Annotated in this window: 48 protein-coding genes (1 of these 48 only partly in view); 27 read left to right on the forward strand and 21 right to left on the reverse strand. The window is 70.6% G+C overall.

Features of this window, described 5'->3' with window-relative positions; genetic code table 11:
• Positions 1–86 precede the first annotated feature (86 nt).
• Positions 87–797 carry an NADPH-dependent F420 reductase gene (gene npdG, locus ACWD04_RS15660; protein WP_451132086.1) on the forward strand — a complete coding sequence of 237 codons (711 nt, stop codon included), beginning with the start codon at positions 87–89 and terminating at the stop codon, positions 795–797.
• An 80-nt stretch (positions 798–877) separates the two neighbouring features.
• Positions 878–1,069, forward strand: a complete 192-nt coding sequence (locus ACWD04_RS15665) for a hypothetical protein (protein ID WP_451132088.1) — start codon at positions 878–880, stop codon at positions 1,067–1,069.
• Here the strand turns inward: ACWD04_RS15665 and ACWD04_RS15670 are convergent.
• Positions 1,066–1,878, reverse strand: coding sequence for a site-2 protease family protein (locus ACWD04_RS15670; RefSeq protein ID WP_451132090.1), 813 nt, complete (start codon positions 1,876–1,878; stop codon positions 1,066–1,068). The genes ACWD04_RS15665 and ACWD04_RS15670 overlap by 4 nt on opposite strands.
• Positions 1,879–2,001: 123 nt before the next feature.
• Here ACWD04_RS15670 and ACWD04_RS15675 point away from each other — a divergent pair, with 123 nt between their 5' ends.
• Positions 2,002–5,331, forward strand: coding sequence for a BTAD domain-containing putative transcriptional regulator (locus tag ACWD04_RS15675; protein WP_451132092.1), 3,330 nt, complete (start codon positions 2,002–2,004; stop codon positions 5,329–5,331).
• A gap of 3 nt (positions 5,332–5,334) precedes the next feature.
• Here ACWD04_RS15675 and ACWD04_RS15680 read toward each other — a convergent pair whose 3' ends face one another.
• The 3 genes from ACWD04_RS15680 to panB all read right to left on the reverse strand — a co-directional run bounded on the left by ACWD04_RS15680 (position 5,335) and on the right by panB (position 8,247).
• Positions 5,335–6,192 carry an ABC transporter permease gene (locus ACWD04_RS15680; protein ID WP_451132094.1) on the reverse strand — a complete coding sequence of 286 codons (858 nt, stop codon included), beginning with the start codon at positions 6,190–6,192 and terminating at the stop codon, positions 5,335–5,337.
• The gene (locus ACWD04_RS15685; protein ID WP_451132096.1) at positions 6,189–7,208 is read right to left on the reverse strand and encodes an ATP-binding cassette domain-containing protein; all 1,020 of its coding nucleotides are present in this window, start codon (positions 7,206–7,208) and stop codon (positions 6,189–6,191) included. Before ACWD04_RS15685 ends, ACWD04_RS15680 begins: the two co-directional genes overlap by 4 nt.
• A gap of 154 nt (positions 7,209–7,362) precedes the next feature.
• Positions 7,363–8,247, reverse strand: coding sequence for a 3-methyl-2-oxobutanoate hydroxymethyltransferase (panB, locus tag ACWD04_RS15690; RefSeq protein ID WP_451132098.1), 885 nt, complete (start codon positions 8,245–8,247; stop codon positions 7,363–7,365).
• A gap of 197 nt (positions 8,248–8,444) precedes the next feature.
• Here panB and ACWD04_RS15695 point away from each other — a divergent pair, with 197 nt between their 5' ends.
• The 4 genes from ACWD04_RS15695 (at position 8,445) to ACWD04_RS15710 (ending at position 12,740) form a co-directional block, all read left to right on the forward strand.
• Positions 8,445–8,651, forward strand: a complete 207-nt coding sequence (locus ACWD04_RS15695; RefSeq protein WP_451132100.1) for a hypothetical protein — start codon at positions 8,445–8,447, stop codon at positions 8,649–8,651.
• Between the two features lie 239 nt (positions 8,652–8,890).
• Entirely contained in the window at positions 8,891–9,841 is a 951-nt protein-coding gene (locus ACWD04_RS15700) for an endonuclease/exonuclease/phosphatase family protein (protein ID WP_451132268.1), read from the forward strand.
• 318 nt (positions 9,842–10,159) lie between these two features.
• Entirely contained in the window at positions 10,160–11,350 is a 1,191-nt protein-coding gene (locus ACWD04_RS15705) for a Cmx/CmrA family chloramphenicol efflux MFS transporter (RefSeq protein WP_451132102.1), read from the forward strand.
• A 181-nt stretch (positions 11,351–11,531) separates the two neighbouring features.
• Positions 11,532–12,740, forward strand: a complete 1,209-nt coding sequence (locus tag ACWD04_RS15710) for an MFS transporter (protein ID WP_451132104.1) — start codon at positions 11,532–11,534, stop codon at positions 12,738–12,740.
• 159 nt (positions 12,741–12,899) lie between these two features.
• Here the strand turns inward: ACWD04_RS15710 and ACWD04_RS15715 are convergent, their stop codons facing one another.
• The 4 genes from ACWD04_RS15715 to ACWD04_RS15730 form a co-directional block, all read right to left on the reverse strand.
• Positions 12,900–14,654 carry an NAD+ synthase gene (locus ACWD04_RS15715; RefSeq protein ID WP_451132106.1) on the reverse strand — a complete coding sequence of 585 codons (1,755 nt, stop codon included), beginning with the start codon at positions 14,652–14,654 and terminating at the stop codon, positions 12,900–12,902.
• Positions 14,655–14,780: 126 nt separating this feature from the next.
• Positions 14,781–15,206, reverse strand: coding sequence for a CBS domain-containing protein (locus tag ACWD04_RS15720; protein WP_451132108.1), 426 nt, complete (start codon positions 15,204–15,206; stop codon positions 14,781–14,783).
• 124 nt (positions 15,207–15,330) lie between these two features.
• Complete coding sequence (locus ACWD04_RS15725) at positions 15,331–16,017, reverse strand: DUF305 domain-containing protein (protein WP_451132110.1); 687 nt, start codon at positions 16,015–16,017, stop codon at positions 15,331–15,333.
• Entirely contained in the window at positions 16,014–16,688 is a 675-nt protein-coding gene (locus ACWD04_RS15730; protein ID WP_451132112.1) for a DUF3105 domain-containing protein, read from the reverse strand. The genes ACWD04_RS15725 and ACWD04_RS15730 overlap by 4 nt, the downstream gene beginning before the upstream one ends.
• Positions 16,689–16,930: 242 nt before the next feature.
• On the opposite strand from ACWD04_RS15730, the gene glnA reads away from it, so the two are divergent.
• A complete protein-coding gene (gene glnA, locus ACWD04_RS15735; protein ID WP_014156604.1) occupies positions 16,931–18,292 on the forward strand; it encodes a type I glutamate--ammonia ligase in 1,362 nt (453 codons plus the stop codon).
• Positions 18,293–18,682: 390 nt separating this feature from the next.
• Here the strand turns inward: glnA and ACWD04_RS15740 are convergent, their stop codons facing one another.
• On the reverse strand, positions 18,683–19,927 hold the full coding sequence (locus ACWD04_RS15740; protein WP_451132270.1) for an MFS transporter: 1,245 nt from the start codon (positions 19,925–19,927) through the stop codon (positions 18,683–18,685).
• A 245-nt stretch (positions 19,928–20,172) separates the two neighbouring features.
• Between ACWD04_RS15740 and ACWD04_RS15745 the strand changes: the two genes are divergently transcribed.
• Positions 20,173–20,658, forward strand: a complete 486-nt coding sequence (locus ACWD04_RS15745) for a hypothetical protein (RefSeq protein WP_451132114.1) — start codon at positions 20,173–20,175, stop codon at positions 20,656–20,658.
• Positions 20,659–21,088: 430 nt separating this feature from the next.
• On the forward strand, positions 21,089–21,880 hold the full coding sequence (locus tag ACWD04_RS15750) for a putative protein N(5)-glutamine methyltransferase (RefSeq protein WP_451132116.1): 792 nt from the start codon (positions 21,089–21,091) through the stop codon (positions 21,878–21,880).
• A 21-nt stretch (positions 21,881–21,901) separates the two neighbouring features.
• On the opposite strand, the gene ACWD04_RS15755 is transcribed toward ACWD04_RS15750, so the two are convergent.
• A complete protein-coding gene (locus ACWD04_RS15755; protein ID WP_451132118.1) occupies positions 21,902–22,426 on the reverse strand; it encodes a pyridoxamine 5'-phosphate oxidase family protein in 525 nt (174 codons plus the stop codon).
• Positions 22,427–22,617: 191 nt separating this feature from the next.
• On the opposite strand from ACWD04_RS15755, the gene ACWD04_RS15760 reads away from it, so the two are divergent.
• Positions 22,618–25,614: a bifunctional [glutamine synthetase] adenylyltransferase/[glutamine synthetase]-adenylyl-L-tyrosine phosphorylase gene (locus ACWD04_RS15760; RefSeq protein ID WP_451132120.1), complete on the forward strand. Its 2,997-nt coding sequence runs from the start codon at positions 22,618–22,620 to the stop codon at positions 25,612–25,614.
• Between the two features lie 41 nt (positions 25,615–25,655).
• Here ACWD04_RS15760 and ACWD04_RS15765 read toward each other — a convergent pair whose 3' ends face one another.
• Positions 25,656–26,522, reverse strand: coding sequence for a phosphatase PAP2 family protein (locus tag ACWD04_RS15765; RefSeq protein ID WP_451132122.1), 867 nt, complete (start codon positions 26,520–26,522; stop codon positions 25,656–25,658).
• Positions 26,523–26,708: 186 nt separating this feature from the next.
• Complete coding sequence (locus tag ACWD04_RS15770; RefSeq protein WP_451132124.1) at positions 26,709–27,752, reverse strand: LacI family DNA-binding transcriptional regulator; 1,044 nt, start codon at positions 27,750–27,752, stop codon at positions 26,709–26,711.
• Between the two features lie 359 nt (positions 27,753–28,111).
• Between ACWD04_RS15770 and ACWD04_RS15775 the strand changes: the two genes are divergently transcribed.
• The 6 genes from ACWD04_RS15775 to ACWD04_RS15800 all read left to right on the forward strand — a co-directional run bounded on the left by ACWD04_RS15775 (position 28,112) and on the right by ACWD04_RS15800 (position 35,782).
• Positions 28,112–29,383, forward strand: coding sequence for an extracellular solute-binding protein (locus ACWD04_RS15775; RefSeq protein WP_451132126.1), 1,272 nt, complete (start codon positions 28,112–28,114; stop codon positions 29,381–29,383).
• 21 nt (positions 29,384–29,404) lie between these two features.
• A complete protein-coding gene (locus ACWD04_RS15780) occupies positions 29,405–30,421 on the forward strand; it encodes a carbohydrate ABC transporter permease (RefSeq protein WP_451132128.1) in 1,017 nt (338 codons plus the stop codon).
• The gene (locus ACWD04_RS15785; RefSeq protein ID WP_451132130.1) at positions 30,418–31,305 is read left to right on the forward strand and encodes a sugar ABC transporter permease; all 888 of its coding nucleotides are present in this window, start codon (positions 30,418–30,420) and stop codon (positions 31,303–31,305) included. Before ACWD04_RS15780 ends, ACWD04_RS15785 begins: the two co-directional genes overlap by 4 nt.
• A 97-nt stretch (positions 31,306–31,402) precedes the next feature.
• Positions 31,403–33,085: a glycoside hydrolase family 13 protein gene (locus tag ACWD04_RS15790; RefSeq protein WP_451132132.1), complete on the forward strand. Its 1,683-nt coding sequence runs from the start codon at positions 31,403–31,405 to the stop codon at positions 33,083–33,085.
• Positions 33,070–34,128 carry a LacI family DNA-binding transcriptional regulator gene (locus ACWD04_RS15795; protein WP_451132134.1) on the forward strand — a complete coding sequence of 353 codons (1,059 nt, stop codon included), beginning with the start codon at positions 33,070–33,072 and terminating at the stop codon, positions 34,126–34,128. The genes ACWD04_RS15790 and ACWD04_RS15795 overlap by 16 nt, the downstream gene beginning before the upstream one ends.
• Before the next feature lie 208 nt (positions 34,129–34,336).
• Positions 34,337–35,782 (forward strand): cellulase family glycosylhydrolase, encoded by a 1,446-nt coding sequence (locus tag ACWD04_RS15800; protein WP_451132136.1) that lies wholly within the window; start codon positions 34,337–34,339, stop codon positions 35,780–35,782.
• 74 nt (positions 35,783–35,856) lie between these two features.
• On the opposite strand, the gene ACWD04_RS15805 is transcribed toward ACWD04_RS15800, so the two are convergent.
• From ACWD04_RS15805 to ACWD04_RS15815, 3 genes are read right to left on the reverse strand one after another with little or no spacing between them, the layout of a single operon-like run.
• Positions 35,857–36,066 (reverse strand): DUF397 domain-containing protein, encoded by a 210-nt coding sequence (locus tag ACWD04_RS15805; protein ID WP_451132138.1) that lies wholly within the window; start codon positions 36,064–36,066, stop codon positions 35,857–35,859.
• 48 nt (positions 36,067–36,114) lie between these two features.
• Entirely contained in the window at positions 36,115–36,324 is a 210-nt protein-coding gene (locus tag ACWD04_RS15810; RefSeq protein WP_451132140.1) for a DUF397 domain-containing protein, read from the reverse strand.
• A complete protein-coding gene (locus ACWD04_RS15815; RefSeq protein WP_451132142.1) occupies positions 36,321–37,199 on the reverse strand; it encodes a helix-turn-helix domain-containing protein in 879 nt (292 codons plus the stop codon). Before ACWD04_RS15815 ends, ACWD04_RS15810 begins: the two co-directional genes overlap by 4 nt.
• A 163-nt stretch (positions 37,200–37,362) precedes the next feature.
• Here ACWD04_RS15815 and ACWD04_RS15820 point away from each other — a divergent pair, with 163 nt between their 5' ends.
• From ACWD04_RS15820 to ACWD04_RS15835, 4 genes are all read left to right on the forward strand, one after another.
• Positions 37,363–37,791 (forward strand): ATP-binding protein, encoded by a 429-nt coding sequence (locus tag ACWD04_RS15820; protein ID WP_451132144.1) that lies wholly within the window; start codon positions 37,363–37,365, stop codon positions 37,789–37,791.
• A gap of 280 nt (positions 37,792–38,071) precedes the next feature.
• Positions 38,072–38,965 carry a helix-turn-helix domain-containing protein gene (locus ACWD04_RS15825; RefSeq protein ID WP_451132146.1) on the forward strand — a complete coding sequence of 298 codons (894 nt, stop codon included), beginning with the start codon at positions 38,072–38,074 and terminating at the stop codon, positions 38,963–38,965.
• A gap of 16 nt (positions 38,966–38,981) precedes the next feature.
• Positions 38,982–39,869 (forward strand): hypothetical protein, encoded by an 888-nt coding sequence (locus tag ACWD04_RS15830; RefSeq protein WP_451132148.1) that lies wholly within the window; start codon positions 38,982–38,984, stop codon positions 39,867–39,869.
• A gap of 74 nt (positions 39,870–39,943) precedes the next feature.
• Entirely contained in the window at positions 39,944–40,222 is a 279-nt protein-coding gene (locus ACWD04_RS15835; RefSeq protein WP_451132150.1) for a hypothetical protein, read from the forward strand.
• Between the two features lie 316 nt (positions 40,223–40,538).
• Here ACWD04_RS15835 and ACWD04_RS15840 read toward each other — a convergent pair whose 3' ends face one another.
• Entirely contained in the window at positions 40,539–40,964 is a 426-nt protein-coding gene (locus tag ACWD04_RS15840) for a hypothetical protein (RefSeq protein ID WP_451132152.1), read from the reverse strand.
• Between the two features lie 156 nt (positions 40,965–41,120).
• Between ACWD04_RS15840 and ACWD04_RS15845 the strand changes: the two genes are divergently transcribed.
• From ACWD04_RS15845 to ACWD04_RS15870, 6 genes are all read left to right on the forward strand, one after another.
• Complete coding sequence (locus ACWD04_RS15845) at positions 41,121–41,762, forward strand: DUF998 domain-containing protein (RefSeq protein WP_451132154.1); 642 nt, start codon at positions 41,121–41,123, stop codon at positions 41,760–41,762.
• Positions 41,763–41,814: 52 nt separating this feature from the next.
• A complete protein-coding gene (locus ACWD04_RS15850) occupies positions 41,815–42,186 on the forward strand; it encodes a YciI family protein (RefSeq protein WP_451132156.1) in 372 nt (123 codons plus the stop codon).
• A 49-nt stretch (positions 42,187–42,235) separates the two neighbouring features.
• Complete coding sequence (locus tag ACWD04_RS15855; RefSeq protein WP_451132158.1) at positions 42,236–43,495, forward strand: RNA polymerase sigma factor; 1,260 nt, start codon at positions 42,236–42,238, stop codon at positions 43,493–43,495.
• A gap of 517 nt (positions 43,496–44,012) precedes the next feature.
• The gene (locus tag ACWD04_RS15860; protein WP_451132160.1) at positions 44,013–45,734 is read left to right on the forward strand and encodes a carbohydrate-binding module family 20 domain-containing protein; all 1,722 of its coding nucleotides are present in this window, start codon (positions 44,013–44,015) and stop codon (positions 45,732–45,734) included.
• A gap of 91 nt (positions 45,735–45,825) precedes the next feature.
• Positions 45,826–51,132, forward strand: a complete 5,307-nt coding sequence (gene pulA, locus ACWD04_RS15865; protein ID WP_451132162.1) for a pullulanase-type alpha-1,6-glucosidase — start codon at positions 45,826–45,828, stop codon at positions 51,130–51,132.
• Between the two features lie 167 nt (positions 51,133–51,299).
• The gene (locus tag ACWD04_RS15870; RefSeq protein WP_451132164.1) at positions 51,300–51,650 is read left to right on the forward strand and encodes a 5-carboxymethyl-2-hydroxymuconate Delta-isomerase; all 351 of its coding nucleotides are present in this window, start codon (positions 51,300–51,302) and stop codon (positions 51,648–51,650) included.
• A 117-nt stretch (positions 51,651–51,767) separates the two neighbouring features.
• Here the strand turns inward: ACWD04_RS15870 and ACWD04_RS15875 are convergent, their stop codons facing one another.
• The 5 genes from ACWD04_RS15875 to glnII all read right to left on the reverse strand — a co-directional run.
• Positions 51,768–53,681: a hypothetical protein gene (locus ACWD04_RS15875; RefSeq protein WP_451132166.1), complete on the reverse strand. Its 1,914-nt coding sequence runs from the start codon at positions 53,679–53,681 to the stop codon at positions 51,768–51,770.
• 197 nt (positions 53,682–53,878) lie between these two features.
• Complete coding sequence (locus ACWD04_RS15880; RefSeq protein WP_451132168.1) at positions 53,879–54,526, reverse strand: LuxR C-terminal-related transcriptional regulator; 648 nt, start codon at positions 54,524–54,526, stop codon at positions 53,879–53,881.
• On the reverse strand, positions 54,511–55,776 hold the full coding sequence (locus ACWD04_RS15885) for a sensor histidine kinase (protein WP_451132170.1): 1,266 nt from the start codon (positions 55,774–55,776) through the stop codon (positions 54,511–54,513). The genes ACWD04_RS15880 and ACWD04_RS15885 overlap by 16 nt, the downstream gene beginning before the upstream one ends.
• A 178-nt stretch (positions 55,777–55,954) precedes the next feature.
• Positions 55,955–56,584, reverse strand: coding sequence for a winged helix-turn-helix domain-containing protein (locus ACWD04_RS15890; RefSeq protein WP_451132172.1), 630 nt, complete (start codon positions 56,582–56,584; stop codon positions 55,955–55,957).
• 361 nt (positions 56,585–56,945) lie between these two features.
• A protein-coding gene (gene glnII / locus ACWD04_RS15895; protein ID WP_451132174.1) for a glutamine synthetase crosses the window boundary here: on the reverse strand, positions 56,946–57,671 show its 3' portion. It continues 309 nt past the right edge of the window; the window shows 726 of its 1,035 coding nt (coding positions 310–1,035); its start codon lies beyond the right edge, outside the window; it ends in the stop codon at positions 56,946–56,948.

Consider the following 57,671-nt stretch of genomic DNA (forward strand, 5'->3'; position numbering starts at 1 on the left):
AGTGTTCCCGCCCGCTGTCCGTGACGCGCGCCGCAGAGCGGACGGGGCGCGGGTCCACTCTCCCTACCTGGCAGTAGGGTCGCGCCATGACTACGAATGACAGTGGAAGCGCCCCCAAGCCCCCCGCCAAGGACCCCTGGGATCTCCCCGACGTGTCCGGCCTGACCGTGGGCGTACTCGGCGGAACCGGCCCCCAGGGCCGCGGCCTCGCCTACCGCTTCGCCCGCGCCGGACAGAAGGTCGTCATCGGCTCGCGCGCCGCCGACCGCGCCGAGGCCGCCGCCGCCGAGCTGGGTCACGGCGTCGAGGGCGCGGACAACGCGGAGTGCGCTCGCCGCAGCGATGTCGTGATCATCGCCGTGCCGTGGGACGGCCACGCCAGGACGCTCGAGTCCCTGCGCGAGGAGCTCGCCGGAAAGCTCGTCGTCGACTGCGTCAACCCGCTCGGCTTCGACAAGAAGGGCGCCTACGCCCTGAAGCCCGAGGAGGGCAGCGCCGCCGAGCAGGCCGCCGCCCTGCTGCCCGGCTCCCGGGTCACCGCCGCCTTCCACCACCTGTCGGCGGTGCTGCTCCAGGACGAGGCGGTCGACGAGATCGACACCGATGTGCTGGTGCTGGGCGAGGCACGCGCCGACACGGACACCGTGCAGGCACTCGCGAGCCGGATCCCAGGCATGCGCGGCATCTTCGCCGGCCGGCTGCGCAACGCGCACCAGGTCGAGTCACTGGTGGCGAACCTGATCTCGGTCAACCGCCGCTACAAGGCGCACGCGGGGCTGCGGACCACCGACGTGTGAGCCCGTGACCGGAGCCGAATCGGGCATGAGGGACACTGGACGGGACCGCGCGCCATCCCCGGACAGGAGCACCAGCCCTCATGCCCCGCCTCGCTCTCTACGCCAGCATCGTCTGCGCCCTCGCCGTCGCCGCAGCCGTGGTTTCCTTCGTCCAGGGCAGCGTTCTGCTGGGCGTCGTCTGGGTGCTGCTGGCCGGCCTCTCCTCGAACATGGCGTGGTTCTACGTGCGCAAGCACAAGATGGAGTCCCGCGCCGAAGCCGCCGCGCGCTAGCGGATCGTCGCGCAGCCCGGATCCTGGTCGCCGAACCACTCCTGCCAGAAGCGGTAGGTGTCGAGACCGCAGTACGTCTCGACCTCGCTGACGCCCAGGCCCCGCAACAGCGCGTCCACCCCGTCGAAGAAGACCCCGTTCAGCTCGGGGATCCACAGGAGTGCGAAGACCGCGATCAGCCCGAAGGGCGCGAACGGCTCCAGCTGACGCCGGACCTTGTACGAGAGCCACGGCTCGATCACGCCGTAGCCGTCGAGCCCCGGGACCGGCAGGAAGTTCAGGATCGCCGCCGTCACCTGCAGCAGTGCCAGGAACGCCAGCGCGAGCCGGAAGGACGGCGGAACGCCGTCCAGGGCACCCAGCCAGAACGGCGCCGTACAGACGACGGCGAACAGTACGTTCGTCAGGGGACCGGCCGCCGAGATCAGGCTGTGCTTCCAGCGCCCGCTTATGCGGCCCCGCTCGATGTAGACCGCCCCGCCCGGCAGACCGATGCCCCCCATGATCACGAACAGCACGGGCAGCACGATGCTCAGCAGGGCATGGGTGTACTTGAGCGGATTCAGGGTCAGGTAGCCCTTCGCCCCGATCGAGATGTCGCCGCTGTGCAGGGCGGTGCGCGCGTGCGCGTACTCGTGCAGGCAGAGTGAGACGATCCAGGCCGCGGTGACGAAGAGGAAGACCGCGAAGCCGGTCTGCTCGGCGAAGTCCGTCCACACCGCCCAGCCCGAGACGGCCATGACGGAGGCGATTCCGACGAAGATCGGGCTGACCCGTCGGTCGCTGGGGCGGCGGAACGCGGTGGTCATCGGTGGCACTCCTGAGGGCTTGACGGCGGCTGGAGCCCCCGACAGTACGGGTGACACGGCGAGAACGTCCCACCGACGGGTGGCAGTTCCCCGGAGGGAGGAGCCGTCACGGACAATGGGCGCGTGCATTACGGCATCCTCGGTACCACCCGCGCCCTCCGCGCCGACGGCACACCCGTCCCCCTCGGCGGGGCACGGCTGCGCGCCCTGCTCACCGTGCTCGCCCTGAGTCCGGGGCGTACGGTTCCGGCCGGGGTGCTCGTAGACGAGGTGTGGGACGGTGACCCGCCCGCCGACGCCCCTGGCGCCCTGCAGGCACTGGTGGGCCGGCTCCGGCGCGCGCTGGGCCGGGACGCGGTCGAATCGGCCGCGAACGGCTACCGCCTCGCCGCCGGCCCGGACGCCGTGGACCTGCACCGCTTCGAGCGGCTCGCCGGCGAGGGCGCCCGGGCGCTCCGGGAGGGTGACGCGGCGAAGGCCGCCACGGTCCTCGACGACGCGCTCGCCCTGTGGCGCGGGCCCGCCCTCGTCGATCTGCCGGACCGCGCCGTGGCGGCGGCCCGCTGGGAGGCCAGGCGCCTGGACGTCCGCAGGACCAGGGCCGAGGCCGTTCTCGCGCGGGGCCGCGCCGATGACGCCCTGCCCGAACTGGCCGGTCTCTGCGCCGACCACCCACTGGACGAAACCCTGCAGGCCCTCCGGATCCGGGCGCTGCGGGACGCCGGACGCACCGCGCAGGCGCTCGCGGCGTACGACGAGGTGCGCACCCTGCTCGCCGACCGGCTCGGAACCGACCCGGGCCCCGCACTGCGCACCCTCTACGAAGGGCTGCTGCACCAGGACCCGCCCGCCCCGGCCGCCGTACCCGCGCCCCTGTCCGTACGGCCGGGCAATCTGCGGGCCAGGCTCACGAGCTTCGTAGGACGTGAGTCGGACATCGCGGACCTGCGCGAGGACCTGACCCGGGCCCGGCTGATCACCCTCCTGGGCCCCGGCGGCGCGGGCAAGACCAGGCTGTCCCAGGAGGCCGCCGAGACGGTCGCCGCCTCCTGGCCGGACGGCGTGTGGCTGGCGGAACTCGCCCCGGTCGACGATCCGGAGGCGGTCCCCGAGGCCGTACTCAGCGCCCTCGGCGCCCGCGAGACCGTGCTGCGGGGCGCCGGTGCCGAAAGTCTCCGCGCCGTCGAGCGGGGCTCCGGGACCGGGGCGGGGAGCGCGACCGCCCACCTCACCGAGCACTGCTCCCAGCGGAAGATGCTCCTGTTGCTCGACAACTGCGAGCATGTGATCGGGGCGGCGGCCCGGCTCGCCGACCACCTCCTCGCCCGCTGCCCCGGCCTCACCGTCCTGGCGACGAGCCGCGAGCCCCTCGGCGTCCCCGGCGAACTGGTGCGCCCTGTGGGCCCGTTGCCCGACCCCATGGCCCTGCGCCTGCTCGCCGACCGCGGCGCCGCCGCCAGACCCGGCTTCCGGACCGACGCCGACCCTGAGACGGCGGCGGCCTGCGCCGAGATCTGCCACCGCCTCGACGGGCTCCCGCTCGCTGTGGAACTGGCAGCGGCCCGGCTGCGGATGCTCGGCCCACGCCAGATCGCCGACCGTCTCGACGACCGCTTCCGCCTGCTGGCCAGCGGCAGCCGCACCGTACTGCCGCGCCAGCAGACCCTGCGCGCGGTCGTCGACTGGTCGTGGGACCTCCTCGACGACGGCGAACGCGTCGTGCTGCGACGGCTGTCCGTGTTCGCCGGGGGCTGCGACATCACCGCCGCGGAGGAAGTCTGCTCCCTGCCGGGAGCGGATTCCGGCGACGCCCGCGACGTGGCGTTCGTCCTCGGCTCCCTGGTCGACAAGTCCCTGGTCGTGGCCGCCCCCGGCGACGACGGAGACATGCGCTACCGGCTCCTGGAGACCGTCGCCGAGTACGCCGCGGAACGCCTCGACGCGTCGGGGGAGCGGGCTGCCGCCGAACGCCACCACCTCGTCCACTACCGGGAGCTCGTCCGCGCGACCGACCCCGAGCTCCGCGGCGCGGGACAGCGGGCCGCGCTCGCGCTGTTCCAGCGTGAGTACGAGAACGTGCGCACCGCGCTGCGGCGCGCCGTCGCCGCGCAGGACGAGCACGAGGCGCTCTGCCTCGTCCACTGCCTCTTCTGGTACTGGCAGATGCGTGATCTGCGGAGCGAGGCGCGCCTCTGGGCGGACGCGGTCGCCTCCCTCGGCCCCGATCCGTTCGCCGAACCCGGAGAGCCCGCGCCCTCATTGGCCGAACGCTGCACCGACCGCCCGCCGCCGATGGAGCCGGAGCAGCTCCAGGAGGCCCGGCGTGGGGCGCGGCTGGTGCAGCTGGCCAACCTGGACCACGAGACCGACGAGTGGACCGCGGGCGCCGGCCTGGAACGCCTGCGGGCGATCGCCCGGACCTACCGTCCGGGCCAGCCGCAGACCTGTCGCATACCGGGGTCGATGTGGATGTTCGCCGTCCTGTTCACCGGGGACCACACCCAGTTCCGTGCGCTCCTGGACGGGACGGTGCGCACCTGCCGGGAGCTCGGTGACGAGTGGGAGCTCGCGGCCGCCCTCCAGATGCGGGCCAACGCGCTGGCGAACCGTCCCGACTGGGCGGGCGAGGCCGGGCGTGACGCCGACGAGAGCCTGGACATCTTCATGCGCCTGGGGGACGCCTGGGGCGCCGCGGAGGCGCTCGCCTGCAGGGGCGAGGCCAACGAACGCAACGGTGACAGCGCGGCCGCCGCCGAGGACTTCCGGGCCGGCGTCGCCTACGCCGAACAGCTCGGAGCCCACGCCCAGGTGGCGGTGCTGCGTGCCAGATACGCCTGCGCGCTCTGCGACACGGGCCGCGAGGAGGAGGGGGAGCGCATCCTGCGCGAAGTGCTCGCCGACAGTGGCCGGCCCGGCTCCGAGGCCAGGCCCTGGGCCCGGCTGTACCTCGCGCTCTGGCTGGGAAGGACCGGCCGTATCGCTGAGGCACGTGAGCACCTGGACGTACTGCGCGAGGTGTTCGCGTCCGAGAACGTGCCGTTCTTCGAGGGGTTCATCCTGGGCTTCCAGGCCTGGCTGGACAATCTGGAGGGGCTCTACGACGCCGCTCTGCCCCGGGCCGTCCGTGCACTGGAGCGGTCCCGGGACACCATGGTGGTGATGGTGGCGCCCCATATGACCGCCATCCACCTGGTCGCCGTCGCATGGGCGCTGGCAGGGCCCGGTGGCGAGCGGCGCGGCGCGGACGCGGCACGGCTGCTCGGCCTGCACGCGGCGCTGCTCCCGGAGAGATACGTCCCCACGGCGACGGAGCGCCGGGACCGGGCCCGCGCCGAGGAGACCGCCCGCGCCTGCCTGGCGGACGCCGAGGCGTACGAGACGGCGTACGCCGAGGGCGGCGGCCTCACCGTGGAGGATGCCACCGCCCTGGTGCACGCGTACCTGGACGAGTAGGAGTCAGGTCTTCTTGCGGAACCTGGACACCGCGAGCGGAGCCATCACCGCGGTGATGAGCACGGTCCAGCCGAGCGTCAACCAGACCGAGTGGCCGAGCGGGCCGGCCATCATCAGCCCACGGGCGGCGTCGGCCAGGTTGGACAGCGGGTTGTAGTCGGTGAACGTCTGAAGCCAGCCGGGCATCGTCCGGGTCGGGACGAGGATGGAGGAGCCGAACTGGAGCGGCATCATCACGATCATCCCCATCCCCTGGACCGACTGGGCCGTCTTCATGCTCAGTCCGAGCAGGATGAAGATCCACATGATGGCGGTGCCGAACGCGGCCGCCAGGGCGATCGCTCCGATGAGTCCGAGCACCGAGCCCTGGAGTTCCATGCCGAGCGCGAAGCCCATGGCGAGCAGGATCAGCGTGGCGACCATCATGCGGCCGAGCTCGACCACGATCTTGGCGATGAGCACCGAGGAGCGGGCGATCGGCATCGTGCGGAACCGGTCCATGACCCCCTTGCGGAAGTCGTCGTTGACACCGCTTCCGACAGCCATGGCGATGTTCATGCCCATCATCGCCATCAGGCCGGGGATCAGGTAGTTCAGGTACTCCTGTCGTCCGCCGCCCATGGAGCCGCCGATGGAGCCGCCGAAGACGTACACGAACAACAGCACGAAGACGACCGGCATCAGGAGCGCGTCGAACATCGACTCCGGATCCTTCTTGATCTGCAGCAGATTGCGCCGCACCAGCGCCCCGATGTGGCGCAGGTTGTTCCGCAGCCCGATCCGGCCCTCGTCGTGGAGCTTCCCGGCCGGGGCGGCCGAGGCCGCGTCGGTGGGGGTGGGCGTCAGAGTCGTCGTGCTCATGTCGCGACCTTCTGGGGGCTCGTGTCGGTGGCGGTGGCCTTGTCACCGGTGATGGCGAGGAACACCTCGTCCAGGCTGGGCAGCGCGGTTGCCACATGGGCGAGCGGGAAGCCCCGGGTGCCGAGCAGCCCGATGACGGCGGTCAGCTGCTCGTCGCTGAGGATCGGTACGTACAGCAGTCCCTCGTCGGGGACGGCCTGTGCGCCCGCGACCCCGTCGAGTCCGGCCTCCCTGAGGGCCTGCGCCATGTCGGCGAGCTGCCCCGGGTCCGACGGCCGGATCTGCAGGGTGCGGCCGCCGACCTTGGCCTTGAGCTCGTCGACGCCGCCCCGGGCGATGATCTTCCCCTGGTCGATGACGGTGAGCTCACTCGCGAGCTGTTCGGCCTCTTCCATGTACTGGGTGGTGAGCAGCACGGTCGCCCCCTCCGCGACCATGCGCCTCACCTCTTCCCAGACCTCGTTGCGGGTACGGGGGTCGAGTCCCGTGGTCGGCTCGTCCAGGTAGAGCACGGCCGGGCTGCCGATCATGGATGCGGCCAGGTCGAGCCGCCGGCGCATACCGCCGGAGTAGTCCATCGCGGGCCGGTTGGCCGCCTCCGTGAGCGAGAAGCGCTCCAGCAGCTCGTCGGCACGTGAGCGCGCGGTCTTCCTGGACAGGTCGAGCAGCCGCCCGATCATGTAGAGGTTCTCCCAGCCGGACAGCTTCTCGTCCACCGAGGCGTACTGCCCGGTCAGGCCTATGGTGCGGCGGAGCTGCCGGGGCTGCTTCACCACGTCGTAGCCGGCGACGAGGGCATGTCCCGCGTCCGGCACGATCAGGGTGGACAAACAGCGTACGAGGGTGGTCTTTCCGGCGCCGTTTGGACCGAGTACGCCGAGGACGGTGCCCTCGCGCACATCGAGGTCCACGCCGTCGAGCGCCTTGGTCGAGCCGTAGTGCTTGACCAGCCCCCGCACCTCGACGGCGTTTCTGCCGCCCCTGAGGTTCTTGTCGTTTCGCGTCATGGAACCCATCGGACCAGCGCTCACCGACAAGTCACCGACATGTCGCCGACAGCGGACCGACAGCCGGGCGACGGGCGGTTCCAACCGTCCCGGAAACGGGCGACAGCCCGCCGATGGGGGAAGTCGGCGGGCTGTCGGTGGTGCGGCAGTGGTCGGATGGGTGTCAGTGGAAGGTGTGCTCCGCCGCCGGGAACGTGCCGCCGACGACCTCTTCGGCGTACTCCTTGGCGGCGTCGGCGAGCACCTGACGCATGTTCGCGTACTGCTTGGTGAAGCGCGGCACCTTGCCGCCGGTCAGCCCGACCATGTCGGTGTAGACCAGCACCTGGGCGTCCGTGTCGGGCCCTGCGCCGATGCCGACGGTCGGGATGTGCAGCATGCGGGTGACCTCGGCGGCCAGTTCGGCCGGGACGAGCTCCAGGACGACGGCGAACGCGCCCGCGTCCTGCACCGCCTTCGCGTCGCGCAGCAGCTGCTGGGCGGCTTCCTCGCCACGACCCTGCACCCGGTAGCCCATGGCGTTGACGGACTGTGGGGTCAGGCCGATGTGGCCCATGACGGGGATCCCGGCCTCGACCAGCAGCCGGATCTGCTCGTGGGAGCGCTCGCCGCCCTCCAGCTTGACCGCGCCGACGCCGGCGTCCTTGATCAGCCGGGTGGCGTTGCGCAGTGCCTGGACCGGGCCCTCCTGGTACGCCCCGAAGGGCAGGTCGGCCACGATGAGGGCGCGCTTGGTGCCCCGCACGACGGCGGCCGAGAGGATGGCCATCTCGTCCATGGTGACGGGCACGGTGGTCTCGTAGCCGAGGTGACAGTTGCCCATGGAGTCGCCGACGAGCATGACCGGGATTCCGGCCTCGTCGAAGACGGACGCGGTCATCGCGTCGTATGCGGTGAGCATGGGCCACTTCTCGCCCCGCTCACTGGCGGCGGCGATGTCGTGGACGCTGATGCGGCGGGTGCTCTTCCCTCCGTACAGGGCCTTACCGGCACCGGGAGTGGGACCCGCGGGGGGTGTGGCGGAATTCTGCGCAGCCTGAAGCGACATGGCCAACGGCTCCTTCGTCATCTCGAGGCACCCTGACGGCGTCCCCGGATCCCTCCCATGGTTGCATCCCGGAACCGGTCCCGGGAAGTGGGCCCACCGCACCCGGTGAACGGTGCGCGGCAGCCGGTGAGGACAGGACGGCGGACCCGCCCGGCCAGGGCCAGGAACCGTGCCGCGTCCGCCCCCGCAACGCGGCCGTGGAGCGGGCGATCCTGGACGCCGTCGTGGAGCCGCTGGCGACGGGGGAGACCCTGGACGGCCTGCACCGTCGTCCACCGCCCCCCGACGCGCCGCTGCCGGAGGACATCGCCGTGCGCATCATCCGGATGTTCCTCCAGGGCCTCGCGCCGCTCTCACTGGATGCGCAGGTCACAGCCGCGGAACCGACGGCCGCACCCGTGTGATCGTTGTGTCACAACCCGCACGTCCGCGGCCCCGGCCGGAACCCGCCGCACCGTATCGGTCGTCCCTATGGCAGTACGGCCGCCGTCGGCGGCAGGAACGGCGTCACCCATCGCCTAGGGTCGGGAGGCGCGGTGATGTGCAGGGCAAGCCAGTGAGGACGAGCGCAATGGTGCAGGCGTACAGGACGGACACCGAGACCACCGACGCGGGTCCGCGGCCGGACTCCCGATTCCGGGCCCTGCGTCACAGGCTGGCCTCCGACCGGGGCATCTGGCGGCGGGGCATCCTCCTGGCGCTCTGCTCGGTCCTCCTGACCGTCGTGATGGTCTTCCACTCGGACATCCCCAACGCCATCGGCAACACGGGCAGCCTCATCGAGACGTTCCTGCCCTGGTTCGGTCTTTTCGTGCCGGTGCTGCTGCTCCTCGGCCTGGTCCGGCGCTCCGCGACGGCGCTGATCGCCCTCGTCCTGCCCTTCGCTGTGTGGCTCAACCTCTTCGGCGGCCTGCTGTTCGCCGACAAGTCGGGCACCGGCGGCAACCTCACCGTCGCCACGCACAACGTCAACGCGGGCAACCCCGACCCGGCCGGCACCGCCCAGCAGGTCGCCGGTTCCGGCGCGGACATCGTGGCCCTGCAGGAGCTTCCGAGCGGCAAGGTGGAGGCGTACGAGGACGCGCTCGCCGACCGCTATCCGCACCACTCCGTCCAGGGCACCGTCGGACTGTGGAGCAAGTACCCGGTGACGGACTCCACGCCGGTCGACATCAAACTGGGCTGGACCCGTGCGATGCGCGCCACGGTCACGACCCCCGAGGGCCCGGTCAAGGTGTACGTCGCCCACCTCCCCTCCGTACGGGTCAAGCTGAACGCGGGCTTCACCGCCAACCAGCGGGACGACAGCGCGGACGCGCTGGGCGAGGCCATCGCCGACGAAACGCTGGCGCGGGTGGTCCTGCTCGGAGACCTGAACGGCACGATGAACGACCGCTCGCTGAACGCGGTCACCGCCCAGATGCGTTCCACCCAGGGCGCGGCGGGCGACGGCTTCGGCTTCAGCTGGCCGGCGTCCCTCCCGATGGCGCGGATCGACCAGATCATGGTGCGAGGCGTCGAGCCCCTCGCCTCCTGGACCCTCCCCGCCACGGACAGCGACCACCTCCCGATCGCGGCCCGCGTGCAGTGGTGAGCGCCGCCGCTCCGGCACTTGGTACGCTCCCACCCATGTCCAGCCCCGAGTCCGACAGACTCAGGCCGCCGGTTCGCCGGTGGCCGGTCCCTGACGCCGAACGCCCCTGACCCAGCGGTCACCCGGCTCCCCCCGTCACACCGTCGACCACCGCCGGATCTTCCGTGGCGGTGTGGGCCGACTCTCATGTCCCGTGCGTACACCGGACATTCCACCGCGTCGCCGTCCTCGCGCTCCCGCGCGTGACGACGGGCGCGGCCCGCATCCCCCTGCACGCCGCTCGTTCCTCCGACGGTTCCGTACAAGGGGCTCTTCCTCATGCCATTCGCTGTCTACGTGCTCGGACTCGCGGTCTTCGCCCAGGGCACATCGGAATTCATGCTGTCCGGCCTGCTCTCGGGCATCGCCGGTGACCTGCACGTCTCACTGGGTGCCGCCGGGCTGCTGACCTCGGCCTTCGCGGTCGGGATGGTGGTCGGTGCGCCGCTCACCGCTCTGGCCGGCCGCACTTGGCCCCGGCGCCGGGCGCTGCTGTTCTTCCTCGGCGTCTTCGTCGCCGTCCATGTCGTCGGCGCCCTGACCTCCAGTTACGGGGTGCTGCTCGCCACCCGGGTCGTGGGGGCACTGGCCAATGCCGGTTTCTGGGCGGTGGCGCTGGTCACCGCGCTGGCCTTGGTAGGCCCGCACCAGCGGGCGCGGGCCACCGCCGTGGTCGTCGGCGGGGTCACCGTCGCGTGTGTGGTGGGCGTTCCGGCGGGTGCGGCGCTCGGTGAGCTGTACGGCTGGCGCTCGGCGTTCTGGGCCGTGGCCCTCGTCTCCGTACCGGCCGCGGTCGCGTTGCTGGTGGCCGTGCCGGGCGGCCGGCCCGACGACGCGCCGCAGGTGAGCGCGAAAAGTGAGCTGCGTGCACTGGCCCGGCCCCGGCTGCTGCTGACGCTCCTGGTCATGGCGCTCGTGCAGGGGGCGACCTTCTGTACGTTCTCCTACCTGGAACCGCTGGTCACCCGGGTCACCGGCTTCGGCGCGGGCTGGGTGCCCGTGGTGCTCGCGCTGTTCGGCGTCGGCTCGTTCGCGGGCGTCGCCCTGGCCGGACGCCTGGCCGACGCCCGCCCGGACGCGATCATCGGGCTGGGCATGACCGCGCTGGCCGTCGGCTGGGCCGCACTGGCCCTGACCGCCGCCCACCCGGTTGCGGCCCTCGTACTCGTCCTGCTCCAGGGGGCACTCGCCTTCGGTACGGGTACGACACTGATCACCCGGGTCTTCCACCTGGCTCCGGACGCCCCCACGATGGCGGGCTCCTTCGCCACGGCTGCCTTCAACGTGGGCGCCGCGGCCGGCCCCTGGCTGGGCGGCCTGGTCCTCGGCGCAGGCTTCGGCTTCCGCGCGCCGGTCTGGGTGAGCGCCCTGCTGATGTGCCTGGCTCTCACGGGGGCGGGGGCGCTCTCGGCCTTCTCAGGCGCGGCTGGAAAGCCCCGCGCCGCGGAGGCGGGCGGGTTCACCGAGTGACGTCCACATCACACCCCGCCGCAACGGCATGTTCACGTCCGGGCATAAAACGTCTGAGAGACTTTGTTCCGACGGGGTACATAACCCGTCCCGGCAACGAAGCCGACGCTCCCGCACATACCTCGCTGTCGCCCGGCCCCTCCAGGGTCCCGGGCGGCCCCCTGCCCGAAAGGTCTTTTCCATGCCCCTGGCCCTGCTCGCCCTCGCTGTGAGCGCCTTCGGCATCGGCACCACCGAGTTCGTGATGATGGGGCTGCTGCCCAACGTCGCGGACGATCTGGGAACGTCCGTACCCACCGCCGGTTACCTCGTCTCGGCGTACGCGATCGGCGTCGTCCTCGGTGCCCCGCTGCTCACCGGTCTCGGCTCCAGGATCCCGCGCAAGCGGATGCTCCTGCTGCTGATGGCCGTGTTCACCGTCGGCAACCTCGCTTCCGCCTTCGCCCCCGACTTCGGCTGGCTGATGGCCGGCCGCTTCCTGGCCGGGCTCCCGCACGGGGCCTTCTTCGGGGTCGGCGCGGTCGTCGCCGCGCGCCTCGTGCCGGACGGGCGCCAGGCCCGTGCCGTCGCCACGATGTTCCTCGGTCTGACCGTGGCCAACATCGTCGGCGTCCCCGCGGCCACGCTGCTGGGGCAACACCTCGGCTGGCGCGCCACGTTCATGGTGGTCGCGGTGATCGGTCTGGTCGCGATGGCCGCGCTCGCCCGCCTCGTACCGCAGATTCCCGTCGCGGCGCACCAGGGCGTACGCCGTGAACTGAGCGCGCTCGGCAACCGGCAGGTCGTCCTCGGCCTGCTCACCGCCGTCCTCGGCTTCGCGGGTGTCTTCGCCGTCTACTCCTACCTCTCGTCCATGACGACCGAGGCGATGGGCTTCGGCGAGTCCTCGGTGACGCTCGTCCTCGCGCTCTTCGGCATCGGGATGACCCTCGGCGCGCTGGCGGCGGGACCGCTGACCGACCGGGCGCTGCGTCCCACCCTCTACGGCGCGCTGGCGGCCCTGGCAGTCGTCCTCGTCGTCTTCCCCTTCACGGTGCATGTGCAGTGGGCGGCGCTGGTCATGGTGGTGCTGCTCGGCGGCGTCGGCTTCATGACGACCACGCCGCTGCAGATGCTCGTGATGAACAAGGCGAAGGACGCCCCCACGCTCGCGTCCGCCTCCAACCACTCCGCCTTCAACCTCGCCAACGCGGGTGGGGCCTGGCTCGGCGGGGTCGCCATCACGGCAGGCTGGGGCTGGACGTCCCCGGCCCTGGTCGGTGCGGTGCTGGCCGCGGCCGGACTCGCCGTGGCGGTCACGGCGGGTGTGCTGGACCGGACGCCGGGTACCTCCCGCATCGTGGCGTCCGGGGTGGCGGTCCGCGACGAGCGGAAGGTCGACGTGCACTGACGGACGCGGTACCGGCTGACGCCCCACACCGTCGCCGACCCGGTACGCCTCTGCGCGGTGAAGCCGCCCGTACCGGTCCTCGGCGGCGCCACCGGCACGCCTGCCCAGGACAGAGCCGGTCCGCGACCGTGGTCGCGGACCGGCTCCCGGTGTCCCGCGTCAGCTCAACTCGCGCCAGTGGTTCGTGATCGGCAGCCTGCGGTCCTTGCCGAAGCCCTTCGGCGAGATCTTCGTGCCCGGCGGGTACTGCCGCCGCTTGTACTCCGCCGTGTCCACCATCCGCAGCGTCCTCGTCACCAGGGCTTCGTCGAACCCGGCCGCCACGATCGCGTCCCGGCCCTGGTCCCGGTCGACGTACAGCTCCAGGATGCGGTCCAGCACGTCGTAGTCCGGCAGTGAGTCCGTGTCCACCTGGCCCGGGCGCAGTTCGGCGCTCGGAGGCTTGGTGATGGACGCCTCCGGGACGGGCGGGGTCTGACCCCGCTCCTCGGCGGCGCGGTTGCGCCACTTCGCGAGGCGGAAGACCGAGGTCTTGTACACGTCCTTGATCGGCCCGTACGCGCCGACGGAGTCCCCGTAGAGCGTGGAATAGCCCACCGCCAGCTCGGACTTGTTGCCCGGCGCCAGCACGATCTGGCCCTCCTGGTTGGAGACGGCCATCAGCATCGTGCCGCGCAGCCGCGACTGGAGGTTCTCCTCGGCCAGCCCGGTGAGTTCCAGCGACCCCACGTACGCGTCGAACATCGGCTCGATCGGTACGGTGCGGAAGTTCAGCCCCGTACGCCGGGCCAGCTCGGCCGCGTCGTCCTTGGAGTGGTCCGAGGAGTACTTCGACGGCATCGAGATGCCGTACACGTGCTGAGCCCCCAGCGCGTCGCAGGCGATCGCCGCGACGAGTGCCGAGTCGATGCCGCCGGAGAGCCCGATCAGGACGCTCGTGAATCCGTTCTTCGCGGCGTACGCGCGCAGGCCCACGACCAGCGCCGAGTACAGCTCCTCGTCGTCGTCGAGCCGCTCCGCGTACCCTCCGGCGTACTCCGGCTCGTAGGCGGGGAGCGGGGCCTCGCTCAGGACTACGTGGTCGATCCGCAGCCCGTCGTTGACGATCCCGGACGGCGCCTCGGCCGCGGCGGCCGGCAGGTCCAGGTCGAGGATCACGCTGCCCTCGGCGAACTGGGGTGCGCGGGCGATGACCTCGCCGTCCTTGTCGACCACGATCGAGTCCCCGTCGAAGACCAACTCGTCCTGTCCGCCGATCATCGCCAGATACGCGGTCGTGCAGCCGGCCTCCTGGGCGCGCTTGCGGACCAGCTCCAGCCGGGTGTCGTCCTTGTCCCGCTCGTACGGGGAGGCGTTGATCGACAGCAGCAGTCCGGCCCCCGCGGCTCGTGCGGCCGGGACGCGGCCGCCGTCCTGCCACAGGTCCTCGCAGATCGCGAGCGCCACATCGATGCCGTGCACCCGCACGACGGGCATCGAGTCGCCCGGCACGAAGTACCGGAACTCGTCGAAGACGCCGTAGTTGGGCAGGTGGTGCTTGGCGAAGTTCAGCGCGACCTGCCCGCGGTGCAGTACCGCGGCCGCGTTACGCGGGGATCCCGCGGGCTGTCCGTAACGTGCCGCGGCATGCTCGGAGCGGTCGAGATGACCGACGACGACCGGTAGCTCCCCGAAGCCCTCGTCGGCGAGGCGGGCGGCGAGCGCGCGCAGCGTGGTCCGCGAGGCCTCGACGAAGGACGAGCGCAGGGCCAGGTCCTCGACGGGATACCCGGTCAGCGCCATCTCCGGGAACGCCACCAGGTGGGCACCCTGCTCCGCGGCGTGCCGGGTCCAATGGACGATCGAGTCGGAGTTGCCGGCCAGGTCACCGACCGTCGCGTCGATCTGATTGAGTGCGAGACGTAGTTGAGGCACCCGGCCAGTCTAATCGTCTGACTGACGCGATGTCCTGGCGCGCTTCCGTCCGGAAGCGGTGGACCGCCCCCGGGCGGAGTCGAGGGACGTGCCCCGGCGACTGCGCGGGGGCACGCCCTTGGCGGGTCAGGCGCGCGAGTAGACCTTCTCGGCCCAGCCGGCGACCTGCTCGTCCGAGAGGTGCAGTGCCAGATCGGCCTCGCTGATCATGCCGATCAGCTTCTTGTCCTCGACGACCGGGAGCCGGCGGATCCGGTGGCTCTGCATCTCCTCCAGCACCGCGTCGACATCAGCCGTCGACTCGATCCAGCGCGGAGTGCCGTCGCAGAGCTCGCCCGCCGTCACCCTCGACGGATCCTGCCCCTCCGCCACGCACTTGAGCACGATGTCGCGGTCGGTGATGATCCCGACCATCCGGTCCTGCTCACCGTGGGCGGAGACGGGGAGCGCCCCCACCTTGTGGTCCCGCATCATCTGAGCGGCGCGGTCGAGCGTTTCGTGGGCGGGGACCCAGTGGGCCCCGGTGTGCATGATGTCCTTGGCCGTGGTCATAAGGTTGCCTCCTGCGTGCCGGTGCACACTGCTGTACGGCCCCGAGTCCTTCCATCGTCGGTGGCCCGCCCGGCGCACGCGAGTGCTGTCACCCGTTCGGGCGTACGCCGGGGCGGTCCGGCGCTCAGGTACGGGGCGTGACCCCCCGTGCCGCGAGCATGTCCGCCATCAGGTCCAGCTCGGACTGCTGGGCCGCGACCATGCCCATGGCCAGGCGCTTCTCCACGGGCACGGTGCACTGCTCCGCGCAGCCGCGTGCCATCGCGACGCCGCCCTCGTGGTGGTCGGTCATCAGCTGCAGGAAGAGGATCTCGGCCTCCTTGCCGTCGGCCTCACCCAGCCGTTCCAGCTCGGTCCTGGTCGCCATGCCGGGCATGAGGGCCCCGTCGTGATCCTTGCCCTCCTTGCCCTCCGTGCCGTGCATCGCGTGGCCGCTGTGGGCGTCCGCCATCCACGCCATCGGGCCCTGCCCTTCGGGCGCCGTCTTCGGCAGTTCCCACAGATCCAGCCAGCCGAGCAGCATGCCCCGCTGGTTGGCCTGCGTGTTGGCGATGTCGTACGCGAGCCGCCGTACGTCCTCGTCCTCGGTCGCGTCCCGCACGAGGAACGACATCTCCACGGCCTGCTGGTGGTGGACGGCCATGTCCCGCGCGAAGCCCGCGTCCGCCGACTCGGCCGAAGGCGCGCGGGTGCCGGACGCGGCCCCCTCGTCGCGCGCGGCGGCGACCGTCGCCGCACCGGCGAACAGCAGGGCCAGGGCCACGGCGGAGCCCGTCACCCACCGTGTACGCCGGGTGAGCACGGGGCTCACCCGGCGACCCCGCCGGTGCAGGGCGCGCCCGGCTCGGGTGTCTGCGCGCCCTGGACGTACCGCGCGAAGAACCGGGCCACCCGCGGGTCGTCCGCACCGTGCACGGTGACCTGCTTGCCCCAGGCGCTCAGCATGATCGCCCCGGCCTGGCCCTCGTACGGGGACATCAGGGAGTACGAGGTGTTCCTGACCCGTGACGAGAGCGCTTCGACATCGGAGCCGGACGCCTCGCTGTTGTACGTCACCCAGACCGCGCCGTGCTCCAGGGAGTGCACGGCGTTGACGTCCGGCACGGCCTTTTCGTATACGACGCCGTCGCAGTTCAGCCACGCCGGATTGTGGTTCCCGCCGACGGGAGGCCGCGTGGGGTACGTCACGTCGGTCGTGACGTGCTTGCGGGGCAGCAGCTTCGCGTCCCACGTCTTCTCGTCCGCGATCGGCTCGGCGGCGAGCCTCTTCCTCTCCTGCTCGGTCTGCTTCGAGTCCTGCGCCTGGCTGTCCTCGGTCCTCTCCATCGCCTCGGACTTCTCCAGGAGCATGTACGAGCCGAAACCCACCAGGCCGGCGACCACGACGACGCTCAGACCTATGGCGACGACCCGGTTGCGGCGGTCGCGCGCCCGGTCTGCATCGCGCATCGGTTCTGTGCGGGTCCTGCGGTCGAAGCTCATGACGTCGGGTCCTTCTGCCAAGGGGTCGGGAGGGACGGGAACGAGCGGAACACCTGGGCGCGGAGGGCCGTGGCCGAGCGGCCGCGCCCTTGCACACCATGGGGCCCGAGCGTAGTGGGTGGCCGCGTGCTCTCTCTCACACCACGTGCGTAATCTGGGTGAAATCCCGGGTCGTGATACTGAGGTGTCTCCCCTACCCCGGGCGGTGATGCACGGACCGTCTGAACTGCAAGGATGTGGCTATGGACAAGCAGCAGGAATTCGTCCTCAGGACCCTTGAGGAGCGCGACATCCGCTTCGTACGGCTGTGGTTCACCGATGTTCTCGGTTACCTCAAGTCCGTCGCTGTGGCCCCGGCCGAGCTCGAACAGGCCTTTGACGAGGGCATCGGTTTCGACGGCTCCGCGATCGAGGGCTTCGCCCGTGTATACGAATCGGACATGATCGCCAAGCCGGACCCCGGCACGTTCCAGATCCTTCCGTGGCGCGCGGAGGCCCCGGGCACGGCGCGGATGTTCTGCGACATCCTGATGCCGGACGGCTCGCCCTCCTTCGCGGACCCGCGCTTCGTGCTCAAGCGCATCCTCGCGAAGACCTCCGACCTCGGCTTCACCTTCTACACCCACCCGGAGATCGAGTTCTTCCTGCTGAAGAACAAGCCGGTCGACGGCAGCCGCCCCACCCCGGCCGACAGCTCCGGCTACTTCGACCACACCCCGCAGAACGTCGGCATGGACTTCCGCCGCCAGGCGATCACCATGCTCGAATCGATGGGCATCTCCGTCGAGTTCAGCCACCACGAGGGCGCCCCCGGCCAGCAGGAGATCGACCTCCGCTACGCCGACGCGCTGTCCACCGCCGACAACATCATGACCTTCCGCCTGGTCATGAAGCAGGTCGCGCTGGAACAGGGCGTGCAGGCCACCTTCATGCCGAAGCCGTTCTCGGAGTACCCGGGCTCGGGCATGCACACCCACCTCTCCCTTTTCGAGGGCGACCGCAACGCCTTCTACGAGTCGGGCGCCGAGTACCAGCTGTCGAAGGTGGGCCGCTCCTTCATCGCGGGCCTGCTCAAGCACGCAGCGGAGATCTCGGCCGTCACGAACCAGTGGGTCAACTCGTACAAGCGCATCTGGGGCGGCTCCAGCCGCTCCGCGGGCGCCGGCGGCGAGGCCCCCTCGTACATCTGCTGGGGCCACAACAACCGATCCGCGCTGATCCGCGTCCCGATGTACAAGCCCGGCAAGACCGGCTCGGCCCGCGTCGAGGTCCGCTCCATCGACTCCGGCGCCAACCCCTACCTGACGTACGCGGTGCTGCTCGCCGCGGGCCTCAAGGGCATCGAGGAGGGCTACGAGCTCCCGGCCGGCGCCGACGACGACGTCTGGGCCCTCTCCGACTCGGAACGCCGCGCGATGGGCATCGAGCCGCTGCCGCAGAATCTGGGCGAGGCGATCTCGCTGATGGAGAAGAGCGAGCTGGTGGCGGAGACGCTCGGCGAGCACGTCTTCGACTTCTTCCTGCGCAACAAGAAGCAGGAGTGGGAGGAGTACCGCAGCGAGGTCACGGCCTTCGAGCTGAAGAACCTGCTGCCGGTGCTGTAGGCGCAGGTCAGGGGCTTATGCAGCACTAAGCGGGCGGGTCGCCCGGCCCATCAGAGGCGACCCGCCCGCAGTTGTGATCAGTCCTGGGCCGTCTGTGGGCCGTCAGGCCAGGACGGGCGCGATCCACGAGGCCCCCGAGCAACGTGATGGAGACGTCAGGCATCTCGATCAACAGCCCGGGGGCCTCGCTCGTCACGCTGCACGGCCCGTCACCCGATCGGTGGCCGACCCGAAGACCGAGGCCGGCCGCGCCGCTGACGTCCAACGGCGACGACATGACGAAACTCTGCGGCCACCCGGTCCGAAGAGTCTCCCTCTGACTCACCCGCGTCCCCTCGGAGGCGGGGTCGGGGCCGGCGCTTCCGTACGTCGTCGGAGCCCGGAGCCGTCTCAGTCGCCCTGGGAGGTCTGCGGGATGTCCTTTGCCGCATCGGGCGCGGGAGTCGCAGCACTGTGAACCCCCGTGCGGCGGCCGCCGATGGCCGGGGCCAGGAAGATCGCTACGGCGACGAAGGCCAGGACCACGATCATGGCCGAGCGCAGGCCGTAGTGGTCGCCCAGGAAGCCCAGGCCAGGGGGACCGACGAGGAAGGCGATGTAGCCGATCATCGCCACCAGGCTGACGCGGGCAGCCGAGTCCGGGCCGGAGTCGCCGGCAGCGGAAAGGGCGACGGGGAAGCCGAGGGAGGCGCCCAGGCCCCAGAAGAGCACTGCGGCGCCGGCGAGGACCGGGGAGTCGGCGAAGATGACGAGGGTGAGTCCAAGGGCGGCGGAGATCGCGCTGGCCCGGACGACGGGGGCGCGGCCGAAGCGGTCGATGAAGAAGCCGCCGCAGAAGCGGCCGATCGTCATGGCTGCGGCGAAGCCCGCGTAGACAGCCGATCCCAGGGCAGGGTCCACGCCGTGGCCGTCGACCATGAGCAGCGGCAGCCAGTCGTTGGCGGCGCCCTCGGCCAGGGCCATGGCGAGGATGATGCCGCCGATCAGCAGCAGGCGCCTGTCCTTCCGGACCGCGGCACGGGCCGGCGCGGTGCCGCCGTCCGTCGGCCGGGTCCCCTTGGTTCTGCCGACCGCGGAGGGGATGGCACGGAAGGCGTACACGAACATCCCGGCCGCGACGACGGCCACGGCGGCCAGATGCCACGCCACCGGGAACTCCACGGCGGTGCACAGGATGCCGACTCCGGCGCCCACGACGGTGCCCAGGCTGAAGAAGCCGTGCAGGGTGGGCAGAACCATCCGGCCGGTGATCTGCTCGACCTCCGCGCCGTCGATGTTGACCGCGACCTCTGCGCCTCCCATTCCCGCGCCGGAGAGGAACAGCCCGGCGGTGACGGCCGGGGCGCAGGACAGCATGGCCCCGCAGCCGATGACCGCCAGGCCGAGGATGACCAGGACGGTGCCCACGCCCATGACCGGCCGGGTGCCGAACCGGGCCACCAGTGCCCCGGAGCTGAGGATGCCGAGCATGGAGCCGACGGACAGCCCGAACAGGACGAGCCCCATCTGTGCGGTGGAAGCGCCCAGTTGGTCCCTGATGTCAGGCGTCCGCGTCACCCAGGAGGAGATCGACAAGCCGGGCACGAGGAAGAAGAGGAACAATGCCGCTCGGCGGCGACGGGTGGCCAGGTCCATCAGGTGTGTGACTTTCACGAGTACGGGGAGGGGCGGACGTCACCCGGGCTGAGTATGTACGAACGTACACTCTCGGTCGGACAGAGTGAAGCGGGCCAAGGTGAGCGACGGACGAACGGAAGATGCCCGTACGGCCGGTCGGCTCCGCCGCTCGACCCCGGGCGTGCGAGGGTTCGTACCGGGGCAGCGGTATCCGTACACCGAGGGCGGCCCACGCCCCACCGACGAGCCGAGGAGGACGGCGCATGACGACGCTGGCCGTGACCGGGCACATCGACCTGACCGAGAAGAGCGTTCCGCTCCTGCGGGCCGCGCTGCGTGAACTGCTGGCGCCGTACAGCGAGGACCTCACGGGGGTCTCGTGCATCGCTGCCGGAGCCGACTCGCTCTTCGCGGAGGAGGTCTCCGCGATGGGGGGCCGCCTCGTCGTCGTCATCCCGTCCCTGGACTACCGGAGCGAGGTGGTGAAGCCGGAGGACGGCCCGGTCTTCGACCACCTGCAGGAAACGGCCGTCGAGGTGCAGACCCTCCCGTACGAGACCGCCGACCGTGCCGCGTACGAGGCGGCCAACGGGGAGCTGTTGAAGCGTGCGGACCGGCTCGTCGCCGTGTGGGACGGTACGCCGCCGTCGGGGAACGGCGGCGGGACGGCCGACCTGGTCGCGGAGGCCCGACGAGCCGGCATGCCGGTGGACGTGGTCTGGCCGGACGGGGCCGCGCGACGCGGCTGAGTCACCTTCCGCCATCGAGCACGAGGCCGAGCGCGCCGGGAGGACGGCCGACGCGGTGAACGAGCCGCCTCACAGCTGCTTCGGGCCTCTCCGGGATCCGGGGGCCCCGGGCAGCGCGGGACATCTGTCGTATGTGGCGCGTCGCCTGTCTGCCGGCTGTCCTGATGCCGGGATCCAAGTCTCCAAACGCCGTGAGGAGTGGCCACAGGGCATCGGTGCGGCCGCTCGAAGATCCTCTCCCATGACGCGTGCCGGCCGGAGGGAGTTGGAGGCTTCCGGTAATGTGACGCGTCCCGAGACCGGGACCGACCCAGGAGGTGAGACCCATTACCGCTTCAGCAGGCTGGGCGCTCACCCCTCGCCGTCGCGTGGCCCACCGGGCCTGAGCGACCGCGGAGCGCCCATCGGTTCACCCGAAAGGCTCCGCCCCGTGCAGGAATTCGCCCCATCGCTCACCCTCTCCTCTCTCGTCACCACGCTCCGTGCCGCCGGCTGTGTCTTCGCCGAGGACGAGGCGGAACTCCTCCTCTCCGCGGCGGCGGCCGACCCCGCCGGACTCGCCGTCATGCTGGAACGCCGGGTAGCCGGTCTGCCGCTCGAGCACGTGCTCGGCCGGGCCGAGTTCTGCGGACTGCGGATCTCCGTGAGCCCCGGGGTGTTCGTTCCCCGGCGGCGTACCGAATTCCTCGTCGCGCAGGCTGCGGCACTCGCACCGGCCCCGGCGGTCGTGGTCGACCTCTGCTGCGGTTCCGGGGCGCTGGGTACGGCGCTTGCCTCGTCGCTGGACGGCGTCGAACTCCACGCCGCCGACATCGAACCCACCGCTGTGCGCTGTGCCCGGCGCAACGTGGGCGCACTCGGTACGGTCTACGAGGGTGACCTCTTCGCGCCCCTGCCCCGTTCGTTGCGCGGGCGGGTCGACGTCCTGCTCGCCAATGTGCCGTACGTACCGACCGAAGACATCGAGCTGCTGCCCGCCGAGGCGCGCGTGTACGAGCCGCGCGTCGCGCTCGACGGAGGCGGCGACGGGCTCGACGTGATGCGGCGCGTCGTCGCCGAGGCCACCGACTGGCTGGCCCCGGGTGGCAGCCTGCTGGTCGAGACGAGCGAACGGCAGGCCGCGCGTGCCGAGGAGGCGGTGGGGAGCAGTGGGCTCGTCGCGCGTGTGGTCGTCTCCGAGGAGCTGTACGCCACCGTCGTCATCGGGACCAGGCCCCGGTAGCCGGGGAGGGGCGCGTCCGGCTCAGGCGAAGCGCCAGCGCGTCTGACCGTACGGGTCGCCCTTGGCGAAGCCGAAGGCCGTGCGGGGGGTCACCGCGAAGACCTCCGCACGGCCGCCCGCGCCGTTGGAGAACAATCCGTCCGTGACGCCGAAGTGCCACTCGGCGCCGTACTTCGCCTCCCAGGCCTCGGCCAGCGCGACAAGCCGCCGTTCGTCCGTCACCCTGGCGGCCCGGCCCTCCACCACCACGTCGAACCCCTCGCGCAGCGTGTTGGCGCCGGTGGTCAGGACGACCTCCGGGTTGGCCGCCAGATTGCGGGCCTTGCGTTCCGAGGGGCCCGTGCAGAAGTGCAGCGCGCCGTCCGCATAGAGGCCGATCAGCGGGGTGACGTGCGGGCGGCCGTCGGGGCGGACCGTGGACAGCCAGTACAGCTCGGCCCCCTCCAGCAGCGCGACCGCCTCCGCCCACGGGCGGGCGGTGGCGTCCTCGCCGCTGTAGTGCGGGTCCAGCGAGGTCTCGGGAACTGCGGTTTCCTTGGTGGGCATGGCGAACCTCCAGTGGCGGCAGCGCGGCTTTTCGTGGCCGTTCTCGATCGTCCTCGTGAAGTACGGACTCCGCCCCCGCACCCCATCCATCGGTGCGGGGCGGGGCCCTTCGTCCGGATCAGGCCTGATCCGGACGAAAGGCCTTAGGCTCGAAAGGCGGATATGTGTGATCGGCAGGCAGGAGACGCAGGATGACGACGGTGCCGGGACGCAGAAGCAGTACGTTCACCCGCCTGCTGAGGCACGGTTTCACTGATCCGTCCGCCGCCGAACGGCTGCTGGACCTGCCCGAGCTCTCCTCCGTACGGGCCGATCCCGTCCTCTTCGAGGCCCTCGGAGCGACCGCGGACCCCGATCTGGCGCTGCACAGCCTCGTACGGCTCGTCGAGGCCGAGGAGGCCGAGGAACGGCAGGTCCTGCTGGACACGCTCGTCACGGCCAAGCCGCTGCGGGACCGGCTCCTCGGGGTCCTCGGGTCCTCCGAGGCGCTCGGGGACCACCTGGCGCGGCATCCGCGCGACTGGCACGCGCTGGTCACGTACGAGGCCACCGATCTGCACCCCGGGGTCGCGGAGTTCGAGTACATGCTCAGCGACGCCGTCGACCCGGACTCGCTGCGGGTCGCCTACCGCAGGTCCCTGCTGTCGATAGCGGCCCGCGACGTGTGCGGGACGACCGACGTCGCCCAGGTCGCCGCCGAGCTCGCCGACCTCGCGACGGCCACCTTGCGGGCGGCGCTCGACATCGCCCGCGTCGCCGCGCCCTCCGATGCCGCGCAGTGCCGGCTCGCCGTCATCGCGATGGGCAAGTGCGGCGGACACGAGCTGAACTACGTCTCCGACGTCGACGTGATCTTCGTGGGCGAACCCATGGACGGCGCGGAGGAGAGCGGCGCCCTGCAGGCCGCCACCCGGCTCGCCGCCCACCTGATGCGGATCTGTTCCGACACCACCGTCGAGGGCACCATCTGGCCCGTCGACGCCAACCTCCGCCCCGAGGGCCGCAACGGGCCTCTCGTACGGACCCTGTCCTCGCACCTCGCCTACTACCAACGCTGGGCCAAGACCTGGGAGTTCCAGGCGCTGCTCAAGGCCCGGCCGGTCGCCGGGGATCCCGAGCTGGGCGCGGACTACGTCGACGCCGTGTCGCCGCTGGTGTGGCAGGCCGCCGACCGGGAGAACTTCGTCGGCGACGTACAGAAGATGCGGCGCCGCGTCGTCGACAACATCCCCGTCGACCGGGTCGACCGCGAGCTCAAGCTCGGCCCCGGCGGGCTCCGGGACGTCGAATTCGCCGTACAGCTGCTCCAGCTCGTCCACGGCCGCAGCGACAGCTCCCTGCACTCCGGCTCCACGCTGGAGGCTTTGCGGGCCCTCGCCGACGGTGGGTACGTCGGGCGGGCGGATGCCGCGCAGCTGGACGAGGCGTACCGCTTCCTGCGGGCCATGGAGCACCGCATCCAGCTCTACCGCCTGCGCCGCACCCACCTGGTCCCCGAGGCAGAGGCCGACCTGCGCAGGCTCGGGCGTTCCCTGGCGCTGCGTACGGACCCGGTCGCCGAGCTCAACAGGGCGTGGCGGCGGCACGCCACCGTCGTACGGCGGCTGCACGAAAAGCTCTTCTACCGGCCGCTCCTGGACGCGGTCGCCCAGCTCGCGCCCGGCGAGAGCCGGCTGAGCGCCAAGGCCGCCGTCGTCCGGCTGGAGGCCCTCGGCTACGCAGATCCGACCGCCGCACTGCGGCATCTGGAGGCCCTGTCGTCGGGGGTCTCCCGCAAGGCCGCGATCCAGCGCACGCTGCTGCCGGTGCTGCTCGGCTGGTTCGCGGACTCAGCCGATCCGGACGCCGGGCTGCTCGGCTTCCGGCAGGTGTCCGACGCGCTCGGCAAGACCCCGTGGTATCTGCGGCTCCTGCGCGACGAGGGCGCCGCGGCCGAGAATCTCGCCCGGGTCTTGTCCGCCGGCCGGCTCGCCCCCGACCTGCTGATGCGCGCGCCGGAGGCCGTCGCCATCCTCGGCGACCCGGAAGGGCTGAAGCCGCGCGGCCGGGATCACCTGGAGCAGGAGGTACTGGCCGCGGTCGGCCGCGCCCCGGGGGCCGAGGCAGCAGTCGCGGTGGCGCGCGGGATGCGGCGGCGGGAGCTGTTCCGTACGACGGCGGCCGATCTCATCGGCTCGTACGGCACCGAGGACAACCCCGCGGAGACGGACCCGGGCGCCCTCGTCGACCGGGTGGGCTCCGCGGTCACCGACCTGAACGCCGCCACGCTCTCCGGGGCGCTGCGCGCAGCGGTACGCGACCGGTGGGGCGACACCCTGCCGACCCGGTTCGCCGTCATCGGCATGGGCCGCTTCGGCGGGCACGAGCTGGGCTACGGCTCGGACGCCGACGTCCTGTTCGTGCACGAGCCCCGGGAGGGGGTCAGCGACGAGGAGGCGGCCCGGGCCGCGAACACCGTCGTCGCGGAGATGCGCAGACTGCTGGAGCTGCCGACCGCCGACCCGCCGCTCCTCATCGACGCCGACCTACGGCCGGAGGGGAAGACCGGGCCCCTGGCGCGCACCCTGAAGTCGTACGAGGCCTACTACCGGCGCTGGGGGCTGACCTGGGAGAGCCAGGCACTGCTGCGCGCCGATCCGATGGCCGGGGACGAGAAGCTGGGCCGCGCCTTCGTCGAGCTCGTCGACCCGCTGCGGTACCCGGTGGAAGGTCTGGGGGACGACGCGGTCCGGGAGATCCGGCGGCTCAAGGCGCGGATGGAGTCCGAACGCATGCCGCGCGGGGCCGATCCGACTCTCCACACCAAGCTGGGGCGCGGAGGGCTGAGCGACGTCGAGTGGACGGTGCAGCTGATCCAGATGCAGCACGGCTGGGTCGAACCCGGGCTGCGGACCCCGCGTACGCGCCAGGCGCTGGCTGCGGCGTGCGCGGCGGGGCTGATCCCGGCGGAGGAGGCGCAGACGCTGGACGAGGCGTGGGTCCTGGCCTCGCGGGTGCGTAACGCGGTGATGCTGGTGCGGGGGCGGCCAGGGGACACGTTCCCCTCGAACCCCCGTGAGCTGACGGCGGTGGGCCGCTACCTGGGCTACGAGCTGGGGCGCGTGGGGGACATGCTGGACGACTACCGGCGAATCACCCGGCGGGCCCGGGCGGTGGTGGAGGAGCGGTTCTACGGCGCCGCGGGCTGAGGCGGCGGGGCTCGCCGCCGCCCGGGGGGCCGTGCCGGGGCCTACGCCTCGGCACGGTCCTCGGCACCGGGGCGGGCCGGGTCGGCCCGCCCCGCCGGCTCGGGCGACCGGGCCGGCGGCCGGCGCAAGGCGCGCAGGCGGGCCGTGCCGGGAGACTGCACCCGTTTCGGCAGGCGGTGCGGCAGTGTCCCGTACCAGGCGTAGGAGATCACCACTCCGAACGCAAGGCAGGCCGCACCACCCACCGCGTCCAGCCAGAAGTGGTTCGCCGTCGCCACGATCACGACCAGCGTGGCCACCGGGTAGAGCGCGCCCAGGATCTTCGCCCAGGGGGCGGTGGCCAGCGCGCACATGGTCAGCCCGCACCACAGGGACCAGCCGATGTGCATGGACGGCATCGCCGCGTACTGGTTCGACATGTGCTTGAAGTTGCCCGAGGCCATCGAGCCCCACGTCTGGTGCACCAGCACCGTGTCGATGAAGCCGCTGCCGTTCATCAGCCGGGGCGGTGCCAGAGGGAAGACGTAATAGCCGAGCAGGGCCACCGCCGTGGTGGCGAACAGGGCCAGGCGGGTGGCCGCGTAGCGGCCCGGATGGCGGCGGAACAGCCAGATCAGCACACCGATGGTCACGACGAAGTGCAGGGTCGCGTAGTAATAGTTCATCGACACGATCAGCCAGGTCACCGAATTGACGGCCCGGTTGACCGTCTCCTCGAAGGCGAGGCCCATGGTGTGCTCGAGGGACCAGATCCAGTCGGCGTTCCGCAGAGCGGCGGCCTTCTGCTCGGGGACGGCGTTGCGCACCAGCGAGTAGAGCCAGTAACTGACCGCGATCAGCAGGATCTCGAACCAGAGACGCGGGCGGCGCGGGGAGCGCAGCGAGCGGAGGGAGACGTGGGTACGCATAGGTGACGGGCTGATCGCTCTCGTGGAACCGGAGGCCTTCGTTCCGTCAGAGACGGGTGACGGGGTGGCCGCCGTGCGGTCTTCCTGTGTGGTCACGTGCGATTCACCCATAGGCGCAGAGTCTGCCAGATACGTCCCCTCTGCCCGATGATCCTCCGGTCGGGGCCCGGTCGCACATCCAGTACTTTACCGGCGGCCGCGGGCCGCGGTGGAGGGACCCGGGCCGGCGGCCGTTGAACCGCGTACGACCAGTTCGGGCATGAACACGAACTCGCTGTGCGGAGCGGGGGTGCCGCCGACCTCCTCCAGCAGGGTGCGCACGGCGGCCCGGCCCATCGCCGTCACCGGCTGCCGGATCGTGGTGAGCGGCGGATCGGTGAACGCTATGAGGGGCGAGTCGTCGTACCCGACCACCGAGAGGTCGCGCGGCACATCCTTGGACAGCCTGCGGGCCGCACGGATCGCGCCGAGCGCCATCATGTCGCTCGCGCACACCACCGCGGTGCAGCCGCGTTCCATGAGCGCCGATGCGGCCGCCTGGCCGCCCTCCAGCGTGTACAGGGAGTGCTGGATCAGCTCCTCCACCGCGTCGGCGGTGAGATCCAGCTGCTCCCGCATCGTGGCGTGGAATCCCTCTATCTTGCGGAGCACCGGAACGAAGCGCTTGGGCCCGACCGCCAGACCGATGCGCTGATGGCCCAGCGCCACCAGGTGTGTCACCGCGAGCCGCATGGCCGCCCGGTCGTCGGGGGAGATGAACGGGGCCTGCACCTTGGGGGAGAAGCCGTTGACGAGGACGAACGGGACGCCCTGAGCCCGCAGTTGCTCGTAGCGCTGCATGTCGGCGGAGGTGTCGGCATGCAGTCCGGAGACGAAGATGATCCCCGAGACCCCGCGGTCGACGAGCATTTCCGTGAGCTCGTCCTCGGTGGACCCGCCAGGGGTCTGGGTCGCCAGCACCGGCGTGTAGCCCTGCCTGGTGAGCGCCTGGCCGATCACCTGGGCCAGCGCGGGGAAGATCGGGTTCTCCAGCTCCGGCGTGATCAGGCCGACGAGCCCGGCGCTGCGCCGGCGCAGCCGGACGGGGCGTTCGTAGCCGAGGACGTCGAGTGCCGCGAGGACGGATTCACGGGTGGCCGCTGCGACACCGGGCTTGCCGTTCAGTACGCGGCTGACCGTCGCTTCGCTGACCCCCGCCTGAGTTGCGATATCGGCAAGCCGTGCGGTCATGCCACCGGACTGTACCGGGCGCGTGTCGGATTGCCCACCGCGTACGGACTTCGGGCGTTCCACCTCGGCGATCACCGGTCGGCGGCCTTGATGCAGCAAGATCTTGCAAGGTCTTGCGGGCGCCTCCAGCCCGCCGTGGTCTGATCGTAGTACCGCCATCAGGGCGGGCCTGGCCAGGTGCCGCAGGGTGCATGGGCTTCCGTCAAGAGGCTTGACGGCAACCTTGCGGACACGCCAATGTAACGATCAGCAGAGCTTGCAGAAATCTTCCGCAAACTCTTTCGGTCGTCTTTCATCCTTGTTACGTTCACGTCGACCCGGCGCCGCGACGGAGCGGTACGGCAGTTGAAGGAGTTCAGATGCGACGTGGCATAACGGCCACCGCCCTGGTCGCGACCCTGGCGCTCGCGGCGACCGCCTGCGGAAGCGATGACGAGTCCGGCGGCGGCAAGAGCTCGGGCGAGCTCTCCGGCACGGTGACGTGGTGGGACACCTCGAACGTCGGCAGCGAGGACAAGGTCTTCGAGAAGATCGCCGAGGGCTTCGAGAAGAAGCACCCCAAGGTCGATGTCACGTACGTCAACGTCCCCTTCGGCGAGGCGCAGAACAAGTTCAAGAACGCGGCCCAGGCCGGTTCCGGTGCCCCCGACGTCATCCGCTCCGAGGTCGCCTGGACCCCCGAGTTCGCGGACCTCGGCTACCTGGCCCCGCTGGACGGCACCCCGGCGCTGAAGGACCAGGACGACTTCCTCGAGCAGGCCGCCGCGTCGACCAAGTACAAGGGCAAGACGTACGCGGTCCCGCAGGTGATCGACTCCATGGGCATCTTCTACAACAAGAAGATGTTCGCGGACGCCGGCGTCGAGCCGCCCGCGAAGATCGCCGACCTGAAGACCATCGCCAAGAAGATCAAGGACAAGACCGGCAAGACCGGTCTCTACCTGCGCGGCGACGACTCGTACTACTTCCTCTCCTTCCTCTACGGCGAGGGCGGCGACCTGGTCGACGCGGACGCGAAGACCGTCACCGTGGACAACGCCGAGGGCGTCAAGGCGTTCGGCGTCGTGAAGGACCTCGTCGACTCCGGGGCGGCCAAGACCGACGCCACGGACGGCTGGGAGAACATGATGCAGTCGTTCAAGAACGGCGACGTCGCGATGATGATCAACGGCCCCTGGGCCGTGGCCGACACACTCACCGGCAAGGAGTTCACCGACAAGGCGAACCTGGGCATCTCCACGGTGCCGGCCGGCTCCGCCGCACAGGGCGCCCCGCAGGGCGGCCACAACCTCGGCGTCTACGCGGGCTCCGAGAACCTCGACGCCTCCTACGCGTTCGTCGAGTACATGACCTCGGTCGAGTCCCAGGCGCAGACCGCCGGTGAGCTGAACCTGCTGCCGACCCGCACCTCCGCGTACTCCGAGAAGGAGGCCGTGGACAGCGAGATCGTCCAGTTCTTCAAGCCCGTCGTCGAGACCGCCGTCGAGCGTCCCTGGATCCCGGAGACCGGCAGCCTCTTCGCCCCGCTGAACGTCGAGTACACCAAGGTCCTCACCGGCCAGTCCACGCCGGAGAAGGCCGCCAAGGCGACCGGCGACTCCTACCGCAAGCTCCTCGAGGGCTGGAAGTAACCCAGGAAGGCAGGCCGGCTGATGGCTGTCCACACCAGCCAGTCGGTGGCGAAGGCCGCGGGCGACGATGTCGCCCGCGGCCGGAGCCGCGGTACTGGCAACCCCCCGCCACCGAGCAGAATCCGGCGCGCCCTGTCGGTCCACTGGTATGCCTGGACCATGGTCGCCCCGGTCGTGCTCGTGATCGGCGTGATCATCGGCTACCCGCTGGTCCGAGGCATCTGGCTGTCGCTGACCGACGCCAACGAGCGCAACGTCGCCCGGTCCATCGGTGTCAACGAGATGCCCGCCACGTACGAGTTCGTGGGCCTCGACAACTACGCCGACGCCCTGACCGGCACCCAGTTCCTCGGCACGCTGGGCTGGACGCTGGTGTGGACGGTCTCCTGTGTCACCATCACCTTCTGCCTGGGCATGGCCCTCGCCAACATCCTCAACCGCAGGATCGCCGGCCGCTCCGCCTACCGCATGGCGCTGATCCTGCCCTGGGCCATCCCCGGCTTCGTCTCGGTCTTCGCCTGGCGCTTCCTCTACAACGAGAACAACGGCCTGCTCAACAAGATCCTCGGCGGCGCCGGAATCGACGGCATACCCTGGCTGAACGACCCCACCTGGGCCAAGTTCTCCGTCATCGCCGTCAACGTCTGGCTCGGTGTGCCGTTCATGATGGTCGCCCTGCTCGGCGGGCTCCAGTCGATCCCCTCGGAGCAGTACGAGGCCGCGGAGATGGACGGTGCCACCGCCTGGCAGCGCTTCCGCCACGTCACGCTCCCCGGACTGCGCCCGGTGTCCACCACGGTGGTCCTGCTCTCCACCATCTGGACCTTCAACATGTTCCCGGTGATCTTCCTGCTGACCCGCGGCGGACCCGGTGAGGCCACCCAGATCCTGGTCACCCAGGCGTACAAATTCTCCTTCGAGATCAGCCCGCGCGACTTCGCGCAGTCCTCCACCTGGGGCGTGCTGATCCTCGTACTCCTGATGCTCTTCGCCATGGTGTACCGGCGAGTGCTCCGCACGCAGGGAGACAACTGGTGACCACCGTCACGGCAACCCCCGCCACCGCCGTCGAGCAGGGCGCCCGCAAGGTCCGCAAGCGCGGCGACCGCTCGCCGGCCGCTTCCGTGGCCCTGCACCTCACCCTGATCATCATGTCGGTGATCGCGGTCTTCCCGGTGCTCTGGGTCCTGCTGACCTCGCTGAAGCCCGCGAAATTCGCGTCCACCACCGACTTCTTCAAAGAGACGACGTTCGAGAACTACACGAACCTGATCAAGGACACCGAGTTCCTGAGCTGGTTCGGCAACTCCGTGATCGTCGCGGGCCTCTCCACCGTCATCGGCGTCTTCGTCTCCGCCACCACCGGCTACGCCGTCAGCCGCTTCCGCTTCCCCGGCAAGCGCGGGCTGATGTGGACGCTGCTGGTCACCCAGATGTTCCCGGTGGCCGTCCTCATCGTGCCGATCTACAACATCATGTCGACGATGGGCCTGCTCAACCAGCCGGCCGGGCTCGTCATCACCTACCTCACCATCTCGGTTCCCTTCTGCGCCTGGATGATGAAGGGCTTCTTCGACACGATCCCGCGCGAGATCGACGAGTCGGGTCAGGTCGACGGACTCACCCCGTTCGGCACGTTCTGGCGGCTCATCCTGCCGCTCGCCAAGCCCGGCCTCGCCGTCACCGCCTTCTACTCCTTCATCACCGCCTGGGGCGAAGTGGCGTACGCCTCCGCGTTCATGGTCGGTGACGAGAACCTCACGCTCGCCGGCGGACTGCAGAAGTTCGTCAACCAGTACGGAGCCCAGTGGGGCCCGATGACCGCGGCGTCCGTGCTCATCGCCATCCCGGCCGCGCTGGTCTTCCTCTTCGCGCAGAAGCACCTGGTCACCGGCATGTCCGCCGGAGCCGTCAAGGGCTGACAGTCCCGCACGACCGTACGACCGCACCCGTCACGGCGGCGCCGGATCCCCGACCCGGTCCCGGCGCCGCTCCCCACCCAGACACCCCAGGGACGACATGACCCAGCACCTCGCTGCCCCCTCCACCGGCACGTCCGACGACGCCCCGGGCCACCGCACCGGCTGGTGGCAGGACGCGGTGATCTACCAGGTCTATCCACGGAGCTTCGCCGACGGCAACGGCGACGGCATGGGCGACCTCGCGGGCGTCACCGCGCGGCTCCCGTACCTCAGGGACCTCGGTGTCGATGCCGTCTGGCTCAGCCCCTTCTACGCCTCGCCGCAGGCGGACGCGGGCTACGACGTCGCCGACTACCGCGCGATCGACCCGATGTTCGGCACGCTCCTCGACGCCGACGCGCTGATCCGCGAGGCCCACGGCCTGGGTCTGCGCATCATCGTCGACCTGGTGCCCAACCACTCCTCCGACCAGCACGAGTGGTTCAAGCGCGCCCTCGCCGAGGGCCCCGGATCCGCCCTGCGCGAGCGTTACCACCTCCGCCCCGGCAAGGGCACCGGCGGCGAACTCCCGCCCAACGACTGGGAGTCCATCTTCGGCGGCCCCGCCTGGACCCGGACCACCGACCCGGACGGCACCCCCGGCGAGTGGTACCTGCACCTCTTCGCGCCGGAGCAGCCCGACTTCAACTGGGAACACCCGGCCGTCGCCGACGAGTTCCGCTCCATCCTGCGCTTCTGGCTCGACATGGGTGTCGACGGTTTCCGGGTCGACGTCGCCCACGGCCTCGTCAAGGCGGAGGGCCTCCCGGACCTCGGATCGCACGACCAGCTGAAGCTGCTGGGCAGCGCTGACGACGGCCTGCCGTTCTTCGACCAGGACGGTGTGCACGAGATCTACCGCAGCTGGCGCACCATCCTCGACGAGTACCCGGGCGGGCGCATCCTCGTAGCCGAGGCGTGGACCCCGACCGTCGAGCGCACCGCCAACTACGTGCGCCCCGACGAGATGCACCAGGCCTTCAACTTCCAGTACCTGTCGACCGCCTGGGACGCCGCCGAGCTGCGCGCCGTCATCGACTCCTCGCTCGACGCGATGCGGCCGGTGGGCGCCCCCACCACCTGGGTGCTCTCCAACCACGACGTCACCCGGCACACCACCCGCTTCGGCAATCCGCCGGGCCTGGGCACCCAGATCCGTACCCCCGGCGACCGCGAGCTCGGCCTTCGCAGGGCCCGCGCCGCGACCCTGCTGATGCTGGCCCTTCCCGGCTCCGCCTACGTCTACCAGGGCGAGGAGCTCGGCCTGCCCGACGTCACCGACCTGCCCGACGAGGCCCGCCAGGACCCGTCCTTCTTCCGCGCCGAGGGCCAGGACGGATTCCGCGACGGATGCCGGGTGCCGATCCCGTGGACCCGCGACGGCAGCTCGTACGGCTTCGGCGACAGAGGCAGCTGGCTGCCGCAGCCCGGCAGCTGGGGCGCGCTGTCCGTCGAGGCGCAGGACGGCACGGAGGGCTCCACCCTGGAGCTGTACCGCGCCGCGATCGCGGCCCGGCGCGAGCACCCGGGACTCGGCGCCGGCACAAACGTCGAGTGGCTGGACGGCCCCGAGGGCGTCCTCGTTCTCGGCCGCCCCGGCTTCGTCTGCACCGTCAACACGACGGGCGCACCGGTACGGATCGGCGCCCCCGGCACCCTGCTGCTCGCCAGCACCCCGGTGACCGTCGACGACGGCACGTGCGAGCTGCCCGCCGACACCACGGTGTGGTGGACGGTGTGACCGTCCCCGCACCCAGGACCGGACCGGCGCTGCGGCTCTCCGACATCGCCGGTCAGGCCGCGGTCAGCGAGGCCACCGTCAGCCGGGTCCTCAACGGGAAGCCGGGCGTCGCGGACACCACGCGTCAGCGGGTGCTCGCGGCGCTCGACATCCTCGGCTACGAACGCCCCGTACGGCTGCGGCAGCGCAGCGCCGGGCTGATCGGACTGGTGACGCCCGAGCTCACCAACCCGATCTTCCCGGCGTTCGCGCAGTCCGTGGAGCAGGTCCTCGCCGGGCACGGCTACACCCCCGTGCTCTGCACCCAGCTGCCCGGCGGTGCCACGGAGGACGAGCTGGTCGAGCAGCTCGTCGAGCGTGGCGTGGGCGGCATCGTGTTCCTGTCCGGGCTGCACGCCGACACGTCGGCCGACCCGGCGCGGTACGCCGCGCTCACCGAGCGCGGCGTACCGTTCGTCCTCATCAACGGCTACAACGAGCGCGTCAGCGCCCCGTTCGTCTCACCCGACGACCAGGCCGCCGTACGGATGGCCGTCAGCCATCTCGCCGAGCTCGGACACCGGCGGATCGGCCTGGCGATCGGGCCGCAGCGCTATGTGCCCTCCCGCCGCAAGCACGACGGCTTCGTCGACGCGGCCGTCTCGCTGCTGGACATGGACCGCGAGGAAGCCGAACTCCTCGTCTGCTCCACCTTGTTCAGCGTCGAAGGCGGCCAGGTCGCGGCAGGCGCCCTGTTCGACGTGGGCTGCACCGGCATCGTCTGCGGCAGCGACCTGATGGCGCTCGGCGTGGTCCGGGCGGCGCGGGGGAGGGGCTTCGACGTACCGCGGGACGTCTCCGTCGTCGGCTTCGACGACTCGCAGCTGATCGCCTTCACCGACCCGCCGCTGACCACGGTGCGCCAGCCGGTGCAGGCGATGGCGGCGGCGGCGGTGGGCGCCCTGCTGGAGGAGATCGCCGGAAGTCCCGTGCAGCGTACGGAGTACGTGTTCCAGCCGGAGCTCGTGGTGCGGGGGTCCACGGCGGCGGTGCGCACCGTCTGAGCGGTACGTGCGCATGCGGGGCCGGGTCGGGAGGGGGGACGCGGCCCCGTTTCGCGCACCTGCCGGGTGGCTGCCGGGTACCTGCAGGGGCACAGTCGTCGACGGGAGCACATGAGTCTTGTCGTGAACCTTGCAAAACGCCTCCGTTCCTTGGTTCCCTTCCGTTAGGAAAGTTTCCTAACCGGCAGCCCTGTGAACGGAGCCCTGCATGAGCCCCGCACGTTTCCGGATTCGCCCGGTCGCCGCCGCGATCGGCGGCGCCTTACTCTTCGCCCTGACCTTCACCGCCGCACCGGCCGCGCCCGCCGCCCCCGTTCCGGACCGGACAGCCGCCGTCGCCGGTCAGCAGACGCAGGCCTCCGGCGCCGGGGTGACCGCGAAGATCACCCAGACCTCGGCATGGGACAGCGGCTACGGTGCCGACGTGTCCATCAGGAACAGCGGCGACACGGCGGCGAGCGGCTGGACCGTCGAGTTCGACCTGCCGGCCGGGACGGACGTGTCCGGTCAGTGGTCCACGACCAGGACCCGGCAGGGCCAGCACTACACCTTCACCAACGTCTCCTACAACGGCGCCATCGCCCCCGGCCAGGCGGTGAGCTTCGGTTTCAACGCCAGCGGTCTCGGGCTGCCCTTCAACTGCACCATCAACGGCGCGCCCTGCGAGGGTGGCGGCGGAACCACCGAACCGCCCGTCGACCCTCCGCCCGGTGCGAGCCCGGTCGCCGTCAACGGACAGCTCACCGTGTGCGGTACCAAGCTCTGCAACGAGCACGGCAACCCCATCCAGCTGCGCGGCATGAGCAGTCACGGCACGCAGTGGTACCCGCAGTGCCTGACCGGCGGCTCGCTGGACGCCCTCGCGGACGACTGGAAGGCCGACGTCCTGCGCGTCTCCACATACGTACAGGAGGACGGTTACGAGACCGACCCCGAGCACTTCACCGACCTCGCGAACACCCTCATCCAGCAGGCGACCGACCGCGGGATGTACGTCATCGTCGACTGGCACATGCTCAGCCCGGGTGACCCGAACGCCAACCTCGCCAACGCGCGGAAGTTCTTCACCGACATCGCGAACCGCAACAAGACGAAGAGCAACATCCTCTACGAGATCGCCAACGAACCCAGTGGCGTGAGCTGGCCGCAGATCAAGAGCTACGCGGAGCAGATCATCCCGGTCATCAGGAACATCGACTCCGACGCCCCCGTGCTCGTCGGCACCCGGGCCTGGTCCTCGTTCGGTGTGTCCGAAGGGTCCGGTGAATCGGAGGTCGTGAACAACCAGGTCAGGGCCTCCAACATCATGTACACCTTCCACTTCTACGCCGACTCGCACCGCGACGAGTACCTGGCGACCCTCTCCCGGGCCGCCGACAAGCTCCCCGTGTTCGTCACCGAGTTCGGCACCCAGAACTACTCGGGCGAGGGGGAAAACGACTTCGCCATGTCCCAGCGCTACCTCGACCTGATGGCGGCCAAGAAGATCAGCTGGGTCAACTGGAACTTCTCCGACGACCACCGCTCGGGTGCCGTCTTCAAGACCGGCACCTGCGACAACGGAGGCCCCTGGGCCGGCACCTCGTCACTGAAGCCCGCCGGAGTCTGGATCCGCGACCGGATCAGGACCCCGGACGACTTCCGGACGAGCTGACCTCCACCCGTCTGCCGGCCCGCCTGCTGTCCGGGGGTCCCCTCCGGGCGGCAGGCGGACGGGTGTGCGGGAGGTCAGCGCTCGGAGGCGTACGTCAGGAAGGCTGCCCAGGTGGTGGGGGTGAAGCCTAGGCGGGGGCCGGAAAGGCTCTTCGAGTCCCGGACGAGAACGGCGCCGGGTGCGGTCGCGACCTCGACGCAGTCGTTGCCGCTGCTGCGGTCGCTGAAACTGCTTTTGCACCAGACCAGTTCGCGGGTGTCCTCGGCGGAGGGCTTGTGGATCACGGCTCTCCCCGGAGCGGTTCGGCGGTGACTGCGCCCGACACGGGAGAGTCAGTCCTCGGAGGCGTATGCAAGGAAGGCTTCCCATGCTGTCGAGGTGAACCCGAGGTACGGCCCGGGAACGCTTTTGGAGTCGCGAACCCGCACGGCACCAGGGGCCGCCGCAACCTCAACGCACTCGTTGCTGTTGCTGCTGTCGCTGTAGCTGCTCTTGAACCACTCCAGCTCCGTGGGTACCCCGGCGGAGGGCTTGTGGGTCATGTCTCTCCTCGCGCTTGCTCGATGAAGGCCAGCGACTCCCGAGGCGTGAGAGCCTGAGCCCGGATGATGCCACACCGCAGTTCGATGATCCGGAGGTGTTTCGGGTCTGCTACCGGGCGGCTCCCGAAGTCCCCCTCGGAGCGCCCCACGGCGGAGCCGTCCCCGAACTTCAGCACTTGCATCTCCCCTCCCATGCCCGCATGGTCGTCGCGTCCAGTCGGCATGACCTGAATCTCGACGTTGCGCAACTGGCCGAGATGCAGAATGCGTTCGAGCTGACGGCGTAGGACCATTCTGCCTCCGAGATGGCGGCGCAGCGTCACCTCTTCCTGGACAAAGCTGAGTTCTGGTGCGGGTGACCGTTCAAAGACGGACTGCCGAGCCACTCGAGCGGCCACAAGTCTCTCCACCTCGTCAGATGAGTAGGCCGGCCGCCGCATCCCGAAGAGCGCCCGCGCGTACTCCTCCGTCTGCAACAGGCCATGGAGATTGTGGCTGCCGTAGGCCGAGAGCTCGACCGCTCGTGCCTCCAGCTCTGCCAACTCCCGAATCTTTCTCGGGTAGCGCGCCTCGGCCATCTCCTTCTTGAACATGGAGAGCTTGCCGCCTGCCCCCAGGACATCGTCCGCCTTGTCCAGGAACTCCGGCCGGGGGATGCGCCTCCCGCCCTCCGCCTTGAAGACCAGATCCTCCCCGTACCCGATCGCCGCACCGAACTCGGCAGCCCGCATGCCCGCCGCCTCCCGCCAGGCCTTGATCTGGCGGCCCACGGAGGCGACCAGCGCCACCCCTGGCTCGTCGTCGGGATCGACGTCCCAGCCGGGCTCGTCCGCCCCGCCGTCCTTGTGCCGCGTACCAGCCTCATCCACGCTCATCCGTGCCCCACTTCCGACGCGCCTGCCGTCCTTGCACCAACCTCTGTCGTCCCCGGCGCGTCACCCCGGACAGCCGGGACAGCACTGGACAGGAGTGGACAATCACCGTACGTAACCGGCCCGCCCCTCTTCACCGTACGTAAAAACGGCCACTCTGAGTGATGTGACCGAAGAAATCACTCGAACCGAACATTCCGCTCCGACACGGCAGTTCATTGTGCTGCTCTCTCCCACCCGCCGGGGCGCCAGGCTTGCCCGCCTGCTGGCCACGGCACACCTGGGGGACTGGGGGCTGCCCACCGGGGCTGCGGCGCACATCGTCGCCGAACTGGCCGCCAACGCCGCCGTGCACGGCCGCGTATCAGGACGGGACTTCAGGCTGAGCCTCGCGGTCCACCGCGAGGTGCTGCTCCGGATCGAGGTGACCGATACCCGGTGCGAACGGCTCCCCGGCACCGTCGATATGCCCGCCGACGACGCGGAGTCGGGGCGCGGCCTCCTGATCGTCGGGGCGCTGGCGGACCGCTGGGGCATCGACCTCGGGCCCGCCCCCCGCAAGACGGTCTGGGCCGAACTCGACCTCGTACGGTGACCGCCGCCACCGGGTCGCGGGAGCCCGCGACCCGGTGGGCCGCGACGCGGTGGCCCACGACGCTAAAAGCTTTGAAAGAACTCGGGAAATTACCCTTCCCAACCCAACCCGCCGTGATTCCTGCTTCGTCACTCGCTCGGGTGACATAGGGCAACTGGGCTGGATTCGGCACAGGTTGTCGGGCATATGCTCGCCCCGACCGCCACAGACATGCGACGGCCCCCGACGGGACTGGAATCCCGATCGAGGGCCTGACCACCGAGGAAGAGGCAACTTCCCGATGGGTACCCAGCAGATTACCGCGCCCCCGTGCGCCCGGCCCGCTGTATCCGGCGTGATCCACAACAACGTCCGGCACACCGCGGGCTTCACCGTCATCGGTAACCACCTCGCCCAGCACCGGGGTCTCTCGCTCGTCGCGATCGGCCTGGCCGTGCACATCCAGTCGCTGCCTGCCGGAGCGAGGATCGGCATCAAGCGTCTCGCCGAACGCTTCCCGGAGAGCGAGACCCGTATCGCGGCCGCCCTGCGGGAGTTGGAGGCAGCCGGCTACCTGCATCGCAGCCGCGTACGCCTCGCCGACGGCCGCATCGTGACGCGCACGGTCTCGTGCAACCAGCCGGGAGCGGAGGTCGCTGCCGCCGGTGTTACTCAACCCGCCGCGCGCAGCGTGGCCGAGCCCGCCCCGGTGATCTCAGTGCCGCTGGAGCCGCAGCCCGCTGCCGTACTCGTGCCGCCCCCGACCGCTCGCACGGCCACACCCGTACCGCTCCCGCGGCCGCAGAAGCCCACTCCGGAGCTCCAGCGCACCGCAGCCGCGATCCTGGCCGACCTGCGTCGTCATGCACCCCAACTCGTTCTGTCCGAGGCGGACGTCAACGCTCTCGTGCCTGGGATCGGCACCTGGCTCGAACGCGATGCCCGCCCCGAGATCATCCGGCACGCACTCACCGCCGACCTACCCGTCCCCCTCAAGCACCCCGCCAAGCTCCTGCGGCATCGCATCACGGCCCTTCTGCCGCCGCCGCTGCCCGGCACGCACGAACTGGAGGCCGCGCGCCCTCGAACGATCGTCATCCCGCTGCAGAACTGCGACCGCTGCGACCGCGCGTTCCGCGCGCGGCACCCCGGCCACTGCCGAGACTGCCGCACCGACCTGCCCACAGCCGCCTGATCCCGAACGGAAACCCATGGTCAGCGCACCGCACGAAGCGATGCACCGCATCTTCCAGGAATATCCCAGCCTTCTCTCCGGGCTCGCCGACGTCCTCGGGCTCGAACTGCCGCCCGTCGCTTCGGCAGAGCTTCTGACCGTCGACCTCACCGAAACCGAACCGCTCGAACGTCGTGTCGACACCCTCCTGCGTATCAGGACGGAGAGCGACGGCCCCTTTCTCCTCGTCGTCGAGGCCCAGGGCAAGAAGGACCCAGGCAAAACAGCCAGCTGGCCCTACTACGTCACGTACCTCAACAACAAGTACCGACTGCCCGTCCTGCTCCTCGTCATCTGCCAGGACCACGCGACCGCCGCATGGGCGGCCCGTCCTCTCACCATCGGCCTGCCCCAGTGGCCGACCGTGACCACACGCCCCCTCGTGGCGGGCCCCCACAACATGCCCGTCATCACCGACGTGGCGGAAGCCCGCAAAGACCTGGCATTCGCCACTCTCTCGGCGATCACACACGCTGACAATCCGGACGTCGATGCGATACTGAAGACGATGTCCGTCGCCCTGCGTGACGCACCGGAATCGCTCGTCGAACCGCTCGTCGAATTCATCGCACAAGGGCTGGGCAACCGCCCCGCCGCGCAACAGTGGAGGAACCTGGTGGCCGTGGATCTATCCTTCTACACCTCGCCGCTGTCCGAAGAAATCCGGGACGAAGGCCGAGTCGAGAACCGTGCCGACGATGTTCTGCTCATTCTCGGCGCGCGCGGTATCGACATCACTGACGCCACCCACGAGAAGGTCACCAGCTGTGGTGACCTGGAAGTGCTCCGCCGCTGGTTGGTTCGCGCAGCGTTCGTCACCACCTCCGACGAGATCTTCGACGGGGAGATCTCCGTTGATCGGTAGCGTCGTTCCGATGCCGGTTGCCCTGTGTGGCGCAACCGGCATCGGCCCCGCCCCCGCAACAGTGGAGGAACCTGGTGGCTGATCTCTCCTTCTACATGTCGCCGCTCTCCGAGGAGATCCGGGAGGAAGGCCGCGCCCAACCTCCGTGGACAGAACACCTAGGACGCGCACAAAGCCTCGCCGAGGCTGTCCTGCGCATCCTCGACGTGCGCGGCATCAGCACGACCAAGGCTGTCCGCAACAGGATTACGGCGTGCCTCGACTCGGAGCTCCTGCGCCAGTGGCTGGTTCGCGCCGTCCATGCCACCACCGCCGAAGACATCTTCGGTGAGGAGACCCCCGCCGACCGGTGAGCTGCGTCGCAGAGACGCCGTCGGTGCGCAGCGACGAACAGCCCGGGGAGTGTGGTGCAGGTCCCCCGGCAAGGCATCGCGGCCCGCTTCCACGGTGTGGACGAGGACGTGGCCGGCGTCCAGGCAGGCGTTCAGCCGCCGGTTCGACGCCGACGGAGTGCCGGCGCCGTTTCCGGACCGGCCGGGACTGAGAAGAGTCCTGGGGCCGGAACCACGGCCGGTCCGGACCGCGCCGCCCGCGTGGGCGAGGGGCGCGGGCCGGGCCGGGACGAAAGAGCGTCATCGGTTCGTGGAGTGCTCAGGACGACGGCCGGGTTCAGACCCTGGTCATGGTCGAGGTGTATCCGCCCCCGCCCGGGTAGACCCAGTCGCCGGTCATCGAGGCGCCGTCGGCGCTGAAGGTCCCCTCGAAGTAGGCCGGACTTCCCTTCGCTCCGGCCCAGATGACGAGCGTGTCACCGGTCAGCTCGTAGACGTAGTCGAAGGTGTTGCCCGTCGAGTCGTAGTACCGCGACACCACGTCCGCGCCGGTCGGCTCGCCGAACGGACGCAGGTTCCCGATCAGTTCCAGACCGCTGACCGGCTCTTCGGACTGGGTGAGTTCGACGTGCTGGCTCAGGAAGAACCGGCCGGGCATCCACTCGTAGCGCACGGTTCCTTCGGCTCCGCCGGTCACCGTCCAGGTGCCGACCAGGCGATCCAGGGCCTTCAGTTCGGCGCTCGGCTGGTTGGACTCAGGCATCTCGTTCTCCTTGGTGGGTTCGGGTTCTCGTGGCTACCTCGAAGGCGACGGCCCGTTCTCGACATCCACACGGTGTGGCGTAGGTCACATCGTGGGGGTGTCGAGATCGGTGCCCCCGCCACGAGGTAGCCGGCAGAACCCATCGAGGAGGAAGCCTTGACCGCCACCACCACCGGCCCCGTCGCCCGCAGCTCGAACCGCCTGCTGATCACCGGGGCGCTCGCCGGGCCGGTCTTCTTCGCTTCGGCCGCCGTCCAGATGGCCACACGTAAGGGCTTCGACACCACCCGGCATCCGATCAGCCAGCTCGCCACCGGCGGCGCCGGCTGGATCCAGATCGCTACGTTCGTGCTCGCGGGCCTCGGCGTCCTCGCGCTGGCCGTCGGCATCAGGCGCACGGTCACCGAGGGAGCCGGACGGCGAGCGCTGCCTGTCCTCGTCGGCATCTTCGGTGCCGGGCTGATCGCCTCCGGCCTCTTCCCCATGGACCCGGAGAACGGCTTCCCGGCCGGCACCCCGGACCGGCCGGCCGCTCGGATGTCCTGGCACGGCATCGCGCATTCAGTGTCGGCGGTCGCCGCCTACAGCGCCCTGGCCGTCGCCGCCCTGGTGCTCACCGTGCGGTGCGCGCGCCGCCGGGCCGTCGGCCCGGCCGTGCTGCACGGTGCCGCCGCTCTCGTGCTGCTCCTGCCCATGTCGCCGGACCACATGAGCGTCCAGATCGCCCTGACCGGCCTGGTCGCCTTCACCTGGACGACCGCTCTCGCGCTCTCCCTGCGCCCCACGTCGCGATCCTGACTAGCATCGCCGGACATCGTCGGAGAGCCTGACATCGTCGGAGAGGGACCCCGTGAAGTACCTGTTGCTCGGATACACGCCGGCCGCCGCCTGGGACGCTGCGACCGCCGATGCGCCGACGGAGGAGGCGCTGGCCGCGTTCGCCGCGTACCAGAGGTTCGAGAAGGAACTGTTCGAAACCGGCGAGCTGGTGGGCACCGAGGGCCTGGCCCACCCGGCTCTCACTATCACGGTGAACCGGGGCCCGGACGGCGTGACCGCGACCGACGGGCCGTTCGCAGAGCTCAAGGAGGTCCTTGCCAGCTTTGCCGTCATCGATGTGGCCGGCCGGGAACGGGCCGTTGAGATCGCCTCGCGGATCGTGGAGGTGCTGGGCGAGCCGATCGAGGTCCGGCCGGTCATGGAAGAGGACTTCGCCGCATGACCGGGCGTCCCCCACGAGCTCCGGCGCGGGCGGCGCGCCGCACCGGCCCGTGAAGGGCGGACCGGTCTCGCCCACGCACATCGAGCACCTGCTCCGCGTCGAAGCGCCGCAGGTGCTCGGAGCGTTGGTGCGGCGCTTCGGGCGCTTCGACATCGCCGAGGACGCGGTACAGGAAGCGCTGCTGGCGGCGCACCGGATGTGGTCGGCCGAAGGCGTGCCGGAGAACCCGCGTAGCTGGCTGATCCGGATCGGCTATCGGCGGATGGTCGACCAGCTCCGCTCCGAACAGGCGCGGCGCCGACGCGAGCAGGAAGCCGGTATTGCCGAACTGGCCATGCGGGAACCGGCACGCCGGGCTGGCCCTGCGGAGGAGACGGACGACGGTCTCACCCTGCTGCTGCTCTGCTGCCACCCCGCGCTGAGCCCCGCCTCGCAGGTGGCACTCACCTTGCGCGCGGTCGGCGGACTGACGACCGCCGAGATCGCCCACGCCTTCGGACACGGCGAAGCCACCCTGGCGACGCGGATCAGCCGCGCGAAGCAGCAACTGGCCCGCGTCGGCGCCCGCTTCACCGCGCCCACCGCCGAAGACCGGCAGAGCCGTGTGATGGCCGTCATGCGGGTGCTCTATCTGATCTTCAATGAGGGCTACACGGCCTCCGCCGGTGATGAACTCGCCCGAGTGGACCTGACCGATGAGGCGATCCGGCTGACCCGGTTGCTCGACGACGCGGTTCCGGACGACGCGGAGGTGACCGGCCTCCTGGCGCTGATGCTGCTCACCGGGTCGCGGCATGCCGCCCGCAGCAGCGAAGACGGCGGGCTGGTGCCGCTGGACGAGCAGGACCGCACACGCTGGAATCGCGACCTGATACGCGAGGGCACCCAGCTGATCGACAGCGTCTGGAGTCGGCGCGAGACGGGCCCGTATCAGCTGCAGGCGGCGATCGCCGCACTGCACGCGACGGCTGAGACGCCGGAGCGGACGGACTGGCCGCAGATCGCGATGCTGTACGTGTGGCTCGAACGGCTCACGCCTACCGCGCCGGTGCGGCTGAGCCGGGTGGTCGCGGTCGCCCAGGCCTACGGACCCGCCCGCGGGACGGCATTGCTCGACGACCTCAACAAGCGCCACGGACTGGATGAGGACCCTCTCACCCGGCAACGGGAACGCGCGGTGCGCGCCCACCTGCTGCAGATGACCGGGGACGCGGCCGGGGCGACCGAGCTGTTGCGCGAGGCGGCGGACCTGACCGGCAATCAGGTCGAGCGCCGCTACCTGCTCGACGAAGCCGACCGTCTCACCTGACCGGTCCGACGCCGGGCCCCGGCCGCTGTACGCCTCGGACGTCCGGCTCGTGGGGACGGTGTGCGCTCCTGGCCGTCCTTCCGGATGCCGGAGGTGACAGCCGGTGCGGGGCCGGACGCACGGGAGAGGTCCGGAAGTCGGCCCGGGATGGGCCGGCGGGGAAGCGACGTCCGGGCCTCTCCATGGCGTGACCGGCCCGGTCGGCCGGGCGCGTGGGGCCCGGCGTGCCGGACCCCCGGCCGGCCGGGCCGGAGTCGGGATGAACCTAACAGCCGCGCAATAACTTGCGTAAGGCCTTGCAGGGCAGAAATCTGCGGGGTTTCGCGGATGTGAGCGGGATGTAATCGCGTCGTGTCCAGGGGGTTGACCAGGGCAGGTCAGGATCGTACGGTCTGCTGCACCCCAGGTTTTGCATTCTTGCTGCAAGAACCTTCAGCAGCCTTGACGGCACGGCGTGTTGCCCGGTGAGGCTGCTCCGCCATCCCCGCACCTCTTCCCCCACCGCAGGAGGAACGTCATGGCACGCAGACCCTTGTCTGTCGCGCTGGCCCTCGCCACGGGCGCCGCAGTTCTCGCCGTCCCCGCCGGTCTCGGCGCCGCCGGGACCGCCCAAGCCGCACCGCCCGGCGAGAAGGACGTCACCGCGGTGATGTTCGAGTGGAAGTTCGCCTCGGTCGCCAAGGCCTGTACCGACAGTCTCGGTCCGGCCGGCTACGGATTCGTCCAGGTCTCGCCGCCCCAGGAGCACATCCAGGGCGGCCAGTGGTGGACGTCGTACCAGCCCGTCAGCTACAAGATCGCCGGTCGGCTCGGCGACCGTACGTCCTTCGCGAACATGGTCAACACCTGCCACGGCGCAGGCGTCAAGGTCATCGCCGACTCGGTCATCAACCACATGTCGGCCGGGTCGGGTACGGGCACGGGCGGGACCTCGTACAGCAAGTACGACTACCCGGGCATCTACTCCGGCAGCGACATGGACGACTGCCGGACGCAGATAGGCAACAACTACGGCGACCGGGGCAACGTCCAGAACTGTGAACTGGTGGGCCTCGCCGACCTGGACACCGGTGAGGACTACGTACGCGGCAAGATCGCCGGGTACCTCAACGACCTGCTGGCGCTCGGAGTGGACGGCTTCCGGATCGACGCCGCCAAGCACATGCCGGCCGGTGACCTCGCGAACATCAAGTCCCGGCTGAGCAAACCGAACGTCTACTGGAAGCACGAAGCGATCCACGGAGCCGGCGAGGCCGTCTCGCCCTCCGAGTACCTCGGCAGCGGTGACGTCCAGGAGTTCCGCTACGGCCGCAGCCTCAAGCAGGTCTTCAACGACGAGAAGCTCGCCCACCTGAAGAACTTCGGCGAGGGCTGGGGCTTCATGGAGTCGGGCAAGTCCGCGGTCTTCGTCGACAACCACGACACCGAGCGCGGCGGCGACACCCTGAACTACAAGGACGGCTCGAAGTACACCCTGGCAAGCGTCTTCATGCTGGCCTACCCGTACGGCTCCCCGGACGTGCACTCCGGCTACGAGTTCAGCAACCACGACGCCGGCCCGCCCAACGGCGGCCAGGTGAACGCCTGCTACAGCGACGGCTGGAAGTGCCAGCACGCCTGGCGCGAAATCTCCTCCATGGTCGGCTTCCGCAACGCCGCCCGCGGCCAGGGCGTCTCGAACTGGTGGGACAACGGCGGCGACCAGATCGCCTTCGGACGCGGCTCCAAGGCGTACGTCGCCATCAACCACGAGGGCTCCTCGCTGACCCGCACGTTCCAGACGTCGCTGCCCGCCGGTGACTACTGCGACGTCCAGTCCGGCAAGGGCGTCACCGTCAACGGCTCGGGACAGTTCACCGCCACCCTCGGCTCCGGCACCGCCGTGGCCCTGCACATCGGCGCCCGCACCTGCACGGGCGGCGGCTCGGACCCCGGCACGGGTGAGGCCGGCGCCTCCTTCGGCGTCAACGCCACCACCCAGCTCGGCCAGAACATCTACGTCACCGGCGACCAGGCCGCCCTCGGCAGCTGGAACCCCGCCGGAGCCCTGAAGCTCGACCCGGCGACATACCCCGTCTGGAAGCTGGACGTGAGCCTGCCCGCCGGGACCACGTTCGCTTACAAGTACCTCCGCAAGGACGCGAGCGGCAACGTCACCTGGGAAAGCGGCGCCAACCGCACCGCCACCGTGCCGTCCTCCGGCAAGGTCGCGCTGACCGCCGACGTCTGGCGCAGCTGACCCGCACCGACCAGCGGGCCGGGGACGCGTCACACACGTCCCCGGCCCGCGCCGCTGGAACCCATCTCTGAAAGCCGAGGAGTACCCGCCCGTGTCCCGAACCACCCTCCGGCGGGGAGCCGTCGCCGCACTGTGCGCGGCGCTGCTCCCCGTCGTACCGGCGGCCTCCGCGTCCGCCGCGCCCAGACCTCCGTCACCGCCCTCGGACGCGACACTCGCGAAGGAGCCGGCCCGGCACGACCTGACCCGTGAGCAGTTCTACTTCGTGCTGCCCGACCGGTTCGCGAACGGCGACACCTCCAACGACCGGGGCGGGCTCACCGGTTCGCGACTGGAGACCGGATACGACCCCACGGACAAGGGCTTCTACCAGGGCGGCGACCTCAAGGGACTCACCCAGCGGCTCGACTACATCAAGGAGCTCGGCACCACCGCGATCTGGCTCGCGCCGATCTTCAAGAACCGGCCCGTCCAGGGCACCGGGGACAACGCGTCGGCCGGCTACCACGGTTACTGGATCACCGACTTCACCCAGGTCGACCCGCACTTCGGGACCAACGCCGACCTCACGAAGCTGATCGACAAGGCCCACGGCAAGGGCATGAAGGTCTTCTTCGACGTCATCACCAACCACACCGCCGACACCGTCGACTACGCCGAGAAGAAGTACGGCTACAAGCCCAAGGGCGCCTTCCCGTACCTCGACGAGAACGGCCGCCCGTTCGACGACACCCGGGGCGTCGAGGAGGTGGACGCAGACTCCTTCCCGTACACCCCGCAGAACACGGGGAAGAAGGTCCCGGCCTGGCTCAACGACAGCACGATGTACCACAACAGGGGCGACTCGACCTACGCGGGCGAGTCCACCGAGTACGGCGACTTCTCCGGTCTCGACGACCTGTGGACCGAGCGTCCCGAGGTCGTGTCCGGCATGGAGAAGATCTACGAGAAGTGGGTCCGCGACTTCGACATCGACGGCTTCCGCATCGACACCGTCAAGCACGTCGACCTCGACTTCTGGACGCAGTGGGCCACGGCCCTCGACGACTACGCGGCAAAGCGCGGCCGCGACGACTTCTTCATGTTCGGCGAGATCTACTCCGCCGACACGGCGGTCACCTCGCCCTACGTCACGCGCGGCCGGCTCGACGCCACGCTGGACTTCCCCTTCCAGGAAGCCGCCCGGCAGTACGCCTCCCAGGGCGCCCCGGCCTCGAAGCTCGCCTCGGTCTACGGTGACGACTACCGCTACACCACCGACAAGGCCAACGCCTACGAGCAGGTGACCTTCCTCGGCAACCACGACATGGGCCGCATCGGCACCTTCCTGAAGCAGGACAACCCCGAGGCCGACGACGCCGAGCTCCTGGACCGAGCCCGCCTCGCCAACGAACTGATGTTCCTCGGCCGCGGCAATCCGGTGATCTACTACGGCGACGAGCAGGGCTACACCGGAGCGGGCGGCGACAAGGACTCCCGCCAGACGCTGTTCGCCTCGAGGACGGCCGACTACCTCGACGACGACCAGCTGGGCACCGACCGTACGCACGCCTCCGACGCGTACGACACGAAGCACCCGCTCTACCGCTCCATAGCCGCCCTCTCGAAGCTCACCCGGGAGCACCCGGCCCTGCGAGACGGCACCCAGACCGAGCGCTACGCCAAGGACTCCGTCCACGCCTTCTCGCGTACGGACACCAAGCGCCCGTACGAATACGTCGTCGCCACCAACAACGCCACCGAGGCGAAGACGGTCGAGATCGCCACCGAGTCGGCCGGCGTGAACTTCCGCACGCTGTACGGCGGTTCCGGCACCGTCCGGAGCGGCGCGGACAAGGCCGTCAAGGTCACCGTTCCCGCGCTGTCCAGCATCGTGCTCCGCGCCGACAAGCAGCTCGGTGCCCCGGCCACCAAGCCGTCCGTCACCCTGAAGGCCCCGGCAGCCGGAGCCACCGGCACCGTCGAGATCAGCGCCGACGTGGACGGCGGAGACCTGAACCGCGTCGTCTTCGCCGCGCAGACCGGCAACGGCAAGTGGGTCACGCTCGGCTCGGCCGACCACGCCCCCTACAGGGTCACCCAGCACGTGGACGAGTCGGTGAAGGCCGGGAGCGCGCTGCGCTACAAGGCCGTGGTCGTCGACCGCGCCGGACGCACCGCGAGCGCCCTCGCCTCCACGACCGCCGGCCTGGCCCCGCCCGCCCCGAAGCCCGTCGCCGTCGAACGCGACCACGCCGTCGTCCACTACAAGCGCGCGGACGGCGACTACGAGGGCTGGCAACTGAAGTTTGGTGACCGGAGCGCCGACTTCATCGGCCGGGACGCCTACGGCGCCTTCGCCTGGATCGACCTCGACGAGGGCGCCTCCTCGGTCCCGTACACCGTCGAGAAGAACGGCACCGCCGACGGTCCCGAGCGCACCGTCGACCTCGCGAGGACCGGCCAGGTCTGGATCGAGCAGGGCAAGGACGAGCAGGCGACCGAGGCTCCCGAATCCGCGCCGCAGGACACGTCGAAGGCTGTTCTGCACTACCACCGTGCCGACGGCGACTACGACGGCTGGGGCCTGCACACCTGGACGGGTGCCGCCGCCCCCACGGACTGGGCCAAGCCGCTGCAGCCCGTGAAGACCGACGCCTACGGAGTCACTTTCGAGGTCCCGCTCACCGACGGCGCCACCTCGCTCAGCTACATCCTCCACAGGGGCGACGAGAAGGACCTCCCCGGCGACCAGTCCCTCGACATCGCCTCGCACGGCCACGAGGTCTGGATGCTCGGCGGGAAGTCCGGCTACCTGCTGCCGCAGGCCGGCGGCGTGCCCACACCCGACCTCACCAAGGCCGAGGCCCAGTGGATCGACGCGGACACCGTCGTCTGGAAGGTGAAGGCCACCGACGCCACCAGCCAGCAGCTCGTGTACGCGAAGGACGGCGGCATCTCCGTCGTCGACGGCGCCCTCTCCGACGAGGGCCGGTGGCTCCGGCTCGGCGCCACCGAGCTCACCGACGCGCAGAAGGCGAAGTACCCGCACCTCAAGGACTATCCGGCGTTCACCGTCGACACCCGCGACCGGGACAGGGTCCGTGAGTCGCTGCGCGGCCAGCTGATCGCCACCCAGCGCGCCGCCAACGGCGCCCTGCTCGCCGCCACCGGCGTACAGACCGCGGGTGTACTGGACGAGCTGTACGGTAAGGCCGCGAGCGGCGCCGCCCTCGGGCCCGTCTTCCGCAAGGGCAGCCCGACGCTCTCCGTCTGGGCGCCCACCGCCCGTACGGTCGCGCTCGAACTCGACGGGAAGACCGTCCCGATGCGCCGCGACGACCGCACCGGGGTCTGGTCCGTCACCGGGAAGAAGAGCTGGAACGGCAAGCCCTACCGGTACGCCGTGGACGTCTGGGCGCCCACCGTCCGGAGGATGGTCACCAACAAGGTCACCGACCCCTACTCCACCGCCCTGACCGCCGACTCCGCCCGCAGCCTCGCCGTCGACCTCGACGACCCGAAGCTGGCCCCGCGCGGCTGGTCCGGGCTGAAGAAGCCCGCCGCGACCCCGCTGCGGGACGCCCAGATCCAGGAGCTGCACGTCCGCGACTTCTCGATCACGGACACGACGGCGAAGCACCCCGGCGAGTACCTCGCCTTCACCGACACCCGCTCCGACGGGATGAAGCACCTCAAGAAGCTCGCGGACTCCGGCACCAGCTATGTGCACCTGCTGCCGGCCTTCGACATCGGGACGATCCCCGAGAAGAAGTCCGACCGGCAGCAGCCCGCCTGCGACCTTTCCTCCTACGCCCCCGACTCCGAGAAACAGCAGGCCTGCGTCACCGAGGCCGCCGCGAAGGACGCCTTCAACTGGGGCTACGACCCCCTGCACTACACGGTCCCCGAAGGCAGTTACGCCTCCGACCCCGACGGCACGAAGCGCACCGTCGAATTCCGGCAGATGGTGCAGGGGCTCAACGGCGCCGGACTGCGGACCGTCATGGACGTCGTCTACAACCACACCGTCGCCTCCGGCCAGGACGACAAGTCCGTCCTCGACAGGATCGTGCCCGGCTACTACCAGCGGCTCCTGGAGGACGGCACCGTCGCCACCTCGACCTGCTGCGCCAACACCGCGCCCGAGAACACCATGATGGGCAAGCTCGTCGTGGACTCGATCGTCACCTGGGCCAAGGAGTACAAGGTCGACGGCTTCCGCTTCGACCTGATGGGACACCACCCCAAGGCCAACGTCCTCGCTGTCCGCGAAGCCCTTGACGAGCTGACCGTCGCCAAGGACGGCGTCGACGGCAAGAAGATCATCCTGTACGGCGAGGGCTGGAACTTCGGTGAGATCGCCGACGACGCCCGCTTCGTGCAGGCCACCCAGAAGAACATGGCCGGCACCGGCGTCGCCACCTTCTCCGACCGGGCCCGCGACGCCGTGCGCGGCGGCGGCCCCTTCGACGAGGACCCCGGCGTCCAGGGCTTCGCCTCCGGCCTCTACACCGACCCCAACACCTCCTCAGCCAACGGCACCGAGACCGAACAGAAGGCCCGGCTGCTCCACTACCAGGACCTGATCAAGGTCGGCCTCACCGGCAACCTCGCCGACTACACCTTCACCGACACCCAGGGCCGTACGGTCAAGGGCTCGGCCGTCGACTACAACGGGGCCCCCGCCGGATACGCGGCGGCGCCCGGTGACGCCCTCGCCTACGCCGACGCCCACGACAACGAAACCCTCTACGACGCCCTCGCCTTCAAGCTCCCGGCGGACACCACGGCAGCCGACCGGGCCCGCATGCAGGTCGTGGCGATGGCGACCGCCGTGCTCTCGCAGGGACCGGCGCTCTCCCAGGCCGGTACCGACCTGCTGCGCTCCAAGTCGCTGGACCGCAACTCCTACGACAGCGGCGACTGGTTCAACGCGCTGCACTGGGACTGCCGCAAGGGCAACGGCTTCGGACGCGGGCTGCCGCCGGCCGCCGACAACCAGGACAAGTGGTCCTACGGAAAGCCGCTGCTGACCTCCGCCGCACTCAGGCCCGGATGCGAGCAGATGACGGGCGCGTCCGCCGCGTACCAGGACCTGCTCACGATCCGCTCCACCGAGAAGGACTTCGGCCTCGCCACCGCCGAGCAGGTGCAGGACACCCTGTCCTTCCCGCTCTCCGGCAAGGAGGAGACCCCCGGGGTGATCACGATGCGCCTGGGCGAGCTGGTCGTCGTCATGAACGCCACCCCCGGTACGCAGAGCCAGGACGTCGCCGACCTGGCAGGGAAGGCGTACGCCCTCCACCCCGTCCAGGCGGCGGGCGCGGATGACGCGGTCAAGAAGTCCTCGTACGAGGGGAAGACGGGCAGCTTCACCGTGCCGGGACGCACGGTCGCCGTGTTCTCCCAGCGCTGACGCCCAACCGCACCGGCCGGCCCCGGCTCCCGCCCTCGCGGCGGAAGCCGGGGCCGGCTGCGGTGAGACTCCCTTGTGCGGGCGCCGCGATCACGCGAAGCTGAAGCCGTACACGTGCGTGCACGGCGTACACGTATACGTACCGCACTCGCCACCAGGAGCGCTTGATGCCGCAGATCACCGTCGACTACTCCGCCGAGCTCGACGACAGCTTCGACCGCCGCGGCTTCGCGCTCGCCCTGCACCCGCTCGTCGCCGAGACCGTGTCCACCAAAGTCCCCGCCTGCAAGACCCGGTTCCGCCGGGCCGAGGACTCCGTCGTCGGTGACGCCGCGACGGGCGACTCGATCGTGAACGTCTCGATCGCGATGCTGCCCGGCCGGACTCCCGAGATCAAGGCGCAGCTGACCGAAGCTGTACTGGAGCTGCTCGCCGGACACCTGAAGCCCGTCGACGGTCTCACCGTCCATGCCTCGGCCGAGGTCCGGGACCTGGACGCGTCCTACCGGAAGAACTGAGACTGCCGCTGACCGGGCCGGTGCGGCGGGAGCCAGGACCGTGAGCCGAACAGCCTGACGGGCGGGACACATGGCCTTCGTCCCGCCCGCCCGTTCCCCTTGCTCGGTGCCGGAGGCTCAGTGGAGTGCGCCCGCCCGGCCGCCGTTCGTCAGCAGCCCGTCGAGCCGGGGCCGGTCGCCCTTCCTGGCCGGAAGTGCCAGCAGCCGCCCGTCCGCCCGGCCCCGCACACCTCCGGTCGCGGTCAGGGACCTGAACTGCTGTGAGCCCGCCGCCAGTACGTACCACCGCCCGCCGTCCGACTTCCACAGCACACCCGCCAGTACGCGGGGCATACGCGTCCCGCACGCCGGCGAGTCCTCGGCGCGCGCCGCCACCGCCCCGGGCGGTCTGCTCCCCGGCGGCTGCGCGGACGGGGCCTGGAACTGGGCGAGCACCCGGCTCCCGGTGCCCCGCCAGGTCTCCGCCCGGGTGCACAGCCACTGGGCCGCGCCGTTCCCCTCGGGCAGCGGCTGTGTGGCGTACGCCCAGGAGTTCACCGACCGCACACCGCCGGACCGCACCGCCGGCAGCAGGCACGCGGTCCGCGCCCAGCTCTCCCGCTCGGCCCGGCCCGACACGTCGTGCGGAGCGGACGGCGCACCGGAGGTGAGGCGTACGGGAGTGAGCTCACCGAGATCCGTCAGCAGGCGCGCCGCGGTGCCGTCCCGCAGCTGCAGGGCCTGCCAGGAGCGGCAGTCGCCCTCGGCCCCCGGCCCCGTCAACGGGTCCGTCACCCCGTAACGGTCGCGGGGCAACGGCCGGGCCGCCGCGTGCGGTGCGAGCAGGTCCCGCAGGCCGGCCTCCCGCACCCAGGGCGCGGTCAGATAGCGGATCCGGCCGGCACGGCGCTCCACCACCAGCGCGCTCGCCGCCGCCTCGTCCGCGCCGTCCACCCGGGCGAAGTCCAGCGCGGCGCCCCTGGACGGATCGGCGTTGCGCGGCTCGGCGTAGCGCACGACCCGCAGCCCGTCGTGGAACAGCACCACGGCCGCGACGCCGACCTCGCCCGCGTACAGCAGCTGCGGCGGTCCCATCGGTGGGCCGTCGGGCGTCCCGGGCGTCGCCGACACGGCCACTGCGGCTCCGGGCCGCGCCCACGAGGCGAGGGCGCGGCCCAGCAGGCGGGTGTCACCGCTCCGGTCACCCCGTGTGGGCCAGACGGTGAAGTCCCTGCGCGTGGAGCGCCGCCAGAGGCCGTCCGGCACACGGCCCAACGTGGCCGGATCCAGGGCCTGCTGGGCGGTGCGGTGGCGTGAGTAGAGCGGCGCGGAGGCGGCGGTCGGACCGCCCAGGCCGTCGCCCGGCATCAGCAGCAGCGTGCCGCAGACCAGCAGCGCGCCGGCGCCGGCCAGGAGGGTACGCCCGCGCCGCCGACGGCGCACCGGATCGGTCGGCCTGACCTGCAGGGAGCACGGGTCGAACTCCGGTGAGGCCAGCAGCGAGTGGGGCGCGGTGAGCGCGTCGGCCTCCAGCAGCGCCGCCCGGGGGTCGGCGACGCCCGCCGCGTCGAGAATCCGGCCCACCTCGGCGTCGTCGAGCCCTTCGAGTCCGCGCAGCACATGCGCGGCCCGGCCGGGCCCAGACACCTCGGCCAGGGCCTGCTCCAGAGCCAGACCCTCCGCGCCGCAGGAGTGCGGAAACAGGCGCAGCCCCCACACCTGCGGCACCAGCGGCGGGAACTGGGCCCGCCGAGGCCGGGCGAACCGGAACAGGGGAAGCCTCGAATCCAGTGCGGAACGCAGCACCCGGAGCCGCACGTGCGCGTAGGCCCGCCCCGGATCCGCTCCCTGCCCGCCGGCCAGGGCCCGCTGGGCCAGCCAGTGGGCCGACAGCACCCGCCGGTTACGACCGAGCGAGGGCGCCAGCACGAGATACGCGATCCGCGCCAGCCGGGCGTAGTGATCGGCGGGCGCGGTCTCGGCCCGCTCCCCGCCGGCCTGCTCCGCGTACGGGCGGCCGGCGGACGACGGTACTGCTCGCAGTGGGGGCATATTCAGCTGAACGAGCGAATGGTGCGATGGTCACTCCGGCGCGCACGCCCCGGGCCGGGTTGCGCGATGTCTTCGCGCGAGCCGGGAACGCCTCTCCGTCCCGTGACCGGCAGCCCCGCCCGTCGGGCAGGTGGGGAAAACCTTGAGGACGGACTGCACCGGCACGGCGTCCACAGGCTGCTTCCCCAGGCCGGCGGTCAGCCCCGGTCGAGGTAGGCGAGGACCGCGAGCACGCGGCGGTTGTCGTCGTCCGACACGGGCAGTCCGAGCTTGCTGAAGATGTTCGAGGTGTGCTTGGCCACCGCCCGCTCCGTGACCACCAACTGCGCGGCGATCGCCCCGTTCGAACGGCCCTGCGCCATCAGCTCCATGACCTCGCGCTCCCGCGGTGTCAGGCTGCCCATCGGCTCGTCCGCCGAGCGCCGTGACAGCAGCTGCGAAATGACCTGCGGATCCATCGCCGTACCGCCGGCGGCGACCCGGCGTACCGCGTCGATGAACTGGCCGGCGTCGAACACCCGGTCCTTCAGCAGGTAGCCGATGCCGCCGTTGCCGTCGGCCAGCAGCTCGCGGGCGTACAACTGCTCCACGTGCTGCGACAGGACGAGCACCGGCAGCCCGGGACGGTTGCGGCGGGCGGCCAGCGCGCACTGCAGGCCCTCGTCCGTGTGGGACGGCGGAAGCCGGACATCGACGACGGCGACGTCCGGCTTCAAGTCGGCGAGTGCCCTGGTCAGTTCGGGCCCGGTCTCGACGGCTGCCGCGATCTCGAAGTCGTAGGCTTCGAGCATGCGTACGAGGCCGTCGCGGAGCAGGAAGAGATCTTCGGCTAGGACAACGCGCAAGGGATCTCCATGGTCACCATCGTGGGACCGCCCGCAGGACTGCTGACGGCCAGTACGCCGTCGAATGTACCCAGTCGGCGTTCGATCCCGCTCAGCCCCGAGCCGGCTCCGACTATCGCGCCGCCCTTGCCGTTGTCCGTGACGGAGACCCGCAGCATGCCCTCGGCGTGGTGCAGGTCCACCCAGATGCGATCGGCTCCCGCGTGCTTCACCACGTTCGTCAGGGCCTCGCTGACGGCGAAGTACGCCGCCGACTCGACCGGAGCATCAGTGCGGCCGGGGAGCTCCACGGTCACCTCCGGCTCGATCGGCATCCGCAGGGCCAGCGCCCTCACCGCGTCGCCGAGGCCGCGTTCGGCGAGCACCGGCGGATGGATGCCCCGTACGAGGTCACGCAGCTCGGTGAGGGCCTCGGCGGAGGACGCACGGGCCATCGCCAGGAGCTTCTTCGCCTGCGCGGGGTCCTTCTCGACCAGTGCCTCGATGGTGCCCAGGTTCATGCCCATCGCGACCAGCCGGGCCTGCGCCCCGTCGTGCAGATCCCGCTCGATGCGCCGCAGTTCGGACGCCGCCGTGTCCACGGCCTCGTGGCGGGTCTCGGTGAGCCGGTCGATGCGCTGCGCGAGTTCCTCCTGGGTGGGCGACAGCGCCGACCGGGCGAGCACGAAGTGCAGCCGCAGCAGCGGCTTGGCGGCCCACACCCCGGCGACGAAGAGCACGACGCCGAGCCCCGCGGCGGCCAGGCCCGTGGCCTGACTGCTGACCGGCACGAAGCCGTAAAAGTAAGTGCTGTCCTCGAACACCCGCCACAGTCCTGCCGCCAGGACGAACCCCTCCAGCGGGTAGACCAGCAGCCCGAAGGCGAGGACCAACAGCACGAACCCCGCCGTCATGTCGAGCAGCAGCCACCGCAGGTACCGCCAGGTCGCCGCGTCCTTCAGCAGCAGCGTGGTGCGCTCGACCTGCCCGGTGAACCCGGTGCGCACATCCTTCGGGAACGGCCGGTGGAGGGCCGGGACGCGGACGTCCGACCAGGACCCCGCGAGCAGCCGGCGCTGATCGGCGTGCTTGCGCACCGCTTCCACGACCCATGGGGTGGTGACCAGACCGACGCCCAGCAGGATGAAGGTGATCGAGAGAACCGACAGGACGAAGAGGGTGACCGAGCCCGCGATGCACGCGAAGGAGAGGACGAACGCCCGCCCACCGGTCAGCAGCGCGGTCCGTACCCGGCTCATGGCCGCATTCATGTCGGTGTCTCCCCTCGCCGGGCCCCACGTCGGACCCCGTTCGGCACAGTCTCGCCTGTACACAGGGGGCGCCGTCAGCCGTTCCGGCACCCGACGGCGGTGTACCTGGCACCACCATCGGAACGGCGGGAGGCCCCAGGGGGCGGAGCTCCCGGGGCCTCCCGCACGAGCGGTGCGATCAGGGCGCGTACTTGTAGCCCACGCGCCGCACGGTCTGGATCGACCGGCGGTGCTCCGCGCCCAGCTTCCGTCGCAGCCGGGCCACGTGGACGTCGACGGTTCGCCCGTCGCCCACATGCCCGTAACCCCAGACCGTCGTCACCAGCTGATCGCGGGTGTGAACCCGGTGCGGGTGCGCGACCAGGTGTGCCAGCAGCTCGAACTCGAGGTAGGTCAGGTCGAGGGGGACACCGTCCACGGCGGCGGTGCGTTGGGAGGAGTCGATCTGCACGGGCCCGCCCGCCGGGGCGCCGGTCACCGGCTCCGGCACGAACCCCTGGTGCCGGTCGGCGGCGAAGGATCCGGCCGGACCAGGCTGCTGGTCGGCGGGCACGAGGACCAGGTAGCCGACCATCGGCGGCCGGCCCGGCAGCGCGGGCAGCGTGTGCTCGGGCGCGGGAAACCAGGTGGCGCCCGGCGGGAGGAAGCCGGCCGCATCGGCGAGAGCGACGACCTCGTCACGGTCGACGGAACGCAGCCGGGGGCGGTTCGGGGACAGGGCGGTGCGGGCGGGGGTGGTGGCCGCAGCGGACACCGCGGACGCCGCGGTGACGGCGGACGCGGTGGAGAGGGTACGAGTGTTCGCCATGAGGGTCAGCTCTTTCGCGCGAGGAGTCGTCGAGAAGTGATCGAGGACGTACGTCGTGCGCGCGGGCCGAAGGCCGGAATGAGGCGGCTTTAGAGGGCCTGCGCGTTCCACGCGCGGCAACACACCCGGTCGAAGTCATGATGCTGACGAGAGGGCCAGAACGGCTCGAGGTCGCTGCGACCCGACGCGGTGTACCTGAAGCTGGCCATGACCCCATTGAAGCAGAGATCGGCGCCGCACAGCAGGGTTCTCTCACCTGTCGGTACGGACCGCTGTGTGAGGTACCTCAATATCCCCCCGCACCGTCCGGGCATGCCGAAGGGGCGCCCGCGAACGGACGCCCCTTCCAGCCGGTGACGGATCAGACCTGGCCGGCCTTCTCCAGCGCGGTGCAGCAGGTGTCGACGATCAGCCGCGTGACGACGTACGGATCGACGTTGGCGTTCGGGCGACGGTCCTCGATGTAGCCCTTCTGGTCCTGCTCGACCTGCCACGGGATACGGACCGAGGCACCGCGGTTGGATACGCCGTAGCTGTACTCGTTCCACGGGGCGGTCTCGTGCAGACCGGTGAGACGGTCGTCGATGCCCGCGCCGTAGTTCTTGACGTGGTCCATCGGCTTCGAGCCCTCACCGAGCGACTCGGCCGCGGTGATGATCGCCTCGTAGCCCTCGCGCATCGCCTTCGTGGAGAAGTTGGTGTGCGCACCCGCGCCGTTCCAGTCGCCCTTGACCGGCTTCGGGTCCAGCGTCGCGGAGACGTTGAAGTCCTCGGCGGTGCGGTACAGCAGCCAGCGCGCGATCCACAGGTGGTCGGAGACCTCCAGCGGGGAGACCGGTCCGACCTGGAATTCCCACTGGCCGGGCATGACCTCGGCGTTGATGCCGGATATGGCCAGACCCGCCTTCAGACAGTTGTCGAGGTGCTTCTCGACGATGTCGCGGCCGAAGATCTCGTCCGATCCCACACCGCAGTAGTAGCCGCCCTGCGCGGCCGGGAAGCCGCCCTCGGGGAAGCCGAGCGGACGGTGACCGTCGAAGAAGGTGTACTCCTGCTCGATGCCGAAGATCGGCTCCTGGCCCGCGAA

The sequence above is a fragment of the Streptomyces sp. NPDC002911 genome (assembly GCF_053591835.1).

Coding starts and splice junctions, on each gene's coding strand:
- npdG (WP_451132086.1), top strand. CDS start 87: ATGACTACGAATGACAGTGGAAGCGCCCCCAAGCCCCCCGCCAAGGAC.
- ACWD04_RS15665 (WP_451132088.1), top strand. CDS start 878: ATGCCCCGCCTCGCTCTCTACGCCAGCATCGTCTGCGCCCTCGCCGTC.
- ACWD04_RS15670 (WP_451132090.1), bottom strand. CDS start 1,878: ATGACCACCGCGTTCCGCCGCCCCAGCGACCGACGGGTCAGCCCGATC.
- ACWD04_RS15680 (WP_451132094.1), bottom strand. CDS start 6,192: ATGAGCACGACGACTCTGACGCCCACCCCCACCGACGCGGCCTCGGCC.
- ACWD04_RS15685 (WP_451132096.1), bottom strand. CDS start 7,208: ATGGGTTCCATGACGCGAAACGACAAGAACCTCAGGGGCGGCAGAAAC.
- panB (WP_451132098.1), bottom strand. CDS start 8,247: ATGTCGCTTCAGGCTGCGCAGAATTCCGCCACACCCCCCGCGGGTCCC.
- ACWD04_RS15705 (WP_451132102.1), top strand. CDS start 10,160: ATGCCATTCGCTGTCTACGTGCTCGGACTCGCGGTCTTCGCCCAGGGC.
- ACWD04_RS15710 (WP_451132104.1), top strand. CDS start 11,532: ATGCCCCTGGCCCTGCTCGCCCTCGCTGTGAGCGCCTTCGGCATCGGC.
- ACWD04_RS15720 (WP_451132108.1), bottom strand. CDS start 15,206: ATGACCACGGCCAAGGACATCATGCACACCGGGGCCCACTGGGTCCCC.
- ACWD04_RS15730 (WP_451132112.1), bottom strand. CDS start 16,688: ATGAGCTTCGACCGCAGGACCCGCACAGAACCGATGCGCGATGCAGAC.
- glnA (WP_014156604.1), top strand. CDS start 16,931: ATGGACAAGCAGCAGGAATTCGTCCTCAGGACCCTTGAGGAGCGCGAC.
- ACWD04_RS15740 (WP_451132270.1), bottom strand. CDS start 19,927: ATGGACCTGGCCACCCGTCGCCGCCGAGCGGCATTGTTCCTCTTCTTC.
- ACWD04_RS15745 (WP_451132114.1), top strand. CDS start 20,173: ATGACGACGCTGGCCGTGACCGGGCACATCGACCTGACCGAGAAGAGC.
- ACWD04_RS15755 (WP_451132118.1), bottom strand. CDS start 22,426: ATGCCCACCAAGGAAACCGCAGTTCCCGAGACCTCGCTGGACCCGCAC.
- ACWD04_RS15760 (WP_451132120.1), top strand. CDS start 22,618: ATGACGACGGTGCCGGGACGCAGAAGCAGTACGTTCACCCGCCTGCTG.
- ACWD04_RS15765 (WP_451132122.1), bottom strand. CDS start 26,522: ATGCGTACCCACGTCTCCCTCCGCTCGCTGCGCTCCCCGCGCCGCCCG.
- ACWD04_RS15770 (WP_451132124.1), bottom strand. CDS start 27,752: ATGACCGCACGGCTTGCCGATATCGCAACTCAGGCGGGGGTCAGCGAA.
- ACWD04_RS15775 (WP_451132126.1), top strand. CDS start 28,112: ATGCGACGTGGCATAACGGCCACCGCCCTGGTCGCGACCCTGGCGCTC.
- ACWD04_RS15780 (WP_451132128.1), top strand. CDS start 29,405: ATGGCTGTCCACACCAGCCAGTCGGTGGCGAAGGCCGCGGGCGACGAT.
- ACWD04_RS15790 (WP_451132132.1), top strand. CDS start 31,403: ATGACCCAGCACCTCGCTGCCCCCTCCACCGGCACGTCCGACGACGCC.
- ACWD04_RS15800 (WP_451132136.1), top strand. CDS start 34,337: ATGAGCCCCGCACGTTTCCGGATTCGCCCGGTCGCCGCCGCGATCGGC.
- ACWD04_RS15810 (WP_451132140.1), bottom strand. CDS start 36,324: ATGACCCACAAGCCCTCCGCCGGGGTACCCACGGAGCTGGAGTGGTTC.
- ACWD04_RS15815 (WP_451132142.1), bottom strand. CDS start 37,199: ATGAGCGTGGATGAGGCTGGTACGCGGCACAAGGACGGCGGGGCGGAC.
- ACWD04_RS15825 (WP_451132146.1), top strand. CDS start 38,072: ATGGGTACCCAGCAGATTACCGCGCCCCCGTGCGCCCGGCCCGCTGTA.
- ACWD04_RS15830 (WP_451132148.1), top strand. CDS start 38,982: ATGGTCAGCGCACCGCACGAAGCGATGCACCGCATCTTCCAGGAATAT.
- ACWD04_RS15840 (WP_451132152.1), bottom strand. CDS start 40,964: ATGCCTGAGTCCAACCAGCCGAGCGCCGAACTGAAGGCCCTGGATCGC.
- ACWD04_RS15860 (WP_451132160.1), top strand. CDS start 44,013: ATGGCACGCAGACCCTTGTCTGTCGCGCTGGCCCTCGCCACGGGCGCC.
- ACWD04_RS15870 (WP_451132164.1), top strand. CDS start 51,300: ATGCCGCAGATCACCGTCGACTACTCCGCCGAGCTCGACGACAGCTTC.
- ACWD04_RS15875 (WP_451132166.1), bottom strand. CDS start 53,681: ATGCCCCCACTGCGAGCAGTACCGTCGTCCGCCGGCCGCCCGTACGCG.
- ACWD04_RS15885 (WP_451132170.1), bottom strand. CDS start 55,776: ATGAATGCGGCCATGAGCCGGGTACGGACCGCGCTGCTGACCGGTGGG.
- ACWD04_RS15890 (WP_451132172.1), bottom strand. CDS start 56,584: ATGGCGAACACTCGTACCCTCTCCACCGCGTCCGCCGTCACCGCGGCG.